Source organism: Arthrobacter sp. 3Tela_A (assembly GCF_049311025.1).
Classification (GTDB): domain Bacteria; phylum Actinomycetota; class Actinomycetes; order Actinomycetales; family Micrococcaceae; genus Arthrobacter_B.
On sequence record NZ_JAXIOM010000016.1, the window covers coordinates 1 to 56,993 of the forward strand.

At 65.8% G+C, this 56,993-nt stretch carries 51 protein-coding genes and 1 riboswitch (1 of these 52 running past the window's edge); of the genes, 21 read left to right on the forward strand and 30 right to left on the reverse strand.

All coding sequences use genetic code 11. From position 1 onward, the window contains the following. From TVC13_RS06900 to TVC13_RS06915, 4 genes are all read left to right on the forward strand, one after another. On the forward strand, nt 1-612 hold a 612-nt coding region (locus TVC13_RS06900; RefSeq protein WP_422400486.1), incomplete at its 5' end, for a zinc-binding dehydrogenase. A gap of 9 nt (nt 613-621) precedes the next feature. Next, nucleotides 622-1,266, forward strand: coding sequence for a peptidoglycan DD-metalloendopeptidase family protein (locus tag TVC13_RS06905; protein ID WP_422400487.1), 645 nt, complete (start codon nt 622-624; stop codon nt 1,264-1,266). Nucleotides 1,267-1,339: 73 nt separating this feature from the next. Further along, on the forward strand, nt 1,340-2,335 hold the full coding sequence (gene corA / locus TVC13_RS06910; protein WP_422400537.1) for a magnesium/cobalt transporter CorA: 996 nt from the start codon (nt 1,340-1,342) through the stop codon (nt 2,333-2,335). Between the two features lie 9 nt (nt 2,336-2,344). Next, nucleotides 2,345-2,761, forward strand: coding sequence for an META domain-containing protein (locus tag TVC13_RS06915; RefSeq protein ID WP_422400488.1), 417 nt, complete (start codon nt 2,345-2,347; stop codon nt 2,759-2,761). A gap of 79 nt (nt 2,762-2,840) precedes the next feature. Here the strand turns inward: TVC13_RS06915 and TVC13_RS06920 are convergent, their stop codons facing one another. Then, nucleotides 2,841-4,004, reverse strand: coding sequence for an IS30 family transposase (locus TVC13_RS06920; protein ID WP_422400538.1), 1,164 nt, complete (start codon nt 4,002-4,004; stop codon nt 2,841-2,843). Between the two features lie 324 nt (nt 4,005-4,328). Continuing rightward, nucleotides 4,329-5,675, reverse strand: coding sequence for an MFS transporter (locus TVC13_RS06925; protein WP_422400489.1), 1,347 nt, complete (start codon nt 5,673-5,675; stop codon nt 4,329-4,331). Nucleotides 5,676-6,018: 343 nt separating this feature from the next. On the opposite strand from TVC13_RS06925, the gene TVC13_RS06930 reads away from it, so the two are divergent. Beyond that, nucleotides 6,019-7,527: a S10 family peptidase gene (locus tag TVC13_RS06930; protein ID WP_422400490.1), complete on the forward strand. Its 1,509-nt coding sequence runs from the start codon at nt 6,019-6,021 to the stop codon at nt 7,525-7,527. A gap of 5 nt (nt 7,528-7,532) precedes the next feature. Here TVC13_RS06930 and TVC13_RS06935 read toward each other — a convergent pair whose 3' ends face one another. Both TVC13_RS06935 and TVC13_RS06940 read right to left on the reverse strand, forming a co-directional pair. Next, complete coding sequence (locus TVC13_RS06935; RefSeq protein ID WP_422400491.1) at nt 7,533-8,108, reverse strand: YdeI/OmpD-associated family protein; 576 nt, start codon at nt 8,106-8,108, stop codon at nt 7,533-7,535. 156 nt (nt 8,109-8,264) lie between these two features. Continuing rightward, nucleotides 8,265-8,765 (reverse strand): DUF456 domain-containing protein, encoded by a 501-nt coding sequence (locus TVC13_RS06940; RefSeq protein ID WP_422400492.1) that lies wholly within the window; start codon nt 8,763-8,765, stop codon nt 8,265-8,267. A 117-nt stretch (nt 8,766-8,882) separates the two neighbouring features. Between TVC13_RS06940 and TVC13_RS06945 the strand changes: the two genes are divergently transcribed. Beyond that, the gene (locus TVC13_RS06945; RefSeq protein ID WP_422400493.1) at nt 8,883-9,890 is read left to right on the forward strand and encodes a TIGR04086 family membrane protein; all 1,008 of its coding nucleotides are present in this window, start codon (nt 8,883-8,885) and stop codon (nt 9,888-9,890) included. Between the two features lie 60 nt (nt 9,891-9,950). Here TVC13_RS06945 and TVC13_RS06950 read toward each other — a convergent pair whose 3' ends face one another. Continuing rightward, complete coding sequence (locus tag TVC13_RS06950; RefSeq protein ID WP_422400494.1) at nt 9,951-10,859, reverse strand: SDR family oxidoreductase; 909 nt, start codon at nt 10,857-10,859, stop codon at nt 9,951-9,953. An 835-nt stretch (nt 10,860-11,694) separates the two neighbouring features. Between TVC13_RS06950 and TVC13_RS06955 the strand changes: the two genes are divergently transcribed. Together TVC13_RS06955 and TVC13_RS06960 are read left to right on the forward strand one after the other, a co-directional pair. Then, the gene (locus tag TVC13_RS06955) at nt 11,695-12,720 is read left to right on the forward strand and encodes a S1C family serine protease (RefSeq protein ID WP_422400495.1); all 1,026 of its coding nucleotides are present in this window, start codon (nt 11,695-11,697) and stop codon (nt 12,718-12,720) included. Nucleotides 12,721-12,877: 157 nt separating this feature from the next. Beyond that, entirely contained in the window at nt 12,878-13,318 is a 441-nt protein-coding gene (locus tag TVC13_RS06960; RefSeq protein WP_422400496.1) for a universal stress protein, read from the forward strand. Nucleotides 13,319-13,326: 8 nt separating this feature from the next. Here the strand turns inward: TVC13_RS06960 and TVC13_RS06965 are convergent, their stop codons facing one another. Further along, nucleotides 13,327-15,003 carry an MFS transporter gene (locus TVC13_RS06965; RefSeq protein WP_422400497.1) on the reverse strand — a complete coding sequence of 559 codons (1,677 nt, stop codon included), beginning with the start codon at nt 15,001-15,003 and terminating at the stop codon, nt 13,327-13,329. Between the two features lie 138 nt (nt 15,004-15,141). Here TVC13_RS06965 and TVC13_RS06970 point away from each other — a divergent pair, with 138 nt between their 5' ends. From TVC13_RS06970 to TVC13_RS06980, 3 genes are all read left to right on the forward strand, one after another. After that, on the forward strand, nt 15,142-15,708 hold the full coding sequence (locus TVC13_RS06970) for a TetR/AcrR family transcriptional regulator (RefSeq protein ID WP_422400498.1): 567 nt from the start codon (nt 15,142-15,144) through the stop codon (nt 15,706-15,708). Nucleotides 15,709-15,776: 68 nt separating this feature from the next. Continuing rightward, nucleotides 15,777-16,244, forward strand: coding sequence for a ribonuclease E activity regulator RraA (rraA, locus tag TVC13_RS06975; protein ID WP_422400499.1), 468 nt, complete (start codon nt 15,777-15,779; stop codon nt 16,242-16,244). A 9-nt stretch (nt 16,245-16,253) separates the two neighbouring features. Next, a complete protein-coding gene (locus TVC13_RS06980; RefSeq protein WP_422400500.1) occupies nt 16,254-16,835 on the forward strand; it encodes a dienelactone hydrolase family protein in 582 nt (193 codons plus the stop codon). A 402-nt stretch (nt 16,836-17,237) separates the two neighbouring features. On the opposite strand, the gene TVC13_RS06985 is transcribed toward TVC13_RS06980, so the two are convergent. The 4 genes from TVC13_RS06985 to uraD all read right to left on the reverse strand — a co-directional run bounded on the left by TVC13_RS06985 (nt 17,238) and on the right by uraD (nt 19,942). After that, entirely contained in the window at nt 17,238-18,083 is an 846-nt protein-coding gene (locus TVC13_RS06985; RefSeq protein WP_422400501.1) for an HpcH/HpaI aldolase/citrate lyase family protein, read from the reverse strand. An 87-nt stretch (nt 18,084-18,170) separates the two neighbouring features. Continuing rightward, nucleotides 18,171-19,091: a factor-independent urate hydroxylase gene (gene pucL / locus TVC13_RS06990; protein WP_422400502.1), complete on the reverse strand. Its 921-nt coding sequence runs from the start codon at nt 19,089-19,091 to the stop codon at nt 18,171-18,173. A 3-nt stretch (nt 19,092-19,094) separates the two neighbouring features. Next, complete coding sequence (gene uraH, locus TVC13_RS06995; protein WP_422400503.1) at nt 19,095-19,430, reverse strand: hydroxyisourate hydrolase; 336 nt, start codon at nt 19,428-19,430, stop codon at nt 19,095-19,097. Beyond that, entirely contained in the window at nt 19,427-19,942 is a 516-nt protein-coding gene (gene uraD / locus TVC13_RS07000) for a 2-oxo-4-hydroxy-4-carboxy-5-ureidoimidazoline decarboxylase (protein ID WP_422400504.1), read from the reverse strand. The genes uraH and uraD overlap by 4 nt, the downstream gene beginning before the upstream one ends. A gap of 457 nt (nt 19,943-20,399) precedes the next feature. On the opposite strand from uraD, the gene TVC13_RS07005 reads away from it, so the two are divergent. The 6 genes from TVC13_RS07005 to TVC13_RS07030 all read left to right on the forward strand — a co-directional run bounded on the left by TVC13_RS07005 (nt 20,400) and on the right by TVC13_RS07030 (nt 29,421). Next, nucleotides 20,400-21,242 (forward strand): FAD binding domain-containing protein, encoded by an 843-nt coding sequence (locus tag TVC13_RS07005; RefSeq protein WP_422400505.1) that lies wholly within the window; start codon nt 20,400-20,402, stop codon nt 21,240-21,242. Next, the gene (locus TVC13_RS07010; protein ID WP_422400506.1) at nt 21,239-24,004 is read left to right on the forward strand and encodes a molybdopterin-dependent oxidoreductase; all 2,766 of its coding nucleotides are present in this window, start codon (nt 21,239-21,241) and stop codon (nt 24,002-24,004) included. Before TVC13_RS07005 ends, TVC13_RS07010 begins: the two co-directional genes overlap by 4 nt. 54 nt (nt 24,005-24,058) lie before the next feature. Then, nucleotides 24,059-24,340: a hypothetical protein gene (locus TVC13_RS07015; protein WP_422400507.1), complete on the forward strand. Its 282-nt coding sequence runs from the start codon at nt 24,059-24,061 to the stop codon at nt 24,338-24,340. Nucleotides 24,341-24,376: 36 nt separating this feature from the next. After that, complete coding sequence (locus TVC13_RS07020; RefSeq protein ID WP_422400508.1) at nt 24,377-25,021, forward strand: TetR/AcrR family transcriptional regulator; 645 nt, start codon at nt 24,377-24,379, stop codon at nt 25,019-25,021. Nucleotides 25,022-25,094: 73 nt separating this feature from the next. Next, nucleotides 25,095-27,593, forward strand: a complete 2,499-nt coding sequence (locus TVC13_RS07025; RefSeq protein ID WP_422400509.1) for an MMPL family transporter — start codon at nt 25,095-25,097, stop codon at nt 27,591-27,593. A 1,615-nt stretch (nt 27,594-29,208) separates the two neighbouring features. Next, nucleotides 29,209-29,421 (forward strand): hypothetical protein, encoded by a 213-nt coding sequence (locus TVC13_RS07030; protein ID WP_422400510.1) that lies wholly within the window; start codon nt 29,209-29,211, stop codon nt 29,419-29,421. Nucleotides 29,422-29,433: 12 nt separating this feature from the next. Here the strand turns inward: TVC13_RS07030 and TVC13_RS07035 are convergent, their stop codons facing one another. Both TVC13_RS07035 and TVC13_RS07040 read right to left on the reverse strand, forming a co-directional pair. Then, nucleotides 29,434-30,822, reverse strand: coding sequence for an FAD-binding oxidoreductase (locus TVC13_RS07035; protein WP_422400511.1), 1,389 nt, complete (start codon nt 30,820-30,822; stop codon nt 29,434-29,436). A gap of 20 nt (nt 30,823-30,842) precedes the next feature. Then, entirely contained in the window at nt 30,843-32,663 is a 1,821-nt protein-coding gene (locus TVC13_RS07040; RefSeq protein ID WP_422400512.1) for an L-lactate permease, read from the reverse strand. A 191-nt stretch (nt 32,664-32,854) separates the two neighbouring features. On the opposite strand from TVC13_RS07040, the gene TVC13_RS07045 reads away from it, so the two are divergent. Next, nucleotides 32,855-33,607: an SDR family oxidoreductase gene (locus TVC13_RS07045; RefSeq protein WP_422400513.1), complete on the forward strand. Its 753-nt coding sequence runs from the start codon at nt 32,855-32,857 to the stop codon at nt 33,605-33,607. Between the two features lie 9 nt (nt 33,608-33,616). Here the strand turns inward: TVC13_RS07045 and TVC13_RS07050 are convergent, their stop codons facing one another. From TVC13_RS07050 to TVC13_RS07065, 4 genes are all read right to left on the reverse strand, one after another. Beyond that, entirely contained in the window at nt 33,617-35,185 is a 1,569-nt protein-coding gene (locus TVC13_RS07050; RefSeq protein WP_422400514.1) for an alanine/glycine:cation symporter family protein, read from the reverse strand. A gap of 106 nt (nt 35,186-35,291) precedes the next feature. Beyond that, on the reverse strand, nt 35,292-35,996 hold the full coding sequence (locus TVC13_RS07055; RefSeq protein ID WP_422400515.1) for a TetR/AcrR family transcriptional regulator: 705 nt from the start codon (nt 35,994-35,996) through the stop codon (nt 35,292-35,294). A gap of 109 nt (nt 35,997-36,105) precedes the next feature. Then, nucleotides 36,106-37,290 carry an MFS transporter gene (locus tag TVC13_RS07060; RefSeq protein ID WP_422400516.1) on the reverse strand — a complete coding sequence of 395 codons (1,185 nt, stop codon included), beginning with the start codon at nt 37,288-37,290 and terminating at the stop codon, nt 36,106-36,108. Next, the gene (locus TVC13_RS07065; protein ID WP_422400517.1) at nt 37,287-38,558 is read right to left on the reverse strand and encodes a flavin monoamine oxidase family protein; all 1,272 of its coding nucleotides are present in this window, start codon (nt 38,556-38,558) and stop codon (nt 37,287-37,289) included. The genes TVC13_RS07060 and TVC13_RS07065 overlap by 4 nt, the downstream gene beginning before the upstream one ends. A gap of 179 nt (nt 38,559-38,737) precedes the next feature. Here TVC13_RS07065 and TVC13_RS07070 point away from each other — a divergent pair, with 179 nt between their 5' ends. Continuing rightward, the gene (locus TVC13_RS07070; RefSeq protein ID WP_422400518.1) at nt 38,738-40,480 is read left to right on the forward strand and encodes an amidohydrolase; all 1,743 of its coding nucleotides are present in this window, start codon (nt 38,738-38,740) and stop codon (nt 40,478-40,480) included. On the opposite strand, the gene TVC13_RS07075 is transcribed toward TVC13_RS07070, so the two are convergent. From TVC13_RS07075 to gcvP, 7 genes are all read right to left on the reverse strand, one after another. Beyond that, the gene (locus tag TVC13_RS07075) at nt 40,481-40,900 is read right to left on the reverse strand and encodes a ChaB family protein (protein ID WP_422400519.1); all 420 of its coding nucleotides are present in this window, start codon (nt 40,898-40,900) and stop codon (nt 40,481-40,483) included. It abuts the gene before it with no gap. A 2-nt stretch (nt 40,901-40,902) separates the two neighbouring features. Next, complete coding sequence (locus TVC13_RS07080; protein ID WP_422400520.1) at nt 40,903-41,121, reverse strand: hypothetical protein; 219 nt, start codon at nt 41,119-41,121, stop codon at nt 40,903-40,905. A gap of 80 nt (nt 41,122-41,201) precedes the next feature. Next, complete coding sequence (locus tag TVC13_RS07085; RefSeq protein WP_422400521.1) at nt 41,202-42,623, reverse strand: L-serine ammonia-lyase; 1,422 nt, start codon at nt 42,621-42,623, stop codon at nt 41,202-41,204. Nucleotides 42,624-42,647: 24 nt separating this feature from the next. Further along, nucleotides 42,648-43,949, reverse strand: a complete 1,302-nt coding sequence (glyA, locus tag TVC13_RS07090; RefSeq protein WP_422400522.1) for a serine hydroxymethyltransferase — start codon at nt 43,947-43,949, stop codon at nt 42,648-42,650. Next, nucleotides 43,946-44,323 (reverse strand): glycine cleavage system protein GcvH, encoded by a 378-nt coding sequence (gene gcvH, locus TVC13_RS07095; protein ID WP_422400523.1) that lies wholly within the window; start codon nt 44,321-44,323, stop codon nt 43,946-43,948. Before gcvH ends, glyA begins: the two co-directional genes overlap by 4 nt. A 179-nt stretch (nt 44,324-44,502) precedes the next feature. Further along, the gene (gcvT, locus tag TVC13_RS07100; RefSeq protein ID WP_422400524.1) at nt 44,503-45,624 is read right to left on the reverse strand and encodes a glycine cleavage system aminomethyltransferase GcvT; all 1,122 of its coding nucleotides are present in this window, start codon (nt 45,622-45,624) and stop codon (nt 44,503-44,505) included. Nucleotides 45,625-45,637: 13 nt separating this feature from the next. Then, a complete protein-coding gene (gene gcvP, locus TVC13_RS07105; protein ID WP_422400525.1) occupies nt 45,638-48,472 on the reverse strand; it encodes an aminomethyl-transferring glycine dehydrogenase in 2,835 nt (944 codons plus the stop codon). A gap of 146 nt (nt 48,473-48,618) precedes the next feature. Beyond that, nucleotides 48,619-48,719: riboswitch (glycine riboswitch) on the reverse strand. Between the two features lie 275 nt (nt 48,720-48,994). On the opposite strand from gcvP, the gene cycA reads away from it, so the two are divergent. Beyond that, nucleotides 48,995-50,485, forward strand: a complete 1,491-nt coding sequence (gene cycA / locus TVC13_RS07110; protein WP_422400526.1) for a D-serine/D-alanine/glycine transporter — start codon at nt 48,995-48,997, stop codon at nt 50,483-50,485. Here the strand turns inward: cycA and TVC13_RS07115 are convergent. From TVC13_RS07115 to TVC13_RS07140, 6 genes are all read right to left on the reverse strand, one after another. Next, nucleotides 50,472-51,311, reverse strand: a complete 840-nt coding sequence (locus TVC13_RS07115; protein ID WP_422400527.1) for an MBL fold metallo-hydrolase — start codon at nt 51,309-51,311, stop codon at nt 50,472-50,474. The genes cycA and TVC13_RS07115 overlap by 14 nt on opposite strands. 114 nt (nt 51,312-51,425) lie before the next feature. Beyond that, the gene (locus tag TVC13_RS07120) at nt 51,426-52,043 is read right to left on the reverse strand and encodes a hypothetical protein (RefSeq protein WP_422400528.1); all 618 of its coding nucleotides are present in this window, start codon (nt 52,041-52,043) and stop codon (nt 51,426-51,428) included. Nucleotides 52,044-52,068: 25 nt separating this feature from the next. Then, on the reverse strand, nt 52,069-52,701 hold the full coding sequence (locus TVC13_RS07125) for a DUF6286 domain-containing protein (protein WP_422400529.1): 633 nt from the start codon (nt 52,699-52,701) through the stop codon (nt 52,069-52,071). Then, a complete protein-coding gene (locus tag TVC13_RS07130; protein ID WP_422400530.1) occupies nt 52,653-53,057 on the reverse strand; it encodes an Asp23/Gls24 family envelope stress response protein in 405 nt (134 codons plus the stop codon). The genes TVC13_RS07125 and TVC13_RS07130 overlap by 49 nt, the downstream gene beginning before the upstream one ends. Continuing rightward, on the reverse strand, nt 53,054-53,233 hold the full coding sequence (locus tag TVC13_RS07135) for a hypothetical protein (RefSeq protein ID WP_422400531.1): 180 nt from the start codon (nt 53,231-53,233) through the stop codon (nt 53,054-53,056). The genes TVC13_RS07130 and TVC13_RS07135 overlap by 4 nt, the downstream gene beginning before the upstream one ends. 71 nt (nt 53,234-53,304) lie before the next feature. Continuing rightward, a complete protein-coding gene (locus TVC13_RS07140; protein WP_422400532.1) occupies nt 53,305-53,823 on the reverse strand; it encodes an Asp23/Gls24 family envelope stress response protein in 519 nt (172 codons plus the stop codon). A gap of 374 nt (nt 53,824-54,197) precedes the next feature. On the opposite strand from TVC13_RS07140, the gene aceB reads away from it, so the two are divergent. Next, a complete protein-coding gene (aceB, locus tag TVC13_RS07145) occupies nt 54,198-55,796 on the forward strand; it encodes a malate synthase A (RefSeq protein WP_422400533.1) in 1,599 nt (532 codons plus the stop codon). Between the two features lie 133 nt (nt 55,797-55,929). Here aceB and TVC13_RS07150 read toward each other — a convergent pair whose 3' ends face one another. Further along, nucleotides 55,930-56,993, reverse strand: the 3' portion of a protein-coding gene (locus TVC13_RS07150; RefSeq protein ID WP_422400534.1) for an alcohol dehydrogenase catalytic domain-containing protein. It continues 52 nt past the right edge of the window; the window shows 1,064 of its 1,116 coding nt (coding positions 53-1,116); its start codon lies off the right edge, out of view — the gene reads right to left on this strand; it ends in the stop codon at nt 55,930-55,932.

Sequence of the window (56,993 nt, forward strand, 5' to 3'; positions counted from 1 at the left end):
GACCTGCTGCCGTCTTTGATGGCTGCCTCCGATGTGCTGGGCACCGGCTGGTTCGGGGCTGTCGCTGCCGAGGCAGGTCCGGGAAAGACCGTTGCAGTGGTGGGCGACGGCGCCGTCGGCGTTTTGGCCGTGCTTGCCGCCAAACAGCTCGGCGCCGAGCGGATCATCGCCATGAGCCGGCATCCGGAGCGGCAGCAGCTCGCCCGCGAATTCGGCGCAACGGACATTGTCGCGGAGCGGGGCGATGCAGGTGTGGCCGCAGTCAAGGAGCTGACCCGTGGCCTTGGGGCACACTCCGTGGTGGAGGCCGTCGGCACACAGGAAGCAATGATGCAGGCTGTCCGCTGCACCCGGCCCGGCGGGCACCTGGGATTCGTGGGGGTCTCTCACGACGTCGCCCTTCCAGGCCTGGAGCTGTTTTTCGCGGAGATTCACATGCTGGGCGGACCGGCCCCGGTCCGGCGGTTCCTGCCGGACCTGATCCAGCGGATCTGGGAGCGGACGATTGACCCGGGACGGGTCTTCGACTTGACCCTTCCGCTGGAGGATGCGGCGGACGGCTACCGCGCCATGGACGAGCGCCGCGCAGTCAAAGTGCTGCTGACGCCCTAGTCTGAGCCCATGGGCCCCGTGCTGCTGGACTTCCCCTTCATGGGCCGATGGACCGTGCAGAACAGTCCGGCGAACCGGGTCCCCAGCCACGGAACCCACCTGCTCGGCACCACCTACGCCATCGACTTCGTGGCGGTGGACGGCCGCGGCCGCTCCGCGCCGCCGTCGTGGCGTGCCGTCCTGGGCGCCGAGGCTCCGGAGGGGTTCACCGGATTCGGCGTTCCGGTGCTGGCACCGGTCGCAGGCTCGGTGGCGGCAGTGCACGACGGCGAACCGGACCACGAGGCGCGCCGCTCGCCGCTTGCACTGGCCGGGTATGCCCTCACCCAGCGGGAGCGCGTCCGGCGGGGCCCGGCGGGAATCGCCGGCAACCACGTGGTGCTGGCAACCGGGTCCGGGGCGGCCCTGGTCTATGTGCTGCTGGCCCATCTGCGCCGGGGATCCGTCGCGGTGGCTGTGGGGGATGCGGTGGTCCCCGGGGAAATACTGGGCGAGTGCGGCAATTCGGGCAACAGCACGGAGCCGCACGTCCATGTGCAGGTGTGCAACTCCATGGACTGGGAGCGGGCACGCGGCCTGCCGCTGGCGTTCCGCCATCCGGAAACAGGTTCACCGTGGCTGCCCCGCAATACTGAGGTCTTCAGCGTCAGGTAGTGCGGGCTGGCCGCTCCGGGCCGGCAATCGACGTAGGCTCATGTGGTAAGCAGGCTTGGCAGAAGGAGCAGCAGTGACCCTGGTGGACAACGCCGTGTACGTGGACGGCAAACGCCTGCACAGCCCGGAAACCCTTGAGGAGACTTTCGACCTCACCCGGGAATCCGGCGGCATGGCCTGGATCGGGCTCTACCGCCCGGACGACATTGAGCTGCTGGCCGTCTCCGAGGAGTTTGGGCTGAACCTGCTGATCGTGGAGGACGCCCTGGCCGGGCACCAGCGCTCCAAGCTGGAGCAGTACGGCGACCAGCTCTTTGTGGTGCTGCGGCCCGCCCGCTACCTTGACGACGTCGAGCGCGTTGAAATCGGCGAGCTGCACCTTTTTGTGGGACACAACTTTGTGGTGACCGTCCGGCACGCAGAATCCCCGGACCTGGCCCGGGTCCGCAAGCGCCTGGAACAGGAGGTGGATCTGCTGTCGCTCGGTCCGCAGGCGGTGCTGTACGCCATCCTGGACCAGGTGGTGGATGAGTACGCCCCGGTGTCCGCCGGCCTTGAAAATGACATTGATGAGATCGAGGACCAGCTCTTCGGCGGCGATGCAGAAGTCTCCCGCCGCATCTATGAGCTGTCCCGGGAAGTCATCGGCTGCCAGCGGGCCATCAGTCCGCTGGAAACGGTGGTCGGCGAACTGCAGCGCAATCCGGACAAGTACGCCGTTCCGCCCGAACTCAGGGACCGGCTGGGCGACGTCCTGGACCACGTGCTGCGCCTGATCGACCGCGTCACGGCGTACCGTTCGCTGCTGGACAACGCCCTGGCGCTCAGTTCCACGCTGGCGTCAAACCGGCTTGCGGAAACCTCAATAGCGCAGAACGAGCAGACCAAGAAGATCTCTTCCTGGGCTGCCATTCTCTTTGCTCCCACCCTGGTGGGGACGGTGTACGGTATGAATTTCCAGAACATGCCGGAGCTGGACTGGGCGCTTGGCTATCCGATGGCCCTGGCGCTGATGGTGCTGCTCGGCATCCTGCTTTATGCAGCGTTTAAAAGGAACAACTGGCTGTAGGAGGCCCCATTGCGAACCCGGATCACCTTCCTGGCACTGGCACTGCTCCTCAGCGCATCGGCCTGCGCCATGGATCCCGGCACTCCCGGCGCCTCCCCGGACGATTCCGGGACGGCCGGGGACACGCCGTCGTCCCCTGCAGCTGACAGCGCGGTGGGAATCTGGGGCAACCCGGAAAACACCCGCGAACCGTCCCTGGAGCTGCACGAGGACGGCCGCCTGACCGGCACCGACGGCTGCAACCGCCTCATGGGCCGCTGGGTGCTCGAGGACGGGACGGTCCGGTTCCAGGAAGTAGCCATGACCATGATGGCCTGCCCCGACGTCGACCAGTGGCTGGCTTCGGCGGCCAGCGCCGTCCCCGGCGAGGACACACTGCTGGTGTACGACGGCGGCGGCAACGAGATCGGCTCCCTCACCCGGTAACCGCCCCCTTCATCGAGATCACAGAAACTGCCCGTATGAAGCTGGCGGTTTCTAGGGGTCGTTGCAACACCATGTGTTGTTAGGTCTTTAGTAGTAGATCACGTAAGCGCTCGGCTGGGCTGTCCCAGCCGAGCGTTTTACGTGGCCGACCGTTGAGTTCATGTGCGACGAACTCGAGGTCCTCGGGGGTGTGGACGGAGAGGTCGGTGCCCTTGGGGAAGTACTGCCGCAGCAGTCCGTTGGTGTTCTCGTTCGAGCCGCGCTGCCAGGGGCTCGCCGGGTCGCAAAAGTAGACCGGCATGCCGGTGGCCATGCTGAAGGAGCGATGCTTTGCCATTTCCACCCCTTGGTCCCAGGTCAGGGACCCGCAGAGGTGTTCGGGCAGGGTAGTCATGACCTGGACCAGCCCGTCGCGGACGGTTTCGGCGCTATGGTCGCCGGGCAGGTGCACCAGCATCACGTACCGGGTGGAACGCTCGACGAGGGTTCCGATCGCGGAGCGGTTATGCGCCCCGGTGATCAGGTCTCCTTCCCAGTGTCCTGGCACGGCCCGGTCTTCGATCTCTGCCGGGCGTTCGGAGATCATCAGGGCCTCATCGATGAACCGGGGACGGCGCCGGGCCGGGTCCCGGTGCCCTACCCGCCGGGCCCGTCCGGTGCGCAGCGCCGCCTGCACTTCGCTTTTGAGGCCGCCGCGGGCCTGGACGTAAAGGCTCTGGTAGATCGTCTCAGCACACACGCGCATCTCCTGGTCATCGGGAAAGACTGTGACCAGCTTCTTCGATATCTGCCCCGGGGACCATTTCTGGGCCAGACCGGCCTGAACATACTCGCGCAGCCGGCCCGGCCCGGTGAGTTTCGCCGGTTTCGGGCGGCGCCTGCGTCCGGCGGCGAGCCGGTGCGCCGTATGGGGAAGGTACGGCGACCCGGCGCCGGTGTTCCGGGCCAGTTCACGGCTGATCGTCGAGGCCGGTCTGCCCATTGCCCGGCCGATACCGCGCACGGACTCCCCGGCACGTCGAAGGTCCTGGATCAGTTCCCGCTCGGTCAGGGACAGGCAGCGGCCGGTACCTGGGATCGATGGCAGCTCGGCGTCAGGGTCCATCCCATGGTTGTATCCGGTGCCCGCCCTGCTGGAGCGGAAGCGGGCCCCGGCCCGGGAACGTGTCACCCAGCGACGGGCCAGGGAAGCCTCGACACCGATCTGGCAGGCGGCCTCGCTAAGAGATGCTCCGCCCTGCAGGAGCGCGAAGAATTCCTCCTGCCGCGGGTGGGCCCGTGCACCAGGCCGCCCCTGTCCCCGCAGCCCCGCTTTCCGGACCCAGACGGCGCAGGTTGTCCGGTTCAGTCCCAGTTCCCGGGCAGCAGCACTCACATCACCACCCAAACGGTCAAAGGCATCGAAAAACGCTGCTCTCTGCGCCCTGCCCCGGCTTGGGTGAGACTGGTTTCCTCGCGAAACAGACACGGTCGTTGCAACTCCCAAAAGTCTGGGTGTTGCAACGACCGCTAGAACCCGCCGCTTCATACGGGCAGTTTCTGTTATCTCGTTGGGAGTGGAGAAGAACTACTTAGGCTGCGGAGCGCGGTGGGAATCCATCACGCCCAGGTCTGCGCCCTTGGTTTCCTTGACCATGGTCACGGCGACGAAGGAGATCACGCACAGGACCATGATGTAGATACCGATCGAGCCGGACCAGCCAGTCGCTTCCAGCAGCATCTCGGCGATCATCGGAGCGAACGCGCCGCCGAGGATGGCGCCCAGCGCGTAGCCGATGGAAACGCCGGAGTAGCGGACACGGGCCGGGAACATCTCGGCGTACAGCGCGGACTGCGGACCGTAGGAGAGGCCCAGGCCGATGGTCAGCACGAAGATGGACAGGCCGAACAGGAAGATGTTGGCGGTGTCGATCAGGAGGAACATCGGGATGGCCCAGAGGAACACCCAGGCGTAGCCGATCTGGAAGGTACGGATACGTCCGATCTTGTCCGAAAGGATGCCGCCGTACATGGTGAAGATCAGCCAGCCGAAGGAGCCCACCGTGGTGGCGAGCAGCACTGCCGGACGCTCCATGCCCAGTGCCTTGCCTGCGTAGGAGGCGAAGAACGCGATGACCAGGTAACCGGCGGCGTTGTTGGCGATGAAGATCAGGGCGGCGAGGATGACTTCACGGGAGTTGTACTTGAACAGCTGTCCCAGCGGGGCGGAGGATTCCTTCTTGCGCTTCTGGATTTCCTCGAAGACCGGGCTCTCATCCACGGAACGGCGGATGAAGTAGCCAACGAAGATCAGGACCACGGAGAAGAGGAACGGAACACGCCAACCCCACTCCAGGAAGGCCTCTTCGCTGAGGGTGCTGGAAATGACGAACATAACGAAGGTCGCCAGGATCATGCCGATCGGCACGCCGATCTGCGGGTAGGCGCCGAAGAATCCGCGCTTGTTGACAGGCGCATGCTCAACGGAGAGCAGTGCGGCACCGCCCCATTCACCGCCGGCGGAGAAGCCCTGCAGGATGCGCAGCACCATCAGCAGGATGGGAGCAGCGACGCCGATCTGGGCGTAGGTCGGCAGCACGCCGATCAGCGCGGTGGAAGCACCCATCATGATCAGGGTGAACACGAGCATCTGCTTGCGGCCCAGCTTGTCGCCCAGGTGGCCGGCGACGACGGCGCCCAGCGGGCGGAACAGGAAGCTGATGCCGATGGTTGCGAAGGAGACAATCTGCGCCAGCGCAGTGCCTTCACCAACCGGAGCGAAGTAAAGGGTGGCCAGGACAAAGCCCGCGGCCTGGGCGTAGATGAAGAAGTCGTACCACTCGATGGTGGTACCAACCAGGGTGCCCGCAAGTACCTTGCGTTCCTCCCGGCTCATCCGCTGGGACGGCGCAGCAGACGCACTTTTTGTAGTCATTGAAACTCCGTTATTTTTTTGACTGGAGGGACATTACTGAAAGAACGGTCGGTAACCTGTCGCCCCAAGATACCCTGAGCTGTGACACGCAACACACAATTTTCCGAATGTGACGCACAACCCGTGAAATGGTCTGCCACTTTAGGCAGCCCCGGAAACCCGGCGCTGCCAGTGGACAGCGGGGCTCCGCCGAGAGTGCAGCTGAGCCCTGAATGGATCTCACCCCTGCCGCCCTGCACCCTGTTCGATAATTGAACACTGGTTTCTTATAGCGAACTATGAGCACTATAGAGGACGTGTGATTCGAGACACAAGCTCGGATTTTGGCCGCTAGGCTGGACGAATGCCCTCACCAAGCGCTGAAACCAGCCCCGCCGGGGACACGACCCCCGTCAACCCGGCCGAACCGCCGTCTGCCGCCGCGCCTGTCGAAGTGGCCGATGACCTGGTGCGGCGCAGCCACCGCCTGCCTTCCGGCCTGGAGTACACCACCACCACAGGCCGGGTGGTGTTCCGGCGGGAGGAAACTTCCGACGGCAAGGCGGGCGGGTTCAAGCCCAAGGCGGAGATCTTCCTGACCGCGTACACCGCAGACCGGGCGGACACCGATACCCCGAACCCGCGCCCGGTGGTTTTCGCGTTCAACGGCGGCCCGGGTTCATCTTCAGTGTGGCTGCATCTGGGTCTGCTCGGCCCGCGCCTCGTGGACTCGGGCGACGCCGGGAACCTCACCCCTCCGCCCTTCGGCCTGGTCGATAATCCGCAGACGCTGCTGGAGCACGCCGACCTGGTGATGATCGACCCGGTGAACACCGGGTTTTCGCGGGTCGTTGACGGCAACACCGCTGACGAGTTCCACGCCTTCGAGCAGGACCGGGACCTGGTGGCGGAAGTGATCCGGCTCTGGACCACCCGCAACAACCGCTGGCTAAGCCCGAAGTACCTTGTAGGCGAGTCCTACGGGACCCTGCGTGCCGTCGCCGTCGCCGGCCGCCTCTTTGACGCCTACGGGATGTCCGTCAACGGGCTCGGCCTGATCTCCACGGTCCTGAACCTGGGCACTCTCACATTCGCCCCCGGCGTGGACACCCCCTATGCCCTGCACCTGCCCACTTACGCGGCCATTGCCTGCTACCACGGGCGGCACCCGGGCCGGGAGCTGGCGGACGTGGTCCGCGAGGCTGAGGAATATGCGGCCAGGGACTACGGCTATGCGCTCAGCCAGGGTTCGCGCCTGAGTCCGGAGGAGTACGACGCCGCGGTGCAGCGCCTGGCGAAGCTCACCACTTTGGACCCCGGGTTCATCCGCCGGACCAACCTGCGCTGGGACTATGCGCAGTTCTCGGCCGAGCTGCTCCGCGAACAGGAGCTTGCGGTCGGGCGGATCGACGGGCGCTTCACCGCCCCCGCTGAAGACCCCCAGGCGTCCACGAACTGGGACGATCCCAGCCTGGCAGCGATCAACGGCCCTTACGCGGCGGCGATCAACCACTACGTCCGCGCTGAACTGGGCTATGAGAACGATCTGCCCTATGAGATCCTCACCGGCCGGGTCCAGCCGTGGAGCTACAAGGAGTTTGAGGGCGTACCCATAGACGTCACAAGGACCCTTGAGCGGCTGATGGCGCACAACCCGAGCCTGCGGGTGCATGTGGACTACGGCTATTACGACGGCGCCACACCCCACTTTGCGGCGGAATATGTCTGGGCACACATGCGCCTGACCGATGCGGCCCGCGCGCGTTTTACCCATCACTACTACGAAGCCGGACACATGATGTACCTGCAGCCCGAAGCACGGCTGGGGCAGCTGGAGGCCTTGGCCGAGTTCGTCTCACCCGCCGCGGGCTAACCGGCTTAGAAAACGCCGTCGGCCAGCCGGGTTACCTGCCGGGCGATTCGGGCTGCCCGCACTGCGTCGTTGGGCGCCGTGACAACCTGGTGGAGGATCGAATACCGTGCTGGGCGGCCCAGCCCCGCGAAAGCCGCAGCCGCGTCCGGAGCCGCCGCCAGTGCAGCTTCGAGGTCAGCTGGAACCTCAAGTGCGGCCGACCCGCCGTAGGCCCGGACCCATCGGCCGTCCGTTTTGGCCCGGTCAATCTCGATTTGCCCCCGCACCCGCATGCGGCCTGCCTCGATCAGTCCGGCGACCAGTTCCACGTTCCGCTTCGACCACAGCGACCGCGCCCGTCTGGGTGTGAAGTGCTGCCGGAAAGTTACGGAGTCTACGGCGTTCCTCCGGCCATCGATCCAGCCGCTGCACAGCGCCTCCTCCAGCGCTTCGGCATACGTGAGCGACGTAGGAATCCGGGTTCCCTTTTTCGCCAGGATCAGCCACACGCCGTCGCTCACTGCATCATTCTCCTCGAGCCAGTCCTGCCAGGCAGCGGCGTCGGCAACCACCAGTTCGGGCGGGGCGGCTCGTTCAGTCATTGGTGATGTCCTTGCGGTGGGGAGGCTGGCCGGAGCGGCATCTCTCGAGTATTCCCCGAATTGGGGACAGCTTCTGTCCGCAGGTCGAGTGGGCATTCTTGCGGGCCGCCGGGCCTGGGCCGCACCTACCGGCCAAACCGGAATTGGGCTCGCTCGCTAGCGCGTGGCGAAGTGAATCCAGACGCCAATGATCCACGCAGTGCCGGCCGCGAGCGCCAGACCGAGTTCCACCAGCATGCCCAGTCCGGTGGCCTTTAGCGCCGCCCAGGAGGACGACGCCGCAGCCGGCAGACTGCGCTGGCGCACGTACTCGCTGATCAGGAGCCCTCCGGCGAAGCCGACGATCAGCCCAACAACCGGAATGAAAAACATGCCGGCGATGCCAGCCGCCAGGCCAATGAGGACGGAGCGGTTGGGGATTTGCCGCTGTTTGAGCTTCCTGCCGGTCAGGACGGCGCTGGCAGAAAGCCCGGTCAGCGCGAACAGCGCTCCGAAAGCGAAGGACCACCAGCCGGCACCGCTGCCCACCCCAATAGCCCAGCCCAGGAACGCCAGCAGGATGAGGATGCTGCCAGGCAGCACCGGCACCACGATGCCGGCCACACCCACTGCGATCAGCAGGCCGGCCACGAGGGTGATGATCAGGTCCGTATCCATGCAGCCAAGTCTTCCACGCGGGGCGCTCACACAGATTCAAGGCGCGGCGCTACAGTAAGGTTACTTATGAAGTCATCACCTTCAGTCCGGCACCCCCAACGGCAAGAGGAGAAGCAGATGAGTACGGATTCAGGCAGCACCGCCGCGGGCGATCCCCGCCGCAGGCAGGCAGACGGGACCCCTCCCCGCGAGGACGCGGACACGGGCGCTCCCGGCGTTTCGAGCAGCACCCCCGGAACCCATGGCTCCTCGAACGAGCCGGACGTCACCCGCAGGCTGGAAACACAGCCCGAGGCAGAGCGTACAGGCCGCACGGGCGCCCCGGCCGAAACGGGAACCTCCGGCACGAATGAAACCGAGGTGCTCAACACCCGGGATTCAGATAGCCGGATCACCGGCACCCGGGACCCGGACGACGCCGCCTACCGGAGTGACGATGTTCCGGCCGGAACGGCCCGCCGGGCTGCGCACCGGGACGGGAGCGTCACGTCCGGAGCTGAGCCGGTCGGAGACGCCGGCACCAACCGCCGGACCGCGGACGAACCCGTTATGCCCAACCGGGAAGCGCTTCTGGCAGCTGAACGAGAGCGTTTTGGCGGCATCAAGTTTGGAGCCGCGTTCTTCGGCTGGCTGACCGCCACCGGCATGGTCGTACTGCTTTCGGCCCTGGCTGCCGCCATCGGTGCCGCCGTTGGTGTCTCCACGGACACGGACCTGGGTGCTGCCCTGGACCAGGCCGCCGCCAACCAGTCCTCCGGACTGATCGGCGCGATCATCACGCTGATCGTGCTGCTGCTCGCCTACTACGCCGGCGGCTACGTTGCCGGCCGCATGGCCCGCTTCAACGGCGCCAAGCAGGGAGTTGCCGTCTGGCTATGGGCACTGGTGGCCGCCGCCGTCGTTATTATCCTTGGCCTGATCTTCAACGACGACATCCGCAGCCTCACCCAGCTCAACTCCGTGGCACCGCTTCCGCAGGATCTTGGTGACGTCAGCGCCGGATCCTGGCTGGCCCTCCTGGCCACCGTGGTCGTCAGCCTGATCGGCGCCATCCTTGGCGGACTGGCCGGCATGCGTTTCCACCGCCGGGTGGACCGCGCCAAGTTCACGCCGGCAACGGCCTAGCCCGGACAGCAAAATAGCCGGCCCCGCGCTGTGCGGGGCCGGCTATTTTGCGGGTAGAACTTAGGGGCTGGGCATGCCGCCGTTGACGTTGAGCGTTTCGCCTACCACGTAGCTGGATTCCGGGGACGCCAGGAACACGTAGGCCGGGGCAAGCTCCGTGGGCTGGCCGGCGCGGCCCAGCGGGGTGTCCTTGCCGAACTCCGGCAGGGCGTCCTTGGGCTGGCCGTCGGAAACCTGCAGCGGCGTCCAGAACGGACCGGGAGCCACAGCGTTCACGCGGATGCCCTTAGGCGCCAGCTGCTGGGCCAGGCCCTTGGTGAAGTTGTTGATCGCCGCTTTGGTGCTGGCGTAGTCCAACAGGTGCGGGGACGGGCTGTAGGCCTGGATCGAGGTCGAGTTGATGATGCTCGAGCCAGCCGGAAGATGCGGCAGCGCGGCCTTGGTCACCCGGAAGAAAGAGTAGATGTTGGTCTTGAAGGTGTCATCGAGCTGTTCGTCGCTGAGATCTTCAAGGTTCTCCACCGCAACCTGCTTGCCGGCGTTGTTGACCAGAATGTCCAGGCCGCCCAGGCCGTCAACGGCGTCCTGCACCAGCTGGATGCAGTAGTCGCGGTCCTTGAGGTCACCGGGAAGCCCGACGGCGGTGCGGCCGGCATCCTTGATCAGCTCCATGACCCTTGCGGCGTCTTCCTCTTCCTCCGGCAGGTAGGAGAGCGCGACGTCGGCGCCTTCCCGGGCGAAGGCAATGGCCACCGCCGCACCGATTCCGGAGTCTGCGCCGGTGATCAGTGCCTTGCGTCCTTCAAGCCGTCCGATTCCCCGGTAGGAGTCCTCGCCGCGGTCTGTCTTGGGCTCGAGGTCGGCGTCGAGGCCGGGCTCGGGCTGATCCTGCTTGGGCGGGCTGACTGAGGGATACCGGGTGACCGGATCCTGGAATGTGTACTGGTCCGAAGTATTTTCGTTGGCCATTAAGTTTCCCCACTTCCCATTGTTCATGGATATGGAGCCGCAACTCGCGGCCGCTCACATTAGGTAAGCATGCTTAGTATCCTATTGCGGAATGGGCACGGCGAGCAAACCCGGCCTGCGGGGCGGGCAGAAGAAAAGGGCGCTAGAAGAAGAGGCCGAGGAAGCCGACGCTGATGCTGCCGACCAGTCCGATGATCAGGAGCCAGACAATGGGCGTGCGGAACTTGTTCATGTGTCGCATGGTCTCCACAGTCTACGCGGAATGCCCATGCGGTTGAGGAGCAGGGCCGCAAACGCCGCCAGCACCCGCTCGGACGGCTCATACCCATCGAGCGGCCTCAGCCACTAAGAAACCATCAACTCAGCTGTCAATAGGACCTTCAGCTGTCCCAACGTTTCTCGGGATGGACAGGATTCTTCGGGGTTGCGATGTGCGTGCTGGGACACGAGTCGAGTAAACGGCCGGTGGTTTGAACCATGGGAAGGTCTCCCGTTTCCATAGATGATCTAACGGATGGTGGCTTAACCGACTCATATTTTTCGTGGGCAATTGCGGGAGCGGGCACAACGGAGGGTCGCTCGGACAGCTGCTCTTCTCAGCCTCGGGAGGTAGTTGATGTGCACCAAACCAAACCCCTTCATCCGTTGCGCGGTTGTCACGTCCCTAAGCCTGTGTCTGTGGGCTACGGGCTGCACTAACGGATCCGGCACGTCCCCGCAGCCTTCCCCGCCGACAAGCAGCGTTCCAACCTCCTCGCCTACCGAAAGCGCACTGACCACTTCCACCGCGACGAGTACAAGTACCGCTTCGTCGACGAGAGCATGGCCTGATGTCGTGGCTGATACTCAGTCCGGGGTGGGCCAGCTCTCCGTCACCAGGTGCGAGGCCGGATCCACAGGAAGCGGGTTCCTTATCGAACCGAACCTGGTGGTCACTGCAGCGCATGTTGTCCGCGGCGCTGCCGCGATCAGCGTAGCTTTCGGCAGTACATCGGTGGACGCCACAGTTGTGGGCGCCAACGAAGAAGCAGACATCGCTCTTGTCAGAACCGACCGTCCAATCCAAGGCCATCAGTTTCAGCTCAGAACCAGCGAACCTCCGGTCGCCGCCGACGTAGCAGCACTGGGCTTTCCGCTGGGCCGCCCGTTCACCTTCACCAAAGGAACAGTCGGCGCCCTCGACGCCGAACAGGATAGAGGGGACCGGGTTCTGCGAAACCTGATCCAAACCGACGCTGCTATCAACTATGGCAACAGCGGAGGACCACTCATCACCCAGGACGGCCAAGTAGCGGGCATTGTTGTCACCATCGACTTCGATGACTACAACAACAGAGCCGAAGGTATCGCATACGCGGTAACGGCACCCCGTGTTGCCTCGGCCGTCAACGAGTGGAAATCAAGGTCGGCGCCCGTGGCCTTTAGGGATTGCGGAACTGCACCGGCACCAGGTTCAGGTTTCTTCCCCTTCACCGTCTCGGCAGACCATGACCAGGCCAGCAGCATAGGCCAAAGCCTGCTCCTTCACGGTCAGGGCATCAATCGAGGCGCGTACACCTCAGCATTCAATCTCCTCGCCCCCGAGCTCCAAGCCACTTTCGGGGACGCCGGCTCATGGAGTGAGGACCTCGGCTCCTCCTACTGGACAAAAGCCGAGCTCGCTGATGTCACTGGCACCCCATCAGCCGACGATCTGAACGCCGACGTGAACCTTCAGACCATCCAGAATGCCGCGGATGCCTACCGGGAAACCGACCAAACATGTTCGAACTGGAAGATCCGGTACTCCATGCACTGGGACGGCACAAATTGGCTCATCGCCGGCACCTCTCTGCCCTTCGGAGACCCAACCCCCTGCTAAACCCGGCTCAATTGTCCAGACAGGGTGGCGAAGTGTTCGGCCGGCGGGCAGGCATCTGCTGACAGCACGAACAATGCCCGCCTCTAGGAAAAGACCGGCGCGGGCGGCAGACTTTTCGCAGAGGATCCATCAGCGGCGGACAGACAGGACGAGGACCATGGCGAAGGACAACCGCAAGCTAATTGTCGTCGGAGTGGATGGGTCGGAGCTCTCACTGGTGGCACTGCGAACCGCCCGCAGGCTGGCTGACCTGCTGCACTGCCGGGTCGAGGCCATGACAGTCTGGACCCACCCCATCTCTCTGGCCGCCCCGGTTGCATCTGCTGAGTGGTCGCCGCGGGTGGATGCCGAGGAAGCCCTGAACGAGGCCGTACTGCAGGCCTTCGGCGACGATGTCCCCGAAGGCCTTACGAAGATTGCCGTGTCCGGGCAGCCGGTGCAGGTGCTCGTGGAAGCCAGCAAGGATGCGGAAATGCTGGTGGTCGGCAGCAGGGGCAGGGGCGGGTTTGCGGGACTGCTGCTTGGCTCAGTCAGTTCTGCGGCTGCAGCCCATGCCCACTGCCCCGTGCTGATTGTCCACCCGCCGGAGACGGAGTAGCGGCACGGCTAGCGCCGCACCGAGCAGGCTTCCTGCCGTTCGGCGTGTTCGGCGGCGGACTCTTCGTCCGCGGCAACTCCGCCCGTAGCGGCAAGTGCAGCGTCAGGCGCTGCAGCGGGAGCACCGCCGTCGGACACGGCGTCCGGTTCAGCGGCGGCATCCTTGTCCGCAGCGACCGTGCGCAGCATAAAGACCGCTCCAACCGCGGCAGCCACCATCAGCACGATGCCGATCAGCGACGTCGCCACCACACCGGAATCGAACGCGGACTGGGCCGAGGAGAGCAGTTCAGCAGCCTGGGGGCCGGGCAGAGTCTCGGCCGCCTGCACCGCACCGCCGAGTGTTTCTGAAGCGGCGGATGCAGCGGCCGCGTCCATGCCGTCAGGCAGCACGATGCCGTTGCGGTAGCCGGCGGTCAGGATGCTGCCCAGCACCGCGGTGCCCAGCACAGCTCCGACTTCGTAGGCGGTTTCGGAGATAGCCGATGCGGCACCCGCCTTGGCCGGCGGGACGGATCCCAGGATCAGGTCGTTGGAGATGGTCTCCGCGGAGCCGACGCCGATGCCCAGGATCATAAACGCGATCACGAGTCCCAGCGGGCTGTCATCATGGCCGGTCAGCAGCACCACGGTGTAGCCGACGGCGCTGAACACCAGTCCGGCAGCCACGGCATAGGCCGGACGGACCCGGCGTACTACGCGGACAACGGCGAGGCCGGCCACCACGGTGAGCATCAGGCCCGGGAGCATCATCAGGCCGGCCTCCCGGGGCGTCTGCCCCAGGACCAGCTGCAGGTGCTGCGAAAGGAAGAGGATAAAACCCACCTGCGCAAAGACGCTGAGCAGGTTGGCGGAGATGGAACCGGTGAAGACCGGGTTCCGGAAGAGCCGCACGTCCAGCATGGGTTCCGGGCGGCTGAGCTGGCGGCGCACGAAGGCGAAGCCGAAGAGCAGTCCGGCGGCCATGGGAACCAGGGCGTACGCGTCGAGTCCGTGGGTGGAGATGGACTTGATGCCGTAGACCAGCGGGAACATGGTGGCCATGACCAGCAGGATGCTGATCGGGTCCACCTTGCCCGGCTTGGGGTCACGGGATTCGGGCAGCAGCCGGGGTCCGAAGACCAGCAGCGGGATCAGCACCGGCACCGCCAGCAGGAAGACCGAGCCCCACCAGAAGTGCTCAAGCAGGGTTCCGCCCACGATCGGACCGAGCGCAGCGCCGCCGGAGAACCCGGCAGCCCAGACGGCGATCGCGATCCGGCGCTGGCCGGGCACCACGAACATGTTCCGGATGATAGAGAGCGTGGCGGGCATCAGCATGGCACCGAAGAATCCGAGCAGGGCGCGGGCCCCGATCAGGGCGCCGGCAGTGGGTGCGAAGGCCGCAGCGACGGAGACCAGGCCAAAACCGGCGGTTCCGATCATCAGCAGCTTTCGACGTCCAAGCCTGTCCCCCAGGCTGCCCATCGGGACCAGCAGGCCTGCCAGGATCAGCGCATAGATGTCAATGATCCAGAGCAGCTCTGTCCCGGTCGGCGCCAGGGCACGGGACAGGGACGGGACGGCAAAGCTGAGCACGGTGTTGTCTACCGCTACCAGCAGGACAGCGAGCATCAGCACCGCCAGTCCCAGCCATTCACGCTTTCCGGCCCGCTGAAGCACGGGCCGTTCCTGTACCGCAGGCACAATTCCTCCTTGGACTTGGCAGGGCTCGGCCTGCCGCAAACTGTTGGGTTAAAAAGACATGCCAGCAACCGCCGGGTCCCACCCGCACGTTACTGTACCGTCTAGACTGTACAGCACGGGATGGCGTAGCGTAAAGCCATGCCTGAACAGACACCCGCCCGGGAGCGCGTCCTCTCCGCCTATGAGGAACTGCTGATCAATGAAGGTCCCCGCGGGGCAACGCTCGACGCCGTGACCGCACTCGCCGGCGTCTCCAAAGGCGGACTGCTCTACCACTTCAAAAACAAGGAAGCCCTGGCCGCCGGACTCCTGGACCGGCTGCGGGTGCTCGCCGCGGCCGACCTCGAGCGCATGCGCACCGACGCCGAGGGGCCCGCGCGCTTCCTGGTCCGCACCTCCGTCTATGTGGACAGCGGACTGGACCGCGCCCTGATTGCCGCTGTCCGCCTGGCGCAGGCCAACGACGCCGCTGCCTCCGAACTGCTCCAGCAGATCCACCGCGACTGGTTCTGCCTGGTTCTCGACGAAGTCGGGGACCGTGCCATTGCCCGCAGCATCATGCTGCTGGGCGACGGGCTCTACTACAACGAGGGCCTGCCCGGCGGCTGGCCGCAGGAGGAGAACTCCCCCACCTCCGGTTCCGTGGAGGAACTGCTGGAAGTCGTGGACCTGCTCAAGGCCCAGGCCGCGGCCAAGCACGCCTGACCACACTCACCGGCGGCGCGGTACGCCGCTGCCGCGTACGAAATGTGTCCTGTGGCACAGTAGGTGCCATGGAAATGAGCACAGCCGACCTCTACGACGAACACGGCGAAGCCCTGGCTTCAGTCTCCCTGCAGTTCCAGGACCTGGGCGGGCACACCCGCTTCACCGGACCGGTGCGCACCATCCGCTGCCACGAGGACAACGGACTGGTGAAGTCCACGTTGAACTCGCCGGGCGACGGCGCCGTCCTGGTAGTCGACGGCGGCGGGTCGATGAACACCGCCCTGATGGGGGACATGATCGCGGAGGCCGCAGTCACCAACGGCTGGGCCGGCGTCGTCATCAACGGACCGATCCGTGACCGTGCCGCCGTCGCCAAGCTTCCGCTGGGCGTGAAGGCACTGGGATCCAATCCGCGCAAGAGTGCCAAGGATTCGATAGGCGACGTGGATGTACCGGTGGAGTTCGGTGGTGTGGTCTTCCGCCCCGGCGCCGTGCTCTACGCCGACGAGGACGGAATCCTGATCGAACGATAGGGAGACACAATGGCCAACGTCCTGCTTTTCCACCACGCACTCGGCATGACACCAGGCATGGACGCTTTGGCTGACCTGCTGCGCGATGCCGGCCATACGGTCACCGCACCGGATCTCTATGACGGACGAACGTTCTCCAGCCTGGAAGCCGGGGTGGCCTACGCGGCGGAGGTTGGGTTCGATGTCATCGAGGCCCTGGGCGTCAAAATGGCCGAGCGTCTGCCGCAGGACGTTGTCTACGTCGGGTTTTCACTCGGTGTGATGCCCGCCCAGCGCCTGGCTCAGACCCGTCCCGGCGCCCGCGGCGCTGTGCTGGTCAGCGCCTGCGTTCCGCCCGGCACGTATTCCGGCTCCTGGCCCGCAGGTGTTCCCCTGCAGGTCCACGCCATGGAACAGGATCCGCTGTTCGTCGAGGAGGGCGACCTCGACGCCGCCATGAACCTGGTGGAATCAGCGCAGTCGGCGGAGCTCATCCTTTATCCCGGGAACTCGCACTTCTTCGCGGACATCAGCTCGCCGGAGTACAACGAGGACGCTGCCCATGCCCTGACCGCGAGCATCCTCCAGCTTCTCGCGGGTGTGGAGGGCTAGTTCTGCGGCCTGTTCGGGCTCGTGGTGGGTTGGACCGGAGTGCTGCTGCCTCAAGCGGCCCGCTGACGCCGCAGCAACGGAGGCCGACGCCGTTCGGAGCGTCCGCTACCGTCCGGCTTCTCGCCGGTGGGGCTTCGGGTGGCTGCATCCTTTGCTGCGATAAAGCTCTTTAGGGCCCTCCCCCATCATCCTTTGTCGCGATAACGCTGCTTTCGGGACGGCAAAACGACGTTATTGCAGCAAAGGATGTCCGAACCGCTGCCAAAACGACGTTATTGCGACAAAGGATGCGCATCGTCCATGAACTCGAGGCACAGCACTGCAGCCGCACCGAACCAGCCCCTCGATGGTCCGGAGCTCCAGCCCAGCAATAATCCGCAGCCCCCGAAGAAGCTGAGACGCCTAGGCGTTCCAGAGTCCGTAGGAGTCGGCGAGGGAGGAAATCTTCTGTGCACGGGCCAGGCGGGGCAGGTAGGAACCGTCGCCCACCACGGCGCCGGCAGCGTGCGCCTCGAGCAGCTCGTGGGCCCAGACGATTTCCGATTCACTCGGGGACAGGCCCTTGTTGATCGTGTCAGCAGCTTCGGGCATCAGGCAGAGCTTGCCGGTCATGCCCATCGACGCGGTCACCTTGCAGGCATCAAGCAGCTTCTCACCCAGGGTGCCGGGCGTCGGGCCGTCGATCGGGCCGGGCAACTGCCCCACACGGGAGGCAACCACCAGCTTGGAGCGGGCGTAGGCCAGCGCCATCGGGTCATCCGAGGCACCGGTGTCGCGGCGGAAGTCTCCAACGCCGAACGCCAGCCGGAACGTGCCCGGAGCACTGGCAATCGCCGTCGCGTTTTCGATGCCGAGGGCTGACTCGACCAGGGCGAGCACCGGGGTGCCCGCCTGGAGCCGCATGGCGGTGTGCGTGACCTGTTCGGGCTTTTCGGTCATGGCCAGCATGACGCCGCGCAGGCCGGGAGCCTTCGAGAGTGCGGCCAGGTCATCAGCCCAGTAGTCGGTCTCGATACCGTTGACGCGCACCCAGGCAGTCATGCCGGTGGAAAGTGCCTCGACCACGCGCTCACGCGCTTCAGCCTTGCCGTCGGCGGGAACAGCATCCTCCATGTCGAACACGACCGAGTCCGCTTCCGAGGCAAGTGCGGGAGCAAAATTCGCTTCATCCGCAGCCGAAGCCAGCAGCCAGGAACGGGACAGTTTCGCGGGCAGCGCCGCAGCGCGGCTGTTTCGGAATGGAGCCATACGTCCGAGCCTACTTTCCGGCCCCGCGATACCCCAATGCGGACAGCCCGGGTGTGACCACCGTTACTGCCTGCGCCCGCCTGTTTCTTAACAGAACCCGGCGATGGTGTTCCAGACCGGATCAGCAGCAGCGGAGTCCTCACGCAGCACCGCGGCTTCAATCAACCCGTAGGGGCGGTCTGCGGCGAAGAACACCTCGCCGGGGTTGTCCAGGCCAAACGGTTCCAGGTCCACCGGGAAGTGGTGGTTGTTGGGCAGTGAGAGACGTACTTCGGCAATCTCCGGATGGGCTTCGAGCACGGCACGCCCCATCTGGAACATACTCTGCTGCAGCGCCAGGGAATGGGTGTTGGCGAAGGCATCCAGCAGTTCCGCCCGCACGGAGGCATAAACAGCATTGAAATCCGGGACGCCGGTCCCGGCGTAACGCCATTTGGCGGTGACGTCCGTTGCGAGGATCCGATCCGTAGTTTCGGCAAGGGTGGTGTAGCGGTCCCGCGGGAAGCCATGGAACTCCGACCCGGTGGTCTTCAGCACGGTCAGGCCGCTGATCCCGGCCACCAGGTGCTGCCGGCCTCCGTCCACCAGCAGGACGGCGGTGCGGACCTCCGACTTGTCCTTGCTGAAGGCATGGTCGTGGCCGTTGATCCGGTTCCAGAAGTACTGCTCCGCAGCCCAGCGTCCACCGGTGACCCAGTCGAAACTGGAGGTGAAATGTTCAGCCAGGCGCAGCAGGAAAGCCTCCGGGGATCCCACACCGTCCCGGGCAAAAGCATAAATGGTGTTCTTCTGCGTATCCGTCGCCACTACGTGGGCGTTGTTCCCTTCGGTGTGCGCCGCCGCAAAATCTCCGTGCAGCTGGGAGGTGATACTGAGATCCTCCAGGTGATGCCGGGCGGTGTCCCGGGTGACCTTAACCAGCCGAACCTCGGCCTTCCCGTACTGGTTGGGCCCAAGAATGATCCGGGACGTGCCGCCGGCACCGGCTACGTGTTCGTGGGTGTCCATGGGTCAGCTTCCCCTATAGGTGGAGTAGGCGAACGGGCTGATCAGCAGCGGCACGTGGTAGTGGCCCTCCCCCGAGATTCTGAACGCCACGGTCACCGAAGGGAAGAACGACGGCGTGCCCGCGGCGGCGAAGTGCGCTTCGGTGCTGAATTCCAGCCGGTAGTTCCCGGCGGCCAGGGTGTCCGGACCCAGATCAGATATGCGGCCGTCACCGTCCGTGGCGCCTGCGGCAAGTTCCCGCCAGTCCATTTCGCCGAGAACCTGCAGCGACACCGGAATTCCGGGCGCGGGTTGGCCGGTGGAGGTGTCCAGCACGTGGGTGGTAACGCGGCTTGTCATCGGTCCAGGAGTCCTTCCAGTCGGAGAATCGCAATTTCACGCAGGGCGGCGGCCGTGGCTGCGAGCTCGTCTTCGGCGGTGTTCTCCAGCCGCCGGTTCAGGACGGCCAGGATTTCCTCGGCACTGCGGCCCGCGGCACGGATCAGAAAAACCCTGCCAAACCGCTCTTCGTAGCGGCGGTTTCCTTCTACGAGCTGCTCCCTGATGCCACCGGAAAGGGCAATCCCGGACTGTTCGTTCCGGGACATCGACGCCTCGTGCCCGGTGCCTGAGGCACGTTCGCCGATGCGGGGGTGGTGGGCCAGTGCGGCGTCTATCTCCCCTGCGGTCCAGTCCGGAGCAGCGAGTTCAGCGAATGAGAGCAGTTCGGCGCCGGTGCCGAAGGGCCGGGCGAAGGAGATCTCCGACGTCCAGCGCGGAACGTCAGCGCAGGGCCGAAGCATTTCCTCGGCACGGTCAAACGGTGCTGCGTTGAAGTCAGCCAGGAAATTCTGCGAACGGGATGAATTCATAGGTGCCAGCTTTCACTCGGCAGCCTTCACCGGCGCTGAACACCCTTGACCATCGGTTTTATGCAGGCCGACTTGATTCGATGTTTCCGGAGAAGTTATTACTTACCGCGATTTCAGTTGGCTCATTCTTTAGTTCCTGCCGGGCCGGTGTCAAGGGTGCCGAACCCTGAAGGCACCTCTGCTGTGGCACCGCCGCCATCCGGTTTCGACAAGCGGCGCAAGCCGGCGGCCCGGTTTGAAGCCGCTTTACGGGAACCTCCTGTGCACTGCGGGCGCGGGTGGTAGGCTCCGTTGAAATTCGGGCTGATCCGGACAATCAGCAGGACACATTGAATAAAACCAAATTTCCGGAAATAACAAATGGTCAGTTCCCGGAAGCGGTTTATTTGTGGAAACCCCGGCATCCGGCAGTCCGCCGGACCGGACTGCCATCCCGGCGACGTGAGGAGCAAGGGATTTGGACCTGAACACGGTGGAGGATCTGGTCCCCACTGCCGACCCGGCTGATTACCGGCCCGGCGACGCGTGGCTGGCCGGCGGCACTGTGCTGTTTTCCAACGGCAGTTCAACCCTGCGCAGGCTGCTGGACCTAAGCAGCGCAGGCTGGGAACCCCTGGCCGCCCGGAAGGACGGCCTGGAAATCGCCGCGACCTGCACCATCGCCCAGCTTTACGGTTTCGCTTCAGCCCCGCCCACGGCCGCCGCAGACTGGCCCGCCCTCGACCTGATCCAGCCCTGCTGCAACGCGTTTGTTGCCAGCCGCAAGGTCTGGAACGTCTCCACCGTGGGCGGCAATCTGTGCACCGCGCTCCCCGCCGGACCCATGACGGCGCTCACCGCCGCGCTGGACGGACAGGCGCTCCTGTTCTCCCCCGATGGAACCCGCCGCACATTGCCGGTCACCGAGCTGGTGACCGGTGATTCAGAGACATCCCTCGCGCCTGGCGAACTCCTGCGCAGCATCACCCTCCCGGCGAGCGCGCTGAGTTCGCGCTCCTCCCTGCGCCGCCAGTCGCTAACCAGCCTCGGACGTTCGGCGGTGCTGCTCATCGGCCGGACGGACCCGAGCGGATTGTTCGTCCTCACCGTCACGGCCGCCACCGTCCGCCCGGTCCAGCTGCGCTTTGACCGGGTTCCGTCCGCACCCGAGCTTCGCGCGGCCCTGGACGCGGCTATCCCGTCTTCCCTGTACCACGAAGACGTGCACGGACTGCCGGAGTGGCGCCGCTTTATGACCGAACAGCTCAGCGAGGAAATCCGGTTCGAGCTGGCCGGTGATCCCGGTGAAGGGACCCCATGAGCTACACCGTCAACGGCCAGCTAATCCACGCCGAACCGGCACCAGGCCAGTGCCTGCGCACGTTCCTGCGGGAACTGGGCAACACCGGTGTGAAGAAGGGATGCGATGCCGGGGACTGCGGAGCCTGCACCGTCCACGTTGACGGCATCCCCGTGCACAGCTGCATCTTCCCCGCCCGCCGTGCCGCCGGCCGGGAAGTGACCACCATTGAGGGACTGGCCGACGGCGGCACGCTGCATCCTGTGCAGCAGCAGTTCCTGGATGCCCAGGGGTTCCAGTGCGGTTACTGCACGGCGGGCATGATCATGACCGCTGCCGCTTTGGACGCTGAGGAAAGGGCCGACCTGCCCCAGGCGCTGAAGGGGAATCTCTGCCGCTGCACCGGCTACCGTGCTGTCGAGGACGCCGTCACCGGCCTCCAGCTCGTGGACCAGGACGCCGCCGGAGTGGGCAAGAGCGTTCCGGCCCCGGCAGGACCGGAGATTGTCACCGGCATGGCCCGCTACACACTGGACCTGCCGCCCGGGGCCCATCCGGACCTGCTGCATCTGGCGCTGGCGAGGTCTCCGCACGCCCACGCCCGGATCATGTCTATCGACGCCACCGCCGCGCTGGCCGTTCCCGGCGTCGAGGCGGTGTTCACCCATGAGGACGCCCCCGCCCTCCGGTACTCATCTGCCCAGCACGAACTGCACACGGACGACCCGGCGGACACCAGGGTGCTGGACGACGTCGTGCGGTTTAAGGGCCAGCGCGTGGCTGTAGTGGCCGCTTCGTCGGTGGCGGCCGCCCAGGCCGGGGTCCGGGAGCTGCGGATCGATTACGAAATCCTGCCCGCGGTATTTGAACCGGACGATGCGCTGGCTCCGGGAGCGCCGCTGCTGCACGCCGCAGCGGCGGCGGAGCCCGGCGTCGGAACCCCTGCACCCAGCAACGTCGTGGCTGAGCTGCACTCGGAACTGGGCAACCCGGACGCGGGGTTCGCTGCCGCGGCAGCGGTTCATGAAGGCACCTATTACAGCCAGCGGCTGCAGCATGTGGCGCTGGAAACCCATGCCGCCGTCGCATCATTCGATGGGACCGGAAGACTGGTCATCCGGACGTCCACCCAGGTCCCGTTCCTGGTCCGTCGCACTCTCTGCCGGGTCTTCGACCTGCCGCTGGAGAAAGTCCGGGTGGTTTCCGGACGGGTGGGCGGCGGGTTCGGCGGCAAGCAGGAAGTCCTCGTGGAGGACGTCGCGGTGCTGGCCGCGCTCCGGCTGGGCCGCCCGGTGCAGCTTGAGCTGAGCCGGGAGGAACAGTTCACCGCCACCACTACCCGGCATCCCTTTCGGGTACGGGTGAAGGCGGGGGCGGACGCCGGCGGCATCCTGACGGCCCTGACCGTAGACGTCACTACCAACACCGGTGCCTATGGCAACCACGGGCCGGGGGTGATGTTCCACGGCTGCGGTGAATCCGTGGCGGTGTACCGGTGCGCAAACAAGAAAGTGGATGCCCGCGCCGTCTACACCAACACCGTGCCTTCCGGCGCGTTCCGCGGCTACGGGCTAAGCCAGATGGTCTTTGCGGTTGAGTCCGCCTTGGATGAGCTGGCCCGCGCCCTGGATATGGATCCACTCGAGTTCAAGCGCCGGAACCTGGTGGTTGAGGGTGATCCCATGCTCTCCACCGCCCCGGAAGCGGCCGCTGACGTGCTTTACGGCAGCTACGGCCTGGATGAGTGCGTGGACCTGGTGCGCGGCGCACTCGAAGCCGGGGCGCGGGATCCGCAGCGTTCCGGCGGAGAGCTGGGGCCGGGCTGGCTGGTGGGCGAGGGCACCGCCGTCGCCATGATCGACACCGTGCCGCCGCGCGGACACGTGGCGCACACCCGGATTGCGCTGCGTCCGGACGGACGGTACGGGCTCGACGTCGGCACTGCTGAATTCGGCAACGGCACCACCACGGTCCACACCCAGCTGGCCGGTACTGCACTGTCTACGCTTCCGCAGAACATTGTGATCCGGCAGTCGGACACGGATCTGGTGGACCACGACACGGGCGCCTACGGATCCACCGGCACAGTGGTTGCCGGCAAGGCCACGCTCGCGGCGTCCGCAGAGCTGGCCACCAGGCTGCAGGGTTTCGCGGCATCGCTGTTCCGGAACACCTCGGCCCAGGTCAGTCTTGAGGCGGACGCCGTGGCGTGCGGGAACGAGCGCGTGCCGCTGGCGGAGGTGTATCTGCGGGCCCGGGAGGCCGGCGTCGAACTGGTGGCCGAAGGCCGCTGGGGAGGCACACCGCGCTCTGTGGCCTTCAATGTGCAGGGCTTCCGCGTGGGGGTGGACCCGTCCACCGGAGAGATCCGGATTCTGCAGAGCGTGCAGGCTGCCGACGCCGGCGTGGTGGTCAACCCGCTGCAGTGCCGGGGACAGATTGAAGGCGGGGTTGCGCAGGCGATCGGCGCTGCCCTGTTCGAGGAAGTCCGGGTGGACGAATCCGGCGAGGTCCTGACCCGGGTCCTGCGCCAGTACCACGTGCCGGCCTTGGCCGATGTGCCGCGCACGGAAGTCCTGTTTGCCGCCACGAGTGATTCGCTGGGACCGCTGGGGGCCAAATCGATGAGTGAAAGCCCGTTTAACCCGGTGGTTCCGGCACTGGCCAGCGCGCTGCGTGATGCCACGGGCCTGCGGTTCATCCGCCCCCCGTTTGCCCGGGACCGGGTGTATCTGGCCCTGCGGGAAGCCGGCATCGTGCCCCGAACCGTCCCGGTGCGTTAAGCATCCCCGGCACCACTGCCAACACCCGTGCCGGAAATCTGGAAGACTTAAGCCATGAGTGAGCAGAGCAGCGGCAAGAACACGCAGCCCGGCCGCCGCGGCTGGCTGACCGGGGGACCTGTGCTGACGGTCCTGCTGATCGCCGGCCCGCAGATCCCCGGGCTCCTGAGCCGGCTGTTTTCCGGCGCCCCGGACGGGGTGTACTCACTGGCCACCGTGTACGGAGGCGCGGCGCTGACCCTGATCGCCGCCGGCGCACTGGTGTACTTCCTTGGCTCACGGCAGACCGCGGCCGCCGGCCGCAAGCCGCAGGCATCGGAGCCTGAGCGGGACTAGTTGCACCCGGTGCAACGATGCACTTAGTGTAGGAGTGTGCTTCCAGCCAGCTCCACCCCAGACCGCAGGACCGCCATCAAGAGCAGGCACCGCCAGGCGATCGTTGACGCCTGCGCCGCACTGCTGTCCGAACGCCGCGGAACTGATTTCTCCGTTGACGAGCTCGCTCAGCGCGCCGACGTTTCCCGCCGCACCGTTTTCAACCATTTCGCTTCACTGGATGACGTAGTCACTGAGGTGGGAACCGACGTCGTCGCTTCATCACTGACACTGCCGGACGGCGCGGCACCAGAGGGCCACTCTCCCCTGGATGACCTCGTGGACCTCGTAAGCTCGCCGCGGTTCATCGAAGCGGTTTCCTACCTCACGCAGGTCCTTGGCCGCGCAGATACACGCTCTTCCCCGCAGCAGGCGATTATGGCTTTCCGCTCCGTGACCATGGCAGGCGACCAGGTGATGGCCGCCCTCGCCTCCCGGCATCCTGACGCGGATCCGGAGGACATCCAGCTTCTCGTCGGCACCTTTGCCGGCGGAATCAGCGTGCTCTATGAACGCTGGTGCGTCCAGACCGGCGCCGTGGACACCCCTGAATCCCGCACCGCCTGGATCGAGCTGATCCAACGGCTCGTCACAGCCCTGCGCACCGGCATCGGCGCGGGTATACCGCCCAGCCGGCCCTAATTTTTCGCTCGCGGCGGTTCACCCCCGCCGCCCCCGTCCGCAGCAGAACCCAAGATTTCGATAAGGACCACCAATGGCTGAATTCCTCTACCGCCTGGGGCAGGGCGCCGCACGGCGTGCCCGCACCGTACTGGGGGTGTGGATAGCAGTGCTGGCAGTTGCCGGCATAGCCTTCGCGCTCTTCGGCGGCACTCTTTCCACCGCCATCTCCATTCCAAACACGCCCACCACCCAGGTCACTGACCGGCTGCAGCAGGAGCTGCCCGAAGCCTCCGGCGGCACCGGCTCAGTGGTCTTCCAGACGAAGGACGGCTCGGCCTTCACCCAGGAGCAGAAGGACGCCATCGCCGCGCTGGCTGCCGACGCCTCCGAGGTTGACGGCGTGGAAAACGCCGTCGACCCCTTCGCCACGGAAGCGGAACGGGACGCTCAGCGCGCCCAGCTCGAGGAGGGCCAGGCACAGCTCGACGCCGGCCGTGCCCAGCTGGATGCTGCCCGCGCCGAGCTTGACGCCGGACAGCAACAGCTCGATCAGGCCCGCGCCCAGGCTGAAGCCTCCGGCGCACTGGCGATGGCCCAGCCGCAGCTCGACGCGCAGCAGGCGCAGCTTGATGCCGGACGGGCGGAACTTGAAGCCCAGGCCGCAGCCGCCGAAGAGCAGGCACCTCAGCTCGAACAGGGTGCTGCGCTGCTGAACATGGCCCAGAACATCCGCATGGTTTCCGAGGACGGCAGCGCCGCCATCGTGACGGTGGTCTTCGAAGACACCCAGATGGAGGTCACGCAGGAAACCAAGGACGCCCTCGTTGCGGTCTTCAATGACGGTCCCGTGGAAGGCGTCACCACAGACTTCTCCACCGACATTGCCCAGGGCATCCCCAGCATCTTCGGCATCGGAGAGGTCATCGGCCTGATTGTGGCCGCCGTTGTCCTGGTGGTCATGCTTGGAACCCTGATCGGCGCAGGCCTGCCGCTGATTACCGCGATGATCGGCGTCGGCATTGGAGCCCTGGGAGCGCTGGCTTTCTCCGGCGTCGTCGAAATGGTCTCCGTAACCCCGGTGCTGGGCCTGATGCTGGGCCTGGCCGTGGGCATCGACTACGCGCTGTTCATCGTGAACCGGCACCGCCGGCAGCTGAAGGCCGGCTACGAGCTGGAAGAGTCGATCGGCCTTGCCAACGGAACCTCCGGCAACGCCGTCGTCTTTGCCGGCTCCACCGTGCTGATTGCGCTGCTGGCCCTGAACATCACCGGCATCCCGTTCCTCGGCCTGATGGGCACCGTGGGCGCTGCGTGCATCGCGATTGCCGTGATGATCGCCGTGACCCTGACCCCTGCCCTGCTGAAGCTGACCGGTATGCGCATCCTGAGCAAGAAGGAGCGCGCTGCGGTCACCCGGGCCTCGGAAGCAGACTCCCCCGCCCCTGCGCAGACTGCAGCCAAGCCCATGTCCACGATGAGTGCCGTGCTCACCGCACTGGTGTCCATCGCTGCCCTGCTGGTGATCGCCATTCCTGCCCTGGACCTGCGCACCGGCCTCCCGGATGGCTCCTCCGAGGCGCATGACTCAACCCAGTACCGTGCCTACTCCACCCTTTCGGAGAAGTTCGGCGAGGGCCAGAACGGCACCCTGCTGGTGGTCGCGGAGCTTGAGTCCGAACCGACCGAAGCCGAAGCAACCGAAATCCAGGCCGAGATTGCGGGCACCCTCTTCGAGCAGGACGGCGTCTCAGCCGTGGCGCCCATAGGCTCATCGGAGGACGGCAGCACCGTTGCGTTCCAGGTTGTTCCCGAGCAGGGGCCCACGAGTGAGTCCACCGAGAACCTGGTCCACACACTCCGGGACATGTCCCCGCTGAACGGGAAATACGAGATCGGCGTGGCCGGAACCGCTTCCGGCAATATCGACATCTCGGACAAGCTCTCCGACGCCCTGCCGATTTACCTCGGCGTTGTGGTGGGACTGTCCCTGCTGATCCTCATCCTGGTGTTCCGGTCCATCTACGTTCCGGTCATCGCCACGCTTGGCTTCGTTCTCTCCTACTTCGGCGCCCTCGGCGGTGTCGTGGCCATCTACCAGTGGGGCTGGCTCTCCGCGATCTTCAACGTGGAGTCCCCCGGACCGATCCTGAACTTCCTGCCGACCATCCTGGTGGGCATCCTGTTCGGCCTGGCCATGGACTACATGCTCTTCATCGGCTCCGGCATGCGCGAGGCATACGCGCACGGCGCTCCGTCACGGGTTGCCGTGGTTCAGGGTGTCCGTGCCGGACGTGCCGTGGTGACAGCCGCGGCGATCATCATGGTCTCCGTGTTCGGTGGCTTCGTCTTCTCCCACAGCGCCATGATCCGGCCGATCGGCTTCGCGCTGGCGTTCGGCGTGCTGCTGGACGCGTTTGTGGTCCGCATGCTGCTCATCCCGGCACTGATGCACCTTGCCGGAGACAAGGCATGGTGGCTGCCGAAGTGGCTGGAGCGGATCCTGCCGGATGTCGACGTCGAGGGCTCCTCGCTTGAACGGCGCCATCCGCACGTTGACCACCGCGACCCTGAACCGGCGAACCGGAGCTAGCCTTCGTTCCCGCAAAAACAGCAGCTGCCCCTTTCGGGCGGCTGCTGTTTTGTTTCGTCCGCGTCATCCCCGCCAGGCAGGCGTAAATTTCTGGACTCAATCCAATTGATGGACTATAACTAATCTGGATGTTGTCCAACTTTGGTCTTCGTCTATTTGAGTACGGCGGCGGGTCCCGTTGGGGGAGGACCGCACCGCGCGCAGTCGTCTGCGGCCGATCTCCCTGCCTTGTCCCGCAAGTCGACTCAGGAGATCCACGTTGAACCGCACCCTCTCCCAGCGTTTATCGGCAGTTGCCGCAGCGGCAGCTGCAGCTCTGGTACTCGCCTCCTGCACTCCGGCATCATCCGATGCGGCTTCCTATCACGCATGTCTCGATGACACATCGCTGCAGTTCACGAGCATCGCCACGTCAGCCGAGGACCTGGACTGCGGCGCGGGCGGAATCCCGGTCTCCTGGCTGGCCGCCGGCGCTGACGGGGCTGTTCCCAGCGTGGCTGCGACGGCGTCGGCCGATGCCAAGGGAGACAAAGGCGAACCCGGAGAACCGGGGGCCGACGGCGCAGCTGGAGCCGACGGCGCCCCGGGAGGATCCGGGCCCGCAGGACTTCCGGGACAGGCGGGTGCGGCTGGGCAACCAGGCGAGGCCGGGGCGCCCGGAGCGCAGGGTGCAACCGGGCCCGCGGGCAAACAGGGCGAGCAGGGCGCAACCGGTCCCACCGGACCGACGGGTGAAACCGGCCCTACCGGAGCGTCGGGCCCCGCCGGACCGACGGGTGAAACCGGCCCTGCCGGGCCCACCGGACCGACGGGTGAAACCGGCCCTGCAGGTCCCACGGGACCGGCTGGACCTGCAGGCGAAACCGGCCCTACGGGGCCTGCCGGCCCAACCGGACCGACGGGTGAAACCGGCCCCGCAGGTCCCACAGGACCGACTGGACCTGCAGGCGAAACCGGCCCTACGGGGCCTGCCGGCCCAACCGGACCTGCTGGAGCACCGGGCGCAACAGGACCCGCCGGCCTCCCAGGCCGGGACGGCAACAGCATCCACAACGGTTCCGGAAGTCCGGCCAGCTCCCTGGGGGCCGACGGCGACTTCTACCTGGACACCACAACCTTCGCCATCTACGGACCCAAGACGGCGGGAACGTGGCCTGGTGGGGCACAAAGCCTCATTGGCCCGCAGGGGCCCATAGGACCGCAGGGCGTGCAGGGTCTTCGCGGCGACCAGGGCGATCCCGGTGCGCAGGGACCCACGGGGTCAACTGGTGCTGCGGGTCCGGCAGGACCTGTTGGGCCTCAGGGTCCGGCTGGGTCTGGGGGGCCAGCCGGACCGCAGGGCGATAAGGGCGACACTGGCGATACCGGGCCTATCGGCCCCGCAGGGCCGCAGGGGCCCGAGGGGCCGATGGGGCCGGTCGGGCCGCAGGGTCCCCAGGGTCCCCAGGGTCCGGCAGGGGCCGGGACGGTCTTCGTCAGTTTCCTGCCCGGCACCATAGATCCCGCAGCTTTCGCCGACGGTGCGGGTTACTTCCCGATCTCCGGCTCGGTGGCTCCCTCCAGCTCGCGAGCCGCTAACGAAATTCGAGTGCCACGCGCCGGGACCATCACCGAGATGAGAATCGAGATGACGGAACGGAGCAGCAGCATCGACGTGTACCTCGTCCGTGACGGCCTGTTCCAACCCGCCATGTCCTGCACTACTACCTCCCAATGTGGGCGCACTGGATCGCTGGCCGTGGCGCAGAACCAGAAACTCGTCCTGTGGGTTCGCGGCGTGGGGCCCGCCCCCATTGAGAACCTGCGCGTCTCACTGCTCTTCGAGTAACGCGGCGGTCAACTAGATCGCCTTGCCGGGGTTCAGGATGCCCAGCGGGTCCAGGGCAGCCCGGATGGTGTGCATGACCTCCAGCGAGACGTCCCCCAGCTCCTCCTGCAGCCAGTCCCGCTTCAGGAGGCCAATGCCGTGCTCTCCGGTGAGGGTTCCACCCAGGGACTTCGCCAGATGGAACATCTCCCCCAGGGCCTCCTTGGCCGGGCCCTCGGTCACCGAATCCTCGGGATCCATCACGATCATCGGGTGCAGGTTGCCGTCCGAGGCATGTGCAATCGTGAAGATCCGCACCCCGGTGCGTTCGGCGATCGCTTCCAGCCCGGAGACGACGTCGGCCAGCTTCCCGCGTGGAACGCCGATGTCCCCGATCGATACCCGGCCCAGCTTTTCCAGGGACGGGATGGCTTCCCGGCGGGCGGTTACCAGCGCTGCCGCCTGCTCGTCGTCGACGGCCCGCTCGCAGATCCCAAAGGGTGAGACGGCGTCCATCACCACGTCCTGCTCCAGGAACGCGCCGTGTCCGTCGGCCTGGACGAGCAGGAAGGATGCACCGCGGGAGCGGTAGTCCGTGCCCAGGGCCGCGTCGACGGCTTCGAGCGTCTGGCCGTCCATCAGTTCCATCATGGACGGCTGGATCCGAGCCGCGACAACGGCCGACGCCGCCCGCGCCGCCTGCTCGACGTTCGGAAAGAACGCGGCGACCGTGGCGGTCTGCACCGGCAGAGGGCGCAGCCGCAGCGTTGCCTCGACGACGACGCCGAGTGTCCCTTCGGAGCCGATCATCAGGGCGTTGAGGTCGTAGCCGCTGACTCCCTTGATGGTTTCCCGTCCGGTGCGCAGTTCGCGTCCGTCAGCAAGGATGACGCGCAGGGCCAGGACAGCCTCCCTGGTAACACCGTACTTGGCGCAGCGCATCCCCCCGGCGTTCGTGGCAATGTTCCCGCCAACTGAGCAGATGGCGGTGCTGGCCGGGTCCGGTGCGTAGAAGAGCCCGTACTCTGCGGCGGCGGCGTTCAGTTCAGCATTCAGCACTCCGGGCTGCACCACGGCCAGCTGCTCTTCGGGGTCGATCCGCAGGATCCGGTTCATGCCGGACACGTCCAGCACCACCTCGCCCTGGCGAGAGGAGGACGCTCCGGCCAGCCCCGTTCCGGCCCCGCGGGGAACCACTGGGACGCGGTGCCTGGTAGCCATGCGCAGGACGTCCGCAACTTCCCCGGCGTCCTGGGCGAAAACCACGCCCTCCGGAAGGCTGTCAGCCACAAAGCCGGAGCGGTCGGTGCTGGCTTTCAACCGGTGTTCGTGCTCCACGGAAGACCGGGCCGCTGCGGCAAGCACTGCTGCGGCCCCCTCCGCGGATGTGGTTCCGGGCAAGTTCAGGGACTCAGTGCTCACAAATTCTCCTAGCAATCGCTTTACGGGACCATCCAGCCGAGCACCGGCGTGGACTGCAGCCAGATCAGCAGGGTCATCAGGACCAGCAGGCCCAGGGACCAGCCGATCAGTTTGCGCAGCAGGGTGCCCTCCACGCCGTTGAGCCCAACAGCGGCTGCAGCAATGGCCAGGTTCTGCAGCGAGAGCATCTTGCCCAGCACACCGGCAGAGGAGTTCGCCGCTGCCATCAGGGTGGGTGAGAGGCCGGTCTCCTCGGCAGCAGCAACCTGCAGCTGGCCGAAGAGGGAGTTCGACGACGTGTCGGAGCCGGTGAGTGCCACCCCGATCCAGCCGAGCAGAGGCGAGAGCAGGGCGAAGAAGCCGCCCGCAGAGGCAAGCGCGACACCCAGGGTGGTGGTCTGCCCGGACAGGTTCATCACGAAGGAGAGCGCCAGCACCGAACACACCGTGACGATGGTCCAGCGCAGGGTCTTCAGGGTCTCCCCGTAGATCCGGACACCCTTGGCCGGTGCAATGCGGTACAGGATCATCGTCAGGATCCCGGAGATCAGCAGCAGCGTTCCGGTGGCCTTGAGGTGGTCGAAACGGAGGTTCTGCGCGCCTACGGGATCACCGGAGGAATTCACCACGTCCAGGCCCGGCCAGTGGAAGGTCACTCCGCCCACCTGGGTCAGCCATGCCTTGATCGGCGGAATCTGTGCCAGGGAAAAGACCACGATGATGATCAGGTACGGGGCAACGGAGAGCCAGACGCTGCGCGCCGGCGGCCGGGTGTTGTCCCGTTCGCTGTCTCCTGCGGATCCGCTTGCTCCGCTGTCCCCGCCGGCTGATCCAGTTCCGTCTCCGCCGGCAGCACTGCCCGTACCTCCGTGGCCCGGAGCGGTGCTGCCGTCGCCGCCTGTACGGGTGAGGGTGTCCGTTCCTTCTTCTGCCGCGAGCTCTCCGGTGCCTGCGCCGCGCGCCGCACCGGCGTCGTCGTTCATCGATTCACCGGACATGCCAATCAGTTCCTTCGGCTGCCAGACCCGCAGCATCAGCAGAACGGCAATGACCGTGGCCACTGCTGCGACCACGTCGGTCAGTTCCACCACAAAGAAGTTCGAGGCCACGAACTGCGCCAGGCCGAAGACGACTCCGGCCACCAGGGCAACCGGCCAGGTCTGCCGCACGCCGCGCCTGCCGTCCACCAGGAACACCAGGATGAGCGGAACTACCAGTGCGATGAACGGTGTCTGCCGGCCGGTCATGGAGGAGAGCTCATGCAGCGGAATACCCGTGACGCCGTTCAGGGCAATGATGGGAGCGGCCATGGCACCGAACGCCACCGGGGCGGTGTTGGCCAGCAGCGCCACGATCGCCGACTTCAGCGGTTTCATGCCGGCCGCCATCAGCATCGCCGCGGCGATCGCTACCGGAGCGCCAAACCCCGCCAGCGATTCCAGCAGCGCACCGAAACAGAACGCGATCAGGATGGAGAGGATCCGCAGGTCATCGGAGATGGAGCGGATGGTCCGTCCCAGCACGTCGAACCAGGGTGTGGCGACCGTCAGGTTGTAGATCCACAAGGCGTTGATGAGGATCCAGAGGATCGGGAAGATAGCGTAAAACGCGCCGAGCGCGGTGGCTGAGAGCGTCTGATCCAGCGGCATGCCCCAGCCAAAGAGGGCCAGGAGGATGGACAGGACCAGGGAGATGATCCCCGCCTGGTAGGCCTTGAGCCGGAAGACGCCGAGCATCACGAACAGCAGCAGCAGCGGAAGAGCCGCGAGGATGGCGGAGAGCACCAGGGAGTCGCCGATTGGATCAAGGACCTGTTCGTACTGCGCTGCCGGAATATGCACAAAAACCCCTTTGTTTTTGCCGGGCCGGTTGGATCCGGTCCTGCCCGTTCACAAGTTGGGTTGACACTAGGCCCGCGCACCGGACCGGTCAACGCCCGTGGGCTTCTTTCCCCCGAGATAGCAGAAACTGCTCTTTTCAGCGCTGAAACGTGCACTTTCTGCTATCTCGGGGAATGCGGCAGGATATGGTCATGAGTTTTGAGGGGTTGCGGACAGCTGTCATTACCGGAGCCGGGTCGGGGATTGGGCGGGCCACCGCCAGGGAGTTCCTGGCGCATGGCTGGCAGGTTGTCCTTGCCGGCAGGCGCGAAGAAGCACTGCAGGAAACGGCCGACGGCGATGCCCGCGCCCTGGTGGTCCCGGCGGACGTCACCCGGCCCGGCGACGTCGAGCGCCTCTTCCGCGACGCCGCGGACAGGTTCGGCCGGGTGGACGTGCTGTTCAACAATGCCGGCAGTTTTGGCCCGTCCGGCTCCGTAGACCAGATCAGTCTCGAAGACTGGAACGAAACCATCGCGGTAAACCTGACCGGCACCATGCTCTGTGCCGCAGCGGCTGTGCGGCAAATGAAGGCACAGGACCCGCCCGGCGGGCGGATTATCAACAACGGATCGCTCTCCGCAATCGCTCCCCGTCCACTGGCTGCGGCCTACACCGCCACCAAACACGCTGTCACCGGGCTCACCAAGGCCATCGACCTGGATGGCCGGGCCTGGGGTATCAGCTGCGCACAGATCGACATCGGAAACGCCGCCACCGGACTGCTGGCCGGAATCACCAGCGGCGGAGCGCTTCAGCCCGACGGCACCCGCAAAGTGGAGCCCACCTTCCCGGCCGAAGAGGCGGCGCGGACGGTCGTGTTTATGGCTGAGCTGCCGGCCTCCGCCAATCCCGGGTCCGTGGTGCTCACGGCCGCGGGCATGCCCTACCTCGGACGCGGCTAGGACAAACGCTTACCGCGCCGGCGCGGCGTCCTCAATCTCCTCGTCCTCGATGCCCAGGATGTCCAGCTTCCCGCTCTTCCGGTCGGCGAGGTATTTCTTCATTTCCTTCTTGATCACCGGGAGCAGCAGGTACACCCCGAGCAGATTCACGAAGGCGCAGATGAACAGAGCCGCATCGGTGAAGCTGATGACCTGGCTGAAGGAAAGAACGCACCCGGCAACGGTGAACGTCAGGAAAATGACCTTGTAGATGATCTCCCGCATGCGTCCGCGGCCGAAGAGGTACTCCCAGGCTTTCAGTCCGTAGTAGGACCAGGTGATCAGGGTTGAGTAGGCAAAGAGCGCGACGGCGACGGAAAGCACGATCGGGAACCACGGCAGCACGGTGGCAAAGGCGTCGGAGGTCAGGATCACGCCGTCGGGCGCCCCTCCCCCGCCCTGCACCTGGTCGATGCCGGCCTGCAGGCTCGGTGCGCCGGCCATGATGATGGCCAGAGCCGTCATGGTACAGATCAGCACCGTGTCCACGAGCGGTTCGAGCATCGCCACAAAGCCTTCGCTGACCGGGCGGCGGGTCTTGACGGCCGAGTGTGCGATCGCGGCGGAACCCACGCCGGCCTCGTTGGAGAAGGAGGCCCGCTGGAAGCCGATAATCATGACGCCGAGGACTCCGCCGGCGAAGCCCTCAGGCCGGAACGCTCCTTCGATGATGGCACCGACGGCGGCCGGAATGTTTTCGAAGTTGACGGCGATGACGGCTACGCAGGCGATGAGGTACACGGCAGCCATTGCGGGGACAAGTTTGGAGGTGGTTGCTCCGATGGACTTGATTCCGCCGAGGATCACGATGGCCACGAGGGCGGCGAGAATCGCTCCGAAGATCAGCGCCGCGCCGTCGGATCCCAGGAACCCTTCGTCACCGCCTGTGGCATTGCGCACCTGGGCGAAGGTCTGGTTGGCCTGGAACATGTTGCCGCCGGCCACGCCGAAGAGCAGGATAGCGACGGCAAACACTCCGGTCAGCACTTTGGCTGGCAGCGAGCCGAACCGCTTGAACGCCACGGGAAGATATTTGAACGGTCCGCCGCTGACGGTGCCGTCTTCATGGACTTGGCGGTATTTGACGCCCAGCGTGCACTCCGCGAATTTGGTGGCCATGCCCAGAAGTCCGGCCAGGATCATCCAGAATGTAGCTCCGGGGCCACCGAGGGCCATGGCCGCACCGACGCCGGCGATGTTGCCCAGGCCCACAGTGCCGGAAAGGGCTGAGGTGAGGGCCTGGAAATGCGGAACTTCTCCCGGATCCTGTTTGGTGGAGAACTTTCCGCGGATCACCTGCCCGGACACCTTCAGCCCGCGGAACTGGATGAATCCGAAGTAGCAGGTGATCACAATCCCAGCGATGATCAGCCAGGCGACGACGATAGGAAAGCTAAAGTCGCCAATTGTCAGCGGAAAGAAAACTATGTCGTTGAAGGCTGTGGCTATGGGCTCCATGAACTCGTTCACGGTGCTGTCCACCTGGCCCAGCAGGCCGCTGGGTTCCGACTCGGTCGGCACAATTATGCTGCGGCCCATTGGACAATACCCCCGGTTAGTAAGCCAGCTGTCGAATTGTGCTGTTCAGCTTGCCTTACGTTTTCCTGTAATTCAAATCACAGGAAGGGGCGGGGTGCACCTGGGACTAGGCAGTCTCTTCGGCGCGGGACTGGACCGCAGTCAAAAGCAGGTCCAGAGTTTGACGGAAACCCTGCTGCAGGGTCACTGCGGTCAGTGGGCTTGCCAGGCGGGCGACATGTGGGAAGTGGACTGGGTCCACTTCCAGGCAAGCCTCTTCCCATGCCTTATGGTCGCTCTCCGCTGCAGCATTCAGCTCCAGTCCGGCCCGGAAACCCGTCCAGGCCAGGACAGTGTCTGCTACGGCGCGGTACATCACAGCGGCCTCAGGGTCGGCCAATCCTGCCTCTTTGAGCAGCCCGAGCGCAATCTCGGCGAATCGCATCTCACCAGGCAAACGGGTGATGCGTGCTGCCGCGGCTACGGCGACCTCTGGGTGGCCCAGATACCCCCAGTGGAGCCGGGACAGCAGTTCCGCCAGGTCCTCGCGCCAGCTGCCGGTCTGCACGAACCCTTCGACAGCCTTTCCGATGATCCCGTCCGCTACCGCAAGCAGTAGTTCGTCCTTGGAGGAGACGTAGCGGTAGAGCGCCGCCGGATCGACCCCCAGGTGCCTGCCCAGCGCCCGGAAAGTCAGGGGCTGCGACTGCTCCCGCGATGTCATTTCTACCGCAGCCTGGATCACCTGCTCACGGTCCAGCGGCGGCACTCCCGATTTTGCCGGCCGACCGCGGCGTTGGCGCGCGGCGTCGACACTTGTCCTGGAGCCCATGGATCCTGAGTCTTCTCGGATTGTGAACGGGAGTCAATTCCGTTGCCGGTGAATTCCGGAGGGCTGGGCCGGCGTCGGTTCACTGCCGCAACCCAGCCCTCCGCGGTTGTTAAGCCGGGGCTTCCAACCGGTTCGGGGAGGGTGTTTCCCCTGCAGCGGCCACTTCCCGGCCGACCCTCAGGGCAATGACCACGATGGCCGCGGCCGTGACTGCACCCAGGACAGCCATCACCACCGTGAGGGCCCCGTCGCCGCCAAGGTCGAAGATCTGGGTGGCGACGAGGGGCCCCAGGGCAACGCCCAGGATGTAGACGCCGTTGACGGCGACGCTGGCTGAACCGTCTCGAGTCAGGATGGCTGCCAGTCCGAACACGAGCGGCAGGGTCATTCCGAATGCGAAGCCCCACGCTACGAAGACCACCGAGAATAGGGCGGTGTCCCCTGCGACGACCATGATCACCTTGCTGACCAGGCTGATACCCAGAGCTACGGCCAGCAGCGGAACTCGACCAGCCTTCTTCTCCGCGACAGGGGTGACCACCGCGCCGGCGAGGCCTGCAAGGGTAGCGAGGGCCAGCAAATTCATCACCAGCGGGGAGCCGGCCTCGCCGAAGCGCATGACCGCAATCAGCTCGGACAGGCCGATGATGCCGTCATCCGTAATGGACCAGGCGCCGAAGGCAACGGCGAGGATCCAGGCCAGCTTGCCGGCCCTGCCCGCGGACACGTCAGTGGCGGGTGCTTCGGCCGCTGCCGGGAGCCACCGGGCGGTGAACAGGACGAAGATGCCGGGGATGCACATGATCAGCAGGACGGAGTTCATAGTGCCCCCGATGAGCGGGACCAGGAAATAGGCGGCGGCGACGACCAGCCGGTTGAAAATCATCGCCACATTGGCGGAACGGTCCGGATTTTCCGTGGCGGAGATGGAGGCCGATGCGGCTCCCAGGATGAGCCCGGAACCAAGGCCGGCGATGAGCAGGAGCGCGCCGTAGAAGCCGGGCTGCCCCAGCATGATGCCTGCAACGGAGACCAGCATGAGGACTGCCACCCCTGCCAGGGCAACCGGAGTCCGGCTGTGGCGGCGAACCCATGGGCGGACGAGGAGAACGGTCGCCGAGTTGATCAGCGTCATGCCGGTGGCCAGGAACCCCGCCGTCGTCAGGTCGAAGGAGTAGTCATTGACCAGCCGGGCAATAATCGTGGGAATGAGGTTTGCCGGCAGCAGGGCGTAGGCCCAGGCTATGACGACGGAGGAGAGTCCCCGGGTGTTTGTGGTGCGGGATTCGCTCATGATGACTGGGTTTCGCCTGTCTGCTCGGAGTTGATGGTTTTCAGAACGGATTCCGCAGCGCGCCGACCCGTTGCGACGGCGCCTTCCAAGGTGCCGGGGAATTCTGCGGAGAGGTCGCCGCCGACGGCATAGAGCCCATCGATGCCGGATGGCATGCTCGACAGGGCGCCGTAGAACCCGGGCGGCGGTGCGATCCAGGTGCCCCTCGCCCAGGGGTGGGCTTTCCAGTCAAAGGAGGTGTGGGCTCGGATCGTGGCTGAAGGGATGTACTCCCGGATCTGCTTCTCAAAGTCTTCGACGGTGGGTGCGCCCTCCGCCGCTGGAGCCAGCCCAACGGCCAGCATCCCCCCGTCCCCAAGCCGCCGTTCGGTCCTGAAGTAGCCGAACAGCCCCACGGAGGCGAACACCCTGAAGTGCTCGGTCACACCATCGAGGACGAACCAGTCCTTCCTTGAGGCACCGCGATGTCCGTCGGGAACGTGGGCGGAAACGCCTCCGAGCACCCCATGGTCAAAATCGATGGCACCCATGGTGTTCAGCGGCACCGCGAGAATGACCGCCTTTGAGGTAAACGTTCCTGCGCTGGTTGTTGTGGCAAAGCCTGCTGCGCTGCGCTCGATCCGGGTAGCCGCGGCGTCCAGATGTACCGATGCGCGGGAGGAACCGAACAGTGCCGCAGTCAGTGCGGCCGTGGTGCCTCCGATCTGGGACTTATAGTGTTCCGGATCCGCCAGTTCAGTGAGGTCAAGCATCAGGTGGCCAGCATCGATATCCGCCAGCGGAGCGCCCGCCAGATAGCGCTGCGTGGCCACCATCCAGTCTTGGACCCACGGGCTGAGGGCAGCTTGCTCCAAACGTTCCGCGGCATTCCCGGCAGCTGCTCCCTCCAGGCCCCGAAGGGTCTGCAGGGCCTTCTCGAGCTGGCGCACTCCGCCCTCGTCAGGAGTGCGCATTGACGAGCTGCCGTCCCGGAAGTGGATCAGTGACTCGGCCACATCAGGGGAATCGAAAAGGTCCAGTCCGAACTCGTGGATGAGTCCGCGGATCTCATGGAAATCTGGCAGAATCCATGTCCCGCCGAGGTCGATCATCCGTCCGGCTTCCGGCCAGAACCAGCCGAACGCCCGGCCGCCGATCCGGTCGGAGGCTTCGGCAATGTCCACCCGCAGCCCTCCGGCGCGCAGCCGGTGGGCAGCGGAGAGTCCCGCCAGACCGGCGCCGACGATCAGTACATCGGTGTCCCGCACGGATATCTGCTGCTTATTCAATGAGCCCCCTTGAAGAAGGTCGATGTATGGAATTCCGGGGCGCGGCGCAGTCATGGGAAAGACTTAGCTACCGCGGGAATTGCTGGCAAGGGTCGAACTGTTGGACTCATTCTTAGGTTCAGGAAACCCATAGTCAACGGTGTTGACAAATTACGTGTTTATGACTTCAAATCAATTCCATGACTTCCAGCACCCCGGCTAACCCGAGCGAAAGCGCCTTTCTCCTCCATTCAGGGGCGGTGTTTTCAGGGACAGACCTGCACGCCGGCGCAACGGCGGTGCTGATTTCCGGGGAGAGGATCCTCGCCGTTGGGACTGACGCTGAACTCCGGCCCCAGGCCCGGCAAGTGGGAGCGGAGGAAATCGATCTTCAGGGCGGACTGGTGACCCCAGGGTTCGTCGACGCGCATGTCCATGCCGTCATGGGCGGCGTCGAGCGCAACGCCTGCGATCTCACCCAAGCCGGCACCACAGAGGACACCCTGCTGGCCATCCGGAAGTACGCCGAATCAACGGCCCGCGTTGGCCAGAGCGGCAACTGGATCATTGGAGCGGGCTGGTACAAGGGGAATTTCCCCCCGGGAGCCGCGACAGCTGAGGTCCTCGACACCGTTACCGGCGGCCGGCCGGCCTACCTCATCAACGCCGACCACCACTCGGTCTGGGTCAACACCGCCGCCCTGCGCCTGGCGGGAGTGACTGCCTCCACCCCGGACCCCGGGGACGGGGTGATTGACCGTCATCCGGACGGAACACCGCTTGGCATCCTGCACGAAGGTGCCATGGACCTCGTGGGCCGCCATCTGCCCGAGTTCACTACTGCGCAGCTGGCCGAAGGGCTCGTGGTTGGCGGGCAGTACCTGCACTCGGTGGGCGTGACCGGCTGGCAGGAAGCCATCCTGGGTGACTACGCTGGCTACCCCGACGCCTCGGCGGCCTACCGGGAGGTCCGGGAACGCGGCGGCATCCCGGAGAGTGCGACGGGCGCCCTCTGGGTTCCCCGCAACCTCACCGTGGAGAGCGTCCCGGAACTCATTGAGCAGTTCATTCTTCGCCGCAAGGAAAATGAGGCAGCCGGGTTCATTACCCGCGCCGCAAAGCTCATGGTGGACGGGGTCCCGGAGAACCGGACCGCTGCGATGCTGGAGAAGTACTGCGAATGCGAGCGGCTAACTGGCGGTTCCCGCAACGCGGGACCTGATGGCCGCGGCCTCGCATACCTCGGCCGGGAGGTGCTGCTCGCAGTGGGTGTGGCCCTGGACGCGGCCGGCTTCGACCTGCACTTCCACGCGATCGGCGACCGCGCCGTGCGCTGGTCTCTGGATACGGTCGCTGCGGTCCGCAAAGCGAACCCGGACTCGACCGCCCGCCACCATCTGGCCCACCTGCAGATTGTCCACCCCGAGGACGTGCCCCGCTTCGCGGAGACCGGAACCACCGCCAACCTGCAGGCTCTCTGGGCGTGCAACGATGCGCAGATGGCTGACCAGACCGTTCCCCTTCTAGGCGCCGAGCGGGCGTCCTGGCAGTACCCGTTCCGCTCCATCGAGGCGGCCGGCGGCCGGCTGTGCATGGGTTCCGACTGGCCGGTTTCGACGCCGGACCCGTGGCAGGCCCTGCACGTCGCCGTCAACAGGACATTTCCGCCGACCCTGGACAAGGCTGTCGCGGAAAACGATCCGCTCCAACCTGGGGAGGCTCTGGAACTTAGGTCCGCCCTGGCTGCCTACACGGCGGGATCCGCCTGGCAGCTGCATCTGGGATCAGGACGCGGACGGATCGAGGCGGGCGCTGCGGCAGACCTAGCCGTCGCAGACAGGAACCCTTTCGAAGCCGTAGCGCTGGGCCACCCCGAGAAGATAGCCGAAACACGCAATGTGCTGACGTTCCTTTCCGGGCGGGTTGTCTTCGACGGCCGCTGACTAGGAGCGGGACTTCCGCGTCTCTTTCTGGTTGGCCTTCTGGATGGCATCTACCAGCTCGTCCTTGTTCATCTTCGAGCGGCCGCTTATGTCCAGCTTGGACGCGACGTCGTACAGATGCTCCTTCGACGCGTTGGCGTCCACTCCCCCGGCCGTCTTGGCGCTGGATTTCCGGCCCTGCTCGGCCTTTTTGTCCGACGGTCCGCTGGAGTCCTTGAGTTCCCAGTGATCGCCCACCTTCTCATGCGTGCGCTTCAGCGAGGCGTAAGCAGTCTGTGCCGCCCGCTGCTCGTCACCGTATTCCTCCAGCGCGGAGTCGTACGTCTTCGCGAAGGTGTCCTGCGCCTTCTTGTCTGAGCGTTCAAGGGTTGACGGCAGCTCGCTCTTTTTGGCCTTGCCGGTTTTGGTGGTCTTGGGCATTCTCAGTCATCCCCCTCCGGCTGCAGCGTTGTAGCTTCGGTTTCCTGAGCGACCCCCATCGCATCCTGCACTTCCACACTGTCCGTGTCATCGGCCACCGGCTCCGGCTGGCGCCATTCCTCCACGTGGTCCGGGGACGCGTTGCGGGTCAGGTTCTGCGTCTCCTGCTTCATTTCCTCGTCGAGGCGGCGCCCGTGGGTGCTGTTTCCGCGTTCGGCCATGATGCGTTCCTTCCGGTCTGCGACTTACTAAGCGTCCTTACTGTCTACCACCCGGGCTGGCCCACCTCAACCCACAAGCGTCAGCACTCCACAACGTTCACGGCGAGGCCTCCCATGGCGGTTTCCTTGTACTTGGAGCTCATGTCCCGGCCGGTTTCGCGCATGGTCACAATGACCTCGTCGAGGGAGACGCGGTGCTCGCCGTCGCCCCACAGCGCCATCTTGGCGGCGTTGACGGCTTTGCCGGCGCCGATGGCGTTGCGCTCGATGCAAGGCACCTGCACCAGCCCGCCGATTGGATCGCAGGTCAGCCCCAGGTTGTGCTCCATCGCAATCTCTGCCGCGTTTTCCACCTGCTCCGGGGATCCGCCCAGGATTTCGGCCAGGCCTGCGGCGGCCATGGACGACGCCGAGCCCACCTCGCCCTGGCAGCCCACCTCCGCACCGGAAATCGACGCCTGCTCCTTGTAGAGCACCCCGATCGCACCGGCGGCGAGCAGGAAGCGGACCACGGCGTCGTCCTTCTCTTCCGGGGTGGCAGTGTCCATGCCGGGGCCGTAGTGCGTCGCGTAGAAGAGCACGGCGGGGATGATGCCTGCTGCACCGTTGGTCGGTGCGGTGACAACGCGGCCACCGGACGCGTTCTCCTCGTTCACGGCCAGCGCCACCAGGTTCACCCACTCCTGCCAGAAGCGAGGGTCACGGTTAGGGTCTTCTTCGCGCAGCCGGGTGTGCCACTGCGGTGCCCGACGGCGGACCTTCAGTCCGCCGGGAAGCAGGCCGGAGCGGGAGATCGCGGAATCCTTGCACTGGTCCATCACGTCGCGGATGTGCAGGAGTCCGGCTCGAATCTCCTCTTCGGACCGGGAGACAAGTTCGTTGGCCAGCATCACCTGGCTGATGGAGAGTCCGTTGGCAGTGCAGTGTTCCAGCAGCTGAACGGCGGTGCGGAAGGGATACGGCAGTGACTCTTTGGAGGCTTCGAGTTCGACGGCGGCAATCTCTTCCTCGCCGTCGCGCACGATGAACCCGCCGCCGACGCTGAAGAACGTGGCTTCACGGAGAATCTCACCGTCCGCGCCGCTGACGGTGAACCGGATGCCGTTGGTGTGGCGGGGCAGGACAGTGAGCGGGTGCAGCACCATGTCCGCGATCCCGTATTCAAGGACCACGCCGACGCCGCCGGCGGCCTCAAGCTCGCTGCCCAGCTGGATCTTGCCGCTCGCTTCGATCTCCGCGAGCCGTTCCTCCATTTGCTCCGGGAGGATCTCCTCCGGCGCAAAGCCTTCCAGCCCGAGGAGGACGGCAGGAAAGGTGCCGTGCCCGCGGCCGGTCGCCGCGAGGGACCCGTAAAGATCCACGCGGAGACCGGCCACGGAGGCGAGGACACCGGCGTCGGCGAGCTCCGCGGCGAAGGCCGCGCCTGCCCTCATCGGCCCCACGGTGTGGGAACTTGAGGGGCCGATGCCTACGGTGAAGAGGTCGAAAACGCCAACAGCCATGCGGTGTCCTTTGGTTCGCGCCGATCAGGCGCGGGCGGGTGCTCCTGCGAGGTCGGCGACCTGCGGGTAGAGCGGGTGGGCCGCGGCCAGGGTGTGGACGCGGTCCCTGAGTGCGCTGAGATCCTCGCCGTTCCCGGCGATGAGGGCCAGTGCAATGATGTCCGCGACTTCACGGAACGCTTTCTCGTCAAAGCCGCGGGTGGCCAGCGCCGGAGTGCCGATCCGAAGACCCGATGTAACCATCGGCGGCCGCGGATCGAACGGTACGGCGTTGCGGTTGACCGTGATGTCGATCTGCGCGAGGCGGTCCTCGGCCTGCTGCCCGTCCAGTTCAGCGTTGCGCAGGTCCACCAGGACCAGGTGCACGTCAGTGCCCCCGGAAACCACGGAAATGCCCTTGGCCGCGACGTCATCGGAGAGCAGCCGTTCGGCCAGGATCCGTGAACCGGCCAGGGTGCGTTCCTGGCGTTCGCGGAACTCGGGAGTGCCGGCAATCTTCAGTGCCGTTGCCTTGCCTGCAATCACGTGCTCCAGCGGCCCGCCCTGCTGGCCGGGGAAGACGGCGGAGTTGATCTTCTTGGCGATGTCCGCGTCGTTGGAGAGGATGATGCCGCCGCGCGGACCGGCAAGGGTCTTGTGCGTCGTGGAGGTAACCACGTGGGCGTGCGGAACCGGGCTGGGGTGCAGTCCGGCCGCAACCAGTCCGGCGAAGTGCGCCATGTCCACCATGAGGTAGGCACCCACCTCGTCGGCGATGGCGCGGAACGCCTCAAAGTCCAGCTGGCGGGCGTACGCGGACCAGCCGGCGACGATCAGCTTCGGCTTGTGCTCCCGGGCCAGGCGTGCGACGTCGTCCATGTTCACGGTGTGGGTGGTTTCATCCACACCGTACGGAACGATGTTGTACAGGCGGCCGGAGAAGTTGATCTTCATGCCGTGCGTCAGGTGCCCGCCGTCGGCCAGGGAAAGCCCCAGCACGGTGTCACCCGGACGGATCAGCGCATGCATCACCGAGGCGTTGGCCTGCGCACCGGAGTGCGGCTGGACGTTGGCGAAACCTGCGCCGAACAGTTCCTTGGCGCGGTCGATGGCCAGCTGCTCAATGACGTCCACGAACTCGCAGCCGCCGTAGTAGCGGCGTCCGGGGTAGCCCTCAGCGTACTTGTTGGTCAGCACGGAGCCCTGGGCTTCCATGATCGCCACCGCTGTGTGGTTCTCGGAGGCGATCATTTCGAGCCCCTCCTGCTGGCGGCGGCGTTCGTTGTCGATCTGCTCGGCAACCTCGGGATCGATCTCCGCGAGGTGGGAGTTCAGGAAATCGGTCACAGCTCGCCGCCGTTCTTCTCTGCGTATTCGGCAGCGCTCAGCAGCTCACCCTCCTCCGTGACCTCAACGGTGAACAGCCAGCCGGCGCCGTACGGGTCTTCGTTCAGGATGGCCGGGTTGTCCACGGCTTCCTGGTTGATCTCCACGATGGTGCCGGAAACCGGGGCGTAGAGGTCTGAGACGGACTTGGTGGATTCGACTTCGCCGCAGGTCTCGCCTGCAGTGACGGAATCGCCGACGGCGGGAAGGTCGACGTAGACGACGTCGCCCAGGGCGTCAGCGGCGACGGCGGAAATGCCGACCTTTACGGGGCTGGAAGCGTCCACCCACTCGTGTTCGGCGGAGTAGCGGAGGGAAGGATCAACTTTGCTCATTGGGATGTGCCTTTCGGAAGCATGGAGTTGTTGGTTCAAAGTCTACGGATGTGGATGCTGCGTGCCTGGGGCGAACGGTACGGCATTCTGCCGCCCCTTAGACACCTCGCTCGTTCCTCGCTCGGCGATGCGGGGCTACACAGAACACCGCACCGCCCGCCACGAGCTGGGCGCCGGTACTACTTGTCGCGCTTGTAGAACGGGAGCTGGACTACTTCGAAGGGTTCGGGCTTGCCGCGGAGGTCGACGTCGAGAGTGGTGCCGGGTACGGCGTAGGTGGCGTCCACGTAGGCCAGGGCAACCGGGTAGCCGAGGGTTGGGCTCGGAGCGCCGGAGGTGACTTCACCGATGGTCTCGCCGTCCTTCAGGACCGGGTAGTGGGAACGGGCCGAACGGCGGCCGGAACCCTTGAGGCCAACGAGTTTGCGTGCAGGGCCCTGCTCCTTCTTGGCGGCCAGGGCCGAGCGGCCGACGAAGTCGCCGTCCTTGGAGAGGGCGACGACGCCGCCGAGGCCGGCCGCGTAGGGGTCCACCTCGAGGGAGAGCTCGTTGCCGTAGAGGGGCATACCGGCTTCCAGACGCAGCGAGTCACGGCATGCCAGGCCCGCCGGAACGAGTCCGCGGCCTTCGCCGGCAGCGAGCAGTGCCTGCCACAGGGCAGCGGCGTCGTCGTTCGGGACGTAGATCTCGAAACCGTCCTCGCCGGTGTAACCGGTGCGTGCCACCAGGAGCGTGTGCGAGCTGCCGCCAACAGTCAGCTCAACCGGTGCCGCGGCGTAGTACTTCATTCCAGTGACCGCGTCCCGGAAATCGGCAGGCACCAGTTCCAGCAGGATGGCTTCGGCTTCGGGGCCCTGCACGGCCACGAGGGAAGTCTCGGCCGTCTTGTCCTGCACAGCGACGTCGAAACCTTCGGCGCGGGCGGCCAGCTCAGCGGCGACGACGGCGGCGTTGCCCGCGTTGGGCACCACCAGGTATTCGTCTTCGCCCAGCCGGTAGCTGATCAGGTCGTCGATGATCCCGCCGTCGGCGTTCGTGATCAGTGAGTATTTGGCGCGGCCAACCGCCACGGCGGAGAGCTTGCCGGTCAGTGCGTAGTCCAGGAAGGCGCCGGCGTCCGGACCGGTGACCTCGACTTCGCCCATGTGGGAGAGGTCGAAGAGTCCGGCAGCCTTTCGGACGGCGTGGTGCTCGGCCAGCTCGGAGCTGTACTTCAGCGGCATCTGCCAGCCGCCGAAGTCGGTGAAGGAAGCGCCCAGTCGTTTGTGCTCCTCGTAGAGCGCGGTGTACTGCTCAGTCATAGCGGCGATCCCCTTAGTTCTCGAAGTCTTCGATCGGCGGGCAGGAGCACACCAGGTTGCGGTCCCCCGCGGCGCCGTCAATGCGGCCCACGGGCGGGAAGTACTTGTCCATGCGCAGGCTCTTCAGCGGGAAGACGGCCTGTTCGCGCGGGTAGGGACGGTCCCATTCGTTGCCGGCGGCGACGGTGGCCGTGTGCGGCGCGTTGCGCAGCGGGCTCTCCTCCACGGAGAAGTCCCCTGCGGCCACCTGGTCGATTTCACCGCGGATGGCGATCATCGCGTCGATGAAACGGTCAATCTCTCCCTGGTCCTCGGACTCGGTGGGCTCCACCATCAGGGTCCCGGCAACCGGGAAGGAGAGGGTCGGGGCGTGGAACCCGTAGTCCACCAGCCGCTTGGCCACGTCCTCGGCGGTGACGCCGGTCTTGGCCGTCAGCTCGCGCAGGTCCAGGATGCACTCGTGCGCCACCAGACCGCCCTTGCCGGTGTAAAGCACGGGGAAGTAGTCGTTCAGCCGTGCGGCCACGTAGTTCGCGGCCAGCAGGGCGCTCTTGGTGGCAGCGGTGAGGCCGTCACCGCCCATCAGCCGGACGTAGGCCCAGGAGATGGGCAGGACGCCGGCTGAACCGAAGCGGGATGCGGAAATCGGGATGTCGTCCCCGCCGTCCCAGGCTGCAGCGTTGCCGGGCATAAACGGTGCCAGGTGCGCCTTGGCGGCAACCGGACCGACGCCGGGGCCGCCGCCGCCGTGCGGGATGCAGAACGTCTTGTGCAGGTTCAGGTGGGAGACGTCGCCGCCGAACTCGCCGGGCTGGGCGAGGCCCACCAGGGCGTTGAGGTTCGCGCCGTCGATGTAGACCTGGCCGCCTGCTTCGTGCACCGCTTCGCAGACGTCGCGGACGTCGTCGTCGTACACACCGTGCGTGGAGGGGTAGGTGATCATGATCGCAGCCAGGTTCTCGCGGTGCGCATCGATCTTGGCGCGCAGGTCCGCGTGGTCGATCGCGCCGTCTCCGGCGGTTCCGACGACGACGACCTTCATGCCGGCCAGGACGGCGGAAGCCGCGTTGGTGCCGTGCGCGGAGGCGGGGATGAGGCAGATGTTGCGCTGGTCGTCGCCGCGCGAGTGGTGGTAGCCGCGGATGGCCAGGAGGCCGGCCAGTTCACCCTGGGATCCGGCGTTGGGCTGGATGGAGACCTGGTCGTACCCAGTGATCGTGGCCAGCTGGGCTTCGAGGTCCGCGATCAGTTCGCGCCAGCCTTCGGTATGGGAATCCGGGGCGAAGGGGTGGATGGAGGCGAACTCGGGCCAGGTCATGGCCTGCATCTCGGCCGTGGCGTTGAGCTTCATGGTGCAGGAGCCCAGCGGGATCATGGTGCGGTCCAGCGCCAGGTCCCGGTCCGAGAGGCGGCGCAGGTAGCGCAGCATCTGGGTTTCAGAGCGGTAGGAGGAGAACACCGGGTGGGTCATGAAGTCAGAGGTGCGCAGCAGTTCAGCCGGCAGCTCGAACCCGGCAGCCTCGGCCGGCTTTGCACCAAAGGCGGCAGCGACGTCGGCAATTACCGTATCCGTGGTGGTCTCGTCTGCGGAGACACCCACGGTGTCCGCGTCAACCATGCGCAGGTTGATGCCCTTGGCTTCAGCGGCAGCCACGACCTCCGCGGCACGGCCGGGAACCCGGGCGGTGACGGTGTCGAAGAAGGTGTCCGAAGCCAGTTCGATTCCGGCGTTCGTTAGCGCGGTGGCCAGGGCACGGGCGTGGCCGTTGGCACGCAGGGCAATAGCCTTCAGCCCTTCGGGACCGTGGTAGACGGCGTACATGGACGCCACAATGGCCAGCAGCGCCTGCGCGGTACAGATGTTGGACGTCGCCTTCTCGCGGCGAATGTGCTGCTCACGGGTCTGCAGCGCCAGACGGTAGGCAGGTGTGCCGGCAGAGTCCTTTGAGACACCGACCAGTCGGCCGGGCAGCGAGCGCTCCAGACCCTTGCGCACGGCCATGTAGGCAGCGTGCGGTCCGCCGAAGAACAGCGGAACGCCAAAGCGCTGCACGGAGCCGACGGCGATGTCCGCGCCCTGCTCGCCGGGAGGCGTCAGCAGGGTGAGGGCCAGCAGGTCTGCGGCCACGGTCACCAGCGCGCCGCGTTCCTTGGCCTCGGCGATGATGCCGGAGAGGTCCCTCACGGCACCGGAGACGCCGGGCTGCTGGAGCACGACGCCGGTGAGCTCGCCGTCGGGCAGGCCAGCGGCAAGGTCAACAACCTCGACGTCGAAGCCCAGGGCCTTGGCGCGGCCGCGGACGATCGCAATGGTCTGGGGCAGGGCATCGGCGTCCAGGACGATCTTGCCTTCGGACTTGGTCTTGTTGGAGCGGCGCATCAGCAGCACTGCTTCGGCGACGGCTGTGGCTTCATCCAGCAGGGAGGCATTGGCCACCGGCAGGGCGGTGAGGTCCTGGACCATGGTCTGGAAGTTCAGCAGCGCTTCGAGCCGGCCCTGGGAGATTTCCGGCTGGTACGGGGTGTAGGCGGTGTACCAAGCCGGGTCTTCGACGACGTTTCGCAGGATCACCGGCGGGGTGTGGGTGTCGAAGTAGCCCTGGCCGATCATCTGCACGGCGGTCTTGTTCTTGGCGGCGATACGACGCAGCTCGGCGACGGTTTCCTGCTCGCTGCGCGGGGCGCTGAGCACCAGCGGGGCATCCTGCCGGATGGCGGCGGGGACTGCGGTGTCCACGAGGTTATCCAGGGTGTCATAGCCGACGGCCTTGAGCATGGCGTCGGTTTCGGTTGCGCGCGCACCGATATGGCGGTCAACGAAGGCTGCGGTGGACGGGACTGCTGTCATGGGAGGCTCCAAGAGGCGGGCGAGGGTACGCCGATACGACGACTGGCTCCTCCCCGCTCTGTATTGGACCTGAGAGATTCCGCGGGTGTTATCCGCTTGCACCGTCGGTGAGGAACCGGCACGCCGGTCCTGCTTTCCAGAGTTGCCTCGCCATGGCGGTACAGGGGCCTGAGAGATTCCCGGGGAGGGTTTGCTCCTACGGCGCCCGCGTCTGCATTGATGCGCGGGACTCTCCCGCCACGGCTGGTAAAGGCATATTCAATTGTGGCTGCACCCTGACTTTAGCCCGCGGGACATTCCCCTTCAAGGTATGACCCGGGCCTCATCGGCAGCGCGGAATCTGGTATACGGCTGCCGCTGCCCCGGGTGCCCAAATTGACATGCCCCAAAGCACTGCCGAAACTGAAATGGTCGGCGGTTCCGCCACCTCTCATGAGGCTTCATTGAATATCTGTGCATATTGATGCCAGCCGCGTGTCGTGGCGGCGGTGCGCCGACTCGGCGCCAACGAGAAAGAACTCCATGCCAGGTAGCTCCACCCCCGCCTCAGCCACGGACAATCCAGCTGCGGTAACAAGTTCCAAGGACCCGGGCCTTGCGCGTTCGATGTCCAGCCGCCACATCCAGCTCCTCGCCATTGGCGGAGCAATCGGCACCGGCCTGTTCATGGGGTCGGGAAAAACCATCTCCGTAGCCGGCCCCTCGGTCATCTTCGTCTACATGATCATCGGCTTCATGCTGTACTTCGTGATGCGTGCGATGGGCGAGCTCCTGCTGTCCAACCTGCGTTACAAGTCCTTCAGCGACTTCGCCGCGGACCTGCTGGGCCCCTGGGCCGGTTTCTTCACCGGCTGGACCTACTGGTTCTGCTGGGTGGTCACCGGCATTGCCGACGTCGTGGCTATCGCCCACTACGTGACCTTCTGGTGGGCTGAGATTCCGCTCTGGATTCCGGCGCTGGCCTGCATTGTCCTGCTGCTTGCCCTGAACCTTCCCACGGTGAAAGCCTTCGGAGAGACCGAGTTCTGGTTCGCCCTGATCAAGATCATCGCCATTCTGACGCTGATCGTGGTGGGCCTGGTCATGATCCTCACCCGCTTCGAGTCGGAGCCCGGAACCACTGCCGGGTTCGAAAACCTGTGGGCAAACGGCGGCTTCTTCCCCACCGGCCCCATGGGTTTTGTGGCCGGTTTCCAGATCGCAGTGTTTGCGTTCGTTGGCATTGAACTGGTGGGCACCGCCGCTGCCGAGACCAAGGACCCGGAGAAGAACCTGCCCAAGGCCATCAACTCCATACCGCTGCGCATCATGCTCTTCTACGTAGGTGCCCTGGTCGTCCTGATGTCAGTGATTCCCTGGACCGACTTCAACGCTGAGGAAAGCCCGTTTGTGGGCATGTTCGCCCTGGCGGGTCTGGGAACCGCCGCCGCCGTCGTTAATTTTGTGGTGCTGACCTCCGCTGCCTCGTCTGCGAACTCGGGTATCTATTCCACCTCGCGGATGGTCTTTGGCCTGGCGCACGACGGCGATGCCCCCAAGGCGTTCGGCCGGCTGTCCCGCCGCAAGGTGCCGCAGAACGCACTGTTCTTCTCCTGCACCTTCCTGCTGGCCGGCGTTGTGCTGCTGTATGCGGGCGACTCCGTCAGCGCCGCCTTCACCCTGGTGACCACCATTTCTGCGCTCTGCTTTATGTTCGTGTGGACCATCATCCTGTTCAGCTACCTCACCTACCGCCGGCGCCGCCCGCAGCTGCATGCGGAGTCGAAGTTCAAGCTCCCCGGCGGCCGGGTAATGGTGTACGTGGTGCTGGCCTTCTTCGTGTTCATCGTCTGGGCGCTCACAACCCAGCCGGACACCCTGACCGCGCTGCTGGTTACGCCCATCTGGTTTGCCCTGCTGGGCGGGGCCTACGCCCTGCTGCGCCGGACGCCGCTGCACCAGGCGCGGGTCGCGGAGTACAAGGCCATGGCCGAAGCTGAGCGGAAGGCTGTGGAACAGCTCAGCCGCGCGTGAACTTGAGGTAGCGGCGGGCTGAATCCTGCACGATCCGGTCCGCTCCCCGCGGCAGGATGTAATCCCACCACGCGCCGTACAGGCGTTCGTAGGACAGCGGCGCCAGGAGCTCGGCCGCCGCTTCCACCACGTCCGGACGCTCCGGAATCAGGTTTGGATAGCTGTACATAAAGGCCACGTGGGTGAAGTCCGGAATCACCTGAATGATGTCGCCGCTGAACAGGGCACCCAGCCCGTCCGGATCGTCGTCCCAGTGCATCACCGTGCCGCCGGGAAAATGGATGCCGGGGCGGTAGAGAACCAGCCCTTCGGCAAGTTCCATGCGGTCCCCGTCCCAGAACTGCAGGGCGGGGTCGCTGCGCCCCACCCATTCCCGGTCGGCGCTGTGCAGATAGACGGGGACGCCGAATTCGCGGGCCCAGTCCACCATGGTGGCGTAGTAGTGCGGGTGGCTGATGGCAATCGCGGTCAGTCCGCCCTCTGCATTGATGAGGTCAATCAGCTCTTCATCCAGGTACGGGACGCAGTCCCAGAGCACATTGCCGCCCGCCGCCTTCACCAGCAGGGCACGCTGGCCAATGGCAAACTTCGGTTCGCAGCCAATCCCCAGCACACCGGGCCCCTGCGGATGCACGCTGGCACGCCGGGCGCCCGAACGCAGGCGGGACAGCGAGGTCCAGGCTTGGCCGGAAAGCGGAACATACTGCCGCTCATCCAGGCACACCGGACAGTCAGTGCGGGGTTCCCCGTACTGGGTTCCGCACGTGACACAGATCGGATGGTCGTTCGGAGGCAGTGCCTCCCGGTAGTGCTGCACCATGGTCATGAACCCGTCCGTCACCAGGTAAGGCCGAAGTGCCGTTCAGGCTACCGCGCGCGGCGGCGGGGCAACACCGTTAGCGGCAAGATCACTTGGCCTGTGAAGTAACGATTTGGCAACTCAGTAGACGACGGTGCCGGTGGATTCAACCGTGTTGCCCATCTGCGCTGGACGTCCGCTGACGTCCAGCGCAATTCCGGCCGTGTGCAGCGGGACTTCCAGGGCACGGCTGAGATTCGCCAGCACGTCGCTGCGGACACGGCGCAGCGCCTCCTGTACATCAGCCCGCTCATTCAGGGTCAGGCGGATGGCCAGGTCCGGTGACTCCGCGGTTCCGCGCAGCATCGCGGTGCTGCTGACCACACCGGGCAGGGACGCGGCGTCGTCCTCCACGGCGGACGCCAGCACCGCCGGGTCACACCGCGTGATTCCGCGGGCGGCATCCTCGTGAAGGCGGTAGCTAGACGCGGCCCGCCGGCGCGGAACCTCCGCCAGCATCCACCACAGCCCCAGCAGTCCCAGGATGATGCCGCCGATCAGCACGGCCGCAGCCGGAAGTGTTTCCAGCACACCGGGACCGTCAGTCAGGACAGGCTCTTCCTCGCCGGCAAGGTTCCCTCCGGAGAGCTGGTCCATGAGTCCCGAGGAGAAAAGGATCGAGGCTGCTCCCGCGGCAAGCAGGATGAGCCCGATGATGATCAGCCACGTCCGGTTCATGGCTCCTGCATGGTGTCGCATGCTGTGTCCTTCCCGGTACGCCGGGTCAGTCCCGTGAGTGGATGGTGACCCGTACCCGCGGCACGGGATCCAGGCCTGAGGCTTCCAGCCGTGAATGCACCCCGTCACCGACCCACCGCTGCAGGTCCTGGGTGTCATGCAGGGCAGTCGTGACCGAGACCCGGACATCACGGTCCGTGGCTGTGGCTGAAGCCGAGGAAACGCCGTCAATGTGTTCGCAGGTAGCGGCCGCCAGCTGCGCCACGGCGCGGCGGGACATCACCGCAGATGGTTCGCCGGCCGTCGCCCGCTCAGCATCCGGATCCCCTGCGTCAGGAAGACGGACCGGCAGGTCATGGAAGCGGCCGGGAATGATGCCGGCGAGCAGCAGTACCAGGCCACCGACGGCGAGCGCGATACCCAGCGCCCAGACCCCCGGACTGTTCCATGCCGAGTCGGACAACCACTGCACCGGCGCCGTGAGCGCCTCCGGCCAGGTCCCCGAGGTCAGCCGCAGCAGCGCCGCCACAATCGCGGCGACCCCGAGCGCCAGAAGTACGACGGCGCAGATGGTGGCGGGAACGGAACGGCTGGGCCTTGGGCGCAGGGCCACCGGAGGCGACTCGGCGCTCACAGCAGTTTCCGCCGTCCGGAGGATGCCGGACGCGGCCTCAGCCATGCCACAGTAATGTCCACCTGCCGTACCTGGACGCCCGTCAGCTCGGTGACGCGGCCGGCGATCCGCTCGCGCAGTTCATGCGTAGCCTGGCGCAGCGGAACGGGATAGGGCAGCCCTACGGTTACCCGCAGGCTGGCGATGTTTCCTGCCAGCTCGACCGATGCCTCGGGACGGGCGGAAAAATCCGCCCGTGTCCCGAGGCCCAGAAATCCTCCGGAAGAGCCTCCGGCCTCGGTTTCGTCGCGTGCCACCTGGCTGGCGATCTTCTCCAGGACCTTGCGGGACATCGACGTGCTGCCCCGGTCCTCCACGGCCCGCCGCGGACGGCGCACAGTGCTCACCTGTGTGGTGGTCATCGGCTTGCGGCGCGGCCAAACAGACCGGCCATATCCAGTTTGCCGTCAGCCACCAAGCCCACCAGCAGTCCAATCAGACCAAAGAGAATGGTGACGAGGAAGGCGAACCACCCCCCGAAAGCCAGCACAATACCCAAAACCAGACCCACTACCAGGCACCATCTTGTTGCATTCATCGGTGCTCTCCTTAGGACGTATCAACACGTTATGGATTCAGGCCCGGCGGCGGGCCGGGCCTGCCCTTGCCCTACTCCAGCCGTCCGGACGGCTTCTTCTGCGGCTGGCTGTCATCGTCGCTGTCATCGTCCGGGAGGTGGACGTCCGTGACGTTCACGTTGACCTCCAGGACTTCCAGCCCGGTGGCGTTTTCCACGGAGCGGATCACATTGGTGCGGATAGCCTGGCTGACTTCAACAATCGAGTAGCCGTACTCCACGATCACGCTGACGTCGACTGCTGCCTGCCGCTCGCCCTTCTCCACACTCACGCCGTTGCCGTAGTTCGTCTGGGACCCGGGTATACGTTCGGTGACTGCGCTGAAGGCACGGCGGGCTGCATTGCCCATGGCGAAGACGCCCGGGACTTCGCGGGTCGCGATGCCCGCCAGCTTCTGCACCACGGATTCTTCGATGGTGGTGTCTCCGCGTGGGGTGTGCAGGGGGCCAGAGGGCCGGTGCTGCGCGAGGTCGCTGTCCCTGGCCTCACTCTCCCCGGTGACCGCCGCTGATGCGGTGGATTGTCCAGGATTCTTGGCGGGATCTGCCATGGCACTCATCTCCTGAAGAGGGGGATCCCGGAGGGGGATCGCCGTACCTTCCATTAAGGGCGCCCGGGGGCACGATCGTCACGCCCCGCCGAACTTTTCTCCGGTACAGACCGGGAAATACCGGATGTGTGCGGGCAGGCGCTCCATGCCTGTTCGCTGCCCGGCCTTGCCGCGTCCCACAACCGTCCGTAATATTCACGATACGGAAATAAGTTTTCACTTCCTGTCTGCGACACATGCATCCGGTGTCCGGACGAGGGTGGAAACTGCGTAAACCGGCGGTTTACACCCCGCCGTTCGCCCCGTACGTTTCAGGGCAACGCTGCATTTCGACGACGCGGGCGGCACCGGTCCGGCTCGCGAGAGGAGAAACCATGGCCATTGAAGTAACCGACCCAAGCCCGGCCGAGGGCGCCGGGACCATCCTGACTCCGGAAGCTCTGGCGTTCATCGAAGAACTCCACCGCCGTTTTGCCCCCACCCGGAATGACCTGCTCGCCGCCCGTTCGAAGCGCCGCGAGGCAATTGCTGCGGGGGAATCCCTGGATTTCCTGCCTGAGACCGCGGATATCCGGGAAGGGAACTGGACCGTTGCCCCGGCTCCGCCCGCGCTGACGGACCGGCGCGTGGAAATGACCGGCCCCGCCTCCCCCGCCAAGATGGCGATCAATGCCCTGAACTCCGGAGCCAAGGTATGGCTGGCCGATCTGGAGGATGCTTCCACACCAACATGGCACAACGTGGTGGATGCCGAGTACAACCTCTACCGTGCTGCCCGGGGGGACCTGTCCTTCACCTCACCTGACGGCAAGGAGTATGCGCTGCGCACCGACGCACCGCTCGCCGTCGTTGTGATGCGCCCGCGGGGCTGGCACCTGCCGGAGAAACACGTGCTGATCGACGGCGAGCCGGCTGTGGGCGCGCTGGTGGACTTTGGGCTGCACTTCTTCCACAACGCGAAGCAGCTCCTGGAGAACGGCCAGGGTCCCTACTACTACCTGCCCAAGATGGAGAGCCATCTGGAGGCCCGTCTTTGGAACGACGTCTTTGTCTTCGCCCAGGACTACGTGGGTGTTCCGCAGGGATCCGTCCGCGCCACCGTGCTGATCGAGACCATTCCTGCCGCGTTCGAGATGGAGGAAATCCTCTACGAGCTGCGTGACCACGCCGCGGGACTCAACGCCGGACGCTGGGACTACTTGTTCAGCATGATCAAAGTGTTCCGCGACTCAGGCAAGGATTTCCTGCTGCCGGACCGTGCCGACGTGGCCATGACCGCACCGTTTATGCGCGCCTACACCGAACTGCTGGTCAAGACCTGCCACCGCCGCGGAGCATTCGCAATGGGCGGGATGGCCGCCTTTATCCCCAACCGTAGGGAACCCGAAATCACCGCCAAGGCGTTCGAGAAGGTCACCGCCGACAAATCGCGCGAAGCCAATGACGGGTTTGACGGTTCCTGGGTGGCGCACCCGGACATGGTGGAAACCTGCCGCGAGGTCTTTGACTCCGTACTCGGCGACAAGCCCAACCAGGTGGACAAGCTCCGCGAGGATGTAAACGTGACCGCCAGGGACCTCCTGGATGTCACTACGGCGGGAGGCTCGATCACCGAGGCCGGACTGCGCTCCAACCTCTATGTTGCAGTCGCGTACACCGCAGTGTGGCTCTCCGGCAACGGTGCGGTGGCCATTCATAACCTAATGGAAGACGCCGCCACGGCGGAGATTTCCCGTTCCCAGGTCTGGCAGCAGGTCCGCAACGGCGTCACGCTGGAAGACACCGGGGAGACCGTCACCGAAGACCTGGTTAAGCGCCTGCTGGCGGAGGAGACCGAGCGGCTGCGCGGCGAAGTGGATGAGGACAAGTTCAACCGCTGGTACGCCCCGGCCAGCGAACTGATCGGCCGGATCAGCCTCGCCGAAGACTACGCGGAGTTCCTCACCCTGCCGGCATACGAGCTGGTGGACTAGGTTCGCCGGGCCAGCAGCGCCGGGCGGACCGGAACGGCGGCAACGAAACCCCTACGCTCGCAGGGCTCGCTCGGAGTATTAAAGCCGCCTAACCCGGTCCGTCCGGCACTATGATGTTCCGGTCCGGCGCCGGTCACTCGAAATGGATGACCTGGCGGACGGCCTGGCCGTCCGCCAGGGTGTCCATCGCCTCATTGATGTCTTCCAGGGCAACCTCAGCGGAGACCAGTTCTTCGACGGGCAGCTTCCCCTGGCGCCACAGGTCCGCATACACCGGGATGTCCCGGGAGGGCACGGCCGAGCCCAGGTAACTGCCGATGATGGTCCGCGCCTCCGCGGTGAGGGTCAGCGGTGTGACCTCTGCGCGCTGGTCGGGGGCAGGCAGCCCCACAGTGACGGTGGTGCCGCCCGGAGCAGTGAGCTGCAAGGCAGTCTCGAAAGCGCGCGGATGGCCCGCGGCCTCCACCGCCAGGGCGGCCCGGACACCGGCGTCGGCTGCCTGCTCCGGGGTGTACACGGCATCCGCACCCAGCTCGAGGGCACGCTTGAGTTTCTCCGGCAGCGCGTCGATACCAATAACACTGTGCGCGCCGGCAGCACGCGCGGCCAGCAGCGCCGCCATGCCGACGCCGCCGAGCCCCACCACCGCGACGTCGTCCCCGGGACCCGGACGCGCTGCGTTCAGCACCGCCCCGGCCCCGGTAAGCACGGCGCAGCCCAGCAGTGCGGCGACGGCCGGCGGCACGTCGTCGTCGACCGCAACGACGGAGCGGTAATTGACGACGGCGTGGGTCGCAAAGGCGGACACGCCCAGATGGTGCAGTACGGATTCGCCCTTCCGGCTCAGCCGGACACCCCCGCCAAGCAACGTGCCGGCGTTGTTCGCTGCGCTGCCGGGGGTGCAGGGCATCTTTCCGTTCGTGCGGCAGGCGGGGCACTCCCCGCAGCGCGGCAGGAAGGCCATCACTACCCGCTGGCCCGCCCGAAGATCCGGAACATCCGGCCCCAGCTCCTCGATCCGTCCGGCCGCCTCATGGCCGAGCAGCATTGGCAGCGGGCGGACCCGGCTGCCGTTCACCACCGAAAGGTCGGAATGACATACCCCGGCGGCCTCGATCCGCACCAGCACCTCACCGGGCCCGGGGCCCTCCAGCTCCAGTTCCGCCACGCGCAGGGGGCGGCTGCCGGCGTAGGGGC

What these genes read in the sequence shown, in the direction of transcription:
- TVC13_RS07115 (WP_422400527.1), bottom strand. Translation starts at nt 51,311, where the DNA reads ATGACCATGGTGCAGCACTACCGGGAGGCACTGCCTCCGAACGACCAT.
- TVC13_RS06950 (WP_422400494.1), bottom strand. Translation starts at nt 10,859, where the DNA reads ATGGCCAACGAAAATACTTCGGACCAGTACACATTCCAGGATCCGGTC.
- TVC13_RS07120 (WP_422400528.1), bottom strand. Translation starts at nt 52,043, where the DNA reads ATGCGACACCATGCAGGAGCCATGAACCGGACGTGGCTGATCATCATC.
- uraD (WP_422400504.1), bottom strand. Translation starts at nt 19,942, where the DNA reads ATGAATTCATCCCGTTCGCAGAATTTCCTGGCTGACTTCAACGCAGCA.
- TVC13_RS06970 (WP_422400498.1), top strand. Translation starts at nt 15,142, where the DNA reads ATGCCTGAACAGACACCCGCCCGGGAGCGCGTCCTCTCCGCCTATGAG.
- TVC13_RS06985 (WP_422400501.1), bottom strand. Translation starts at nt 18,083, where the DNA reads ATGGCTCCATTCCGAAACAGCCGCGCTGCGGCGCTGCCCGCGAAACTG.
- TVC13_RS07010 (WP_422400506.1), top strand. Translation starts at nt 21,239, where the DNA reads ATGAGCTACACCGTCAACGGCCAGCTAATCCACGCCGAACCGGCACCA.
- TVC13_RS07050 (WP_422400514.1), bottom strand. Translation starts at nt 35,185, where the DNA reads ATGGGCCGCAGCATAATTGTGCCGACCGAGTCGGAACCCAGCGGCCTG.
- TVC13_RS06945 (WP_422400493.1), top strand. Translation starts at nt 8,883, where the DNA reads ATGAGTACGGATTCAGGCAGCACCGCCGCGGGCGATCCCCGCCGCAGG.
- rraA (WP_422400499.1), top strand. Translation starts at nt 15,777, where the DNA reads ATGGAAATGAGCACAGCCGACCTCTACGACGAACACGGCGAAGCCCTG.
- TVC13_RS07055 (WP_422400515.1), bottom strand. Translation starts at nt 35,996, where the DNA reads ATGGGCTCCAGGACAAGTGTCGACGCCGCGCGCCAACGCCGCGGTCGG.
- TVC13_RS07080 (WP_422400520.1), bottom strand. Translation starts at nt 41,121, where the DNA reads ATGGCCGAACGCGGAAACAGCACCCACGGGCGCCGCCTCGACGAGGAA.
- cycA (WP_422400526.1), top strand. Translation starts at nt 48,995, where the DNA reads ATGCCAGGTAGCTCCACCCCCGCCTCAGCCACGGACAATCCAGCTGCG.
- TVC13_RS07030 (WP_422400510.1), top strand. Translation starts at nt 29,209, where the DNA reads ATGAGAATCGAGATGACGGAACGGAGCAGCAGCATCGACGTGTACCTC.
- pucL (WP_422400502.1), bottom strand. Translation starts at nt 19,091, where the DNA reads ATGGACACCCACGAACACGTAGCCGGTGCCGGCGGCACGTCCCGGATC.
- TVC13_RS07140 (WP_422400532.1), bottom strand. Translation starts at nt 53,823, where the DNA reads ATGGCAGATCCCGCCAAGAATCCTGGACAATCCACCGCATCAGCGGCG.
- gcvT (WP_422400524.1), bottom strand. Translation starts at nt 45,624, where the DNA reads ATGACTGAGCAGTACACCGCGCTCTACGAGGAGCACAAACGACTGGGC.
- TVC13_RS06935 (WP_422400491.1), bottom strand. Translation starts at nt 8,108, where the DNA reads ATGACTGAACGAGCCGCCCCGCCCGAACTGGTGGTTGCCGACGCCGCT.
- TVC13_RS06930 (WP_422400490.1), top strand. Translation starts at nt 6,019, where the DNA reads ATGCCCTCACCAAGCGCTGAAACCAGCCCCGCCGGGGACACGACCCCC.
- TVC13_RS07070 (WP_422400518.1), top strand. Translation starts at nt 38,738, where the DNA reads ATGACTTCCAGCACCCCGGCTAACCCGAGCGAAAGCGCCTTTCTCCTC.
- TVC13_RS06960 (WP_422400496.1), top strand. Translation starts at nt 12,878, where the DNA reads ATGGCGAAGGACAACCGCAAGCTAATTGTCGTCGGAGTGGATGGGTCG.
- TVC13_RS07125 (WP_422400529.1), bottom strand. Translation starts at nt 52,701, where the DNA reads ATGGCTGAGGCCGCGTCCGGCATCCTCCGGACGGCGGAAACTGCTGTG.
- TVC13_RS07015 (WP_422400507.1), top strand. Translation starts at nt 24,059, where the DNA reads ATGAGTGAGCAGAGCAGCGGCAAGAACACGCAGCCCGGCCGCCGCGGC.
- TVC13_RS07075 (WP_422400519.1), bottom strand. Translation starts at nt 40,900, where the DNA reads ATGCCCAAGACCACCAAAACCGGCAAGGCCAAAAAGAGCGAGCTGCCG.
- TVC13_RS07130 (WP_422400530.1), bottom strand. Translation starts at nt 53,057, where the DNA reads ATGACCACCACACAGGTGAGCACTGTGCGCCGTCCGCGGCGGGCCGTG.
- TVC13_RS06980 (WP_422400500.1), top strand. Translation starts at nt 16,254, where the DNA reads ATGGCCAACGTCCTGCTTTTCCACCACGCACTCGGCATGACACCAGGC.
- TVC13_RS07060 (WP_422400516.1), bottom strand. Translation starts at nt 37,290, where the DNA reads ATGAGCGAATCCCGCACCACAAACACCCGGGGACTCTCCTCCGTCGTC.
- gcvH (WP_422400523.1), bottom strand. Translation starts at nt 44,323, where the DNA reads ATGAGCAAAGTTGATCCTTCCCTCCGCTACTCCGCCGAACACGAGTGG.
- TVC13_RS07135 (WP_422400531.1), bottom strand. Translation starts at nt 53,233, where the DNA reads ATGAATGCAACAAGATGGTGCCTGGTAGTGGGTCTGGTTTTGGGTATT.
- TVC13_RS06905 (WP_422400487.1), top strand. Translation starts at nt 622, where the DNA reads ATGGGCCCCGTGCTGCTGGACTTCCCCTTCATGGGCCGATGGACCGTG.
- gcvP (WP_422400525.1), bottom strand. Translation starts at nt 48,472, where the DNA reads ATGACAGCAGTCCCGTCCACCGCAGCCTTCGTTGACCGCCATATCGGT.
- uraH (WP_422400503.1), bottom strand. Translation starts at nt 19,430, where the DNA reads ATGACAAGCCGCGTTACCACCCACGTGCTGGACACCTCCACCGGCCAA.
- TVC13_RS07045 (WP_422400513.1), top strand. Translation starts at nt 32,855, where the DNA reads ATGAGTTTTGAGGGGTTGCGGACAGCTGTCATTACCGGAGCCGGGTCG.
- aceB (WP_422400533.1), top strand. Translation starts at nt 54,198, where the DNA reads ATGGCCATTGAAGTAACCGACCCAAGCCCGGCCGAGGGCGCCGGGACC.
- TVC13_RS06925 (WP_422400489.1), bottom strand. Translation starts at nt 5,675, where the DNA reads ATGACTACAAAAAGTGCGTCTGCTGCGCCGTCCCAGCGGATGAGCCGG.
- TVC13_RS07025 (WP_422400509.1), top strand. Translation starts at nt 25,095, where the DNA reads ATGGCTGAATTCCTCTACCGCCTGGGGCAGGGCGCCGCACGGCGTGCC.
- TVC13_RS07085 (WP_422400521.1), bottom strand. Translation starts at nt 42,623, where the DNA reads ATGGCTGTTGGCGTTTTCGACCTCTTCACCGTAGGCATCGGCCCCTCA.
- TVC13_RS06940 (WP_422400492.1), bottom strand. Translation starts at nt 8,765, where the DNA reads ATGGATACGGACCTGATCATCACCCTCGTGGCCGGCCTGCTGATCGCA.